This is a genomic window from Flavobacterium sp., assembly GCF_041392005.1.
Lineage (GTDB): Bacteria > Bacteroidota > Bacteroidia > Flavobacteriales > Flavobacteriaceae > Flavobacterium.
In genome coordinates this window covers 1-53,842 of the sequence record NZ_JAWKMX010000017.1, presented here as the reverse complement: position 1 = coordinate 53,842, position 53,842 = coordinate 1, and the positions used below count along the sequence as shown (strand labels likewise).

44 protein-coding genes, 1 tRNA gene and 1 pseudogene are annotated in these 53,842 nt (G+C 32.6%); 23 read left to right on the top strand and 23 right to left on the bottom strand.

Annotated elements, in window-relative coordinates; all coding sequences use genetic code 11:
• On the bottom strand, positions 1 to 599 hold a 599-nt coding region (locus R2808_RS08705), incomplete at its 3' end, for an aminoacetone oxidase family FAD-binding enzyme (protein ID WP_371270581.1).
• Positions 596 to 1,276: a glycerophosphodiester phosphodiesterase gene (locus R2808_RS08700; protein ID WP_371270580.1), complete on the bottom strand. Its 681-nt coding sequence runs from the start codon at positions 1,274 to 1,276 to the stop codon at positions 596 to 598. The genes R2808_RS08700 and R2808_RS08705, both read right to left, overlap by 4 nt.
• A 73-nt stretch (positions 1,277 to 1,349) precedes the next feature.
• Here R2808_RS08700 and R2808_RS08695 point away from each other — a divergent pair, with 73 nt between their 5' ends.
• The gene (locus R2808_RS08695) at positions 1,350 to 1,805 is read left to right on the top strand and encodes a hypothetical protein (protein ID WP_371270579.1); all 456 of its coding nucleotides are present in this window, start codon (positions 1,350 to 1,352) and stop codon (positions 1,803 to 1,805) included.
• Between the two features lie 52 nt (positions 1,806 to 1,857).
• Here R2808_RS08695 and R2808_RS08690 read toward each other — a convergent pair whose 3' ends face one another.
• The 3 genes from R2808_RS08690 to R2808_RS08680 all read right to left on the bottom strand — a co-directional run bounded on the left by R2808_RS08690 (position 1,858) and on the right by R2808_RS08680 (position 6,489).
• Entirely contained in the window at positions 1,858 to 4,482 is a 2,625-nt protein-coding gene (locus tag R2808_RS08690; protein ID WP_371270578.1) for a T9SS-dependent M36 family metallopeptidase, read from the bottom strand.
• Positions 4,483 to 4,564: 82 nt separating this feature from the next.
• Positions 4,565 to 5,899, bottom strand: a complete 1,335-nt coding sequence (locus tag R2808_RS08685) for a deoxyguanosinetriphosphate triphosphohydrolase (protein ID WP_371270582.1) — start codon at positions 5,897 to 5,899, stop codon at positions 4,565 to 4,567.
• A 23-nt stretch (positions 5,900 to 5,922) separates the two neighbouring features.
• Entirely contained in the window at positions 5,923 to 6,489 is a 567-nt protein-coding gene (locus R2808_RS08680) for a DUF3109 family protein (RefSeq protein ID WP_371270577.1), read from the bottom strand.
• Positions 6,490 to 6,619: 130 nt separating this feature from the next.
• Here R2808_RS08680 and R2808_RS08675 point away from each other — a divergent pair, with 130 nt between their 5' ends.
• Together R2808_RS08675 and R2808_RS08670 are read left to right on the top strand one after the other, a co-directional pair.
• Positions 6,620 to 6,814 carry a hypothetical protein gene (locus R2808_RS08675; protein ID WP_371270576.1) on the top strand — a complete coding sequence of 65 codons (195 nt, stop codon included), beginning with the start codon at positions 6,620 to 6,622 and terminating at the stop codon, positions 6,812 to 6,814.
• Between the two features lie 2 nt (positions 6,815 to 6,816).
• Complete coding sequence (locus R2808_RS08670) at positions 6,817 to 7,425, top strand: FAD-dependent oxidoreductase (protein WP_371270575.1); 609 nt, start codon at positions 6,817 to 6,819, stop codon at positions 7,423 to 7,425.
• A gap of 3 nt (positions 7,426 to 7,428) precedes the next feature.
• Here R2808_RS08670 and R2808_RS08665 read toward each other — a convergent pair whose 3' ends face one another.
• Genes R2808_RS08665 through R2808_RS08655 form a run of 3 tightly spaced genes read right to left on the bottom strand, consistent with a single transcriptional unit; the run spans position 7,429 to position 10,018 of the window.
• Positions 7,429 to 9,000, bottom strand: a complete 1,572-nt coding sequence (locus tag R2808_RS08665; protein WP_371270574.1) for a S41 family peptidase — start codon at positions 8,998 to 9,000, stop codon at positions 7,429 to 7,431.
• Complete coding sequence (locus tag R2808_RS08660; RefSeq protein ID WP_371270573.1) at positions 9,001 to 9,423, bottom strand: cytidine/deoxycytidylate deaminase family protein; 423 nt, start codon at positions 9,421 to 9,423, stop codon at positions 9,001 to 9,003.
• A gap of 1 nt (position 9,424) precedes the next feature.
• A complete protein-coding gene (locus tag R2808_RS08655; protein ID WP_371270572.1) occupies positions 9,425 to 10,018 on the bottom strand; it encodes a HupE/UreJ family protein in 594 nt (197 codons plus the stop codon).
• Between the two features lie 113 nt (positions 10,019 to 10,131).
• Between R2808_RS08655 and R2808_RS08650 the strand changes: the two genes are divergently transcribed.
• Complete coding sequence (locus tag R2808_RS08650) at positions 10,132 to 10,563, top strand: TerB family tellurite resistance protein (RefSeq protein WP_371270570.1); 432 nt, start codon at positions 10,132 to 10,134, stop codon at positions 10,561 to 10,563.
• A 152-nt stretch (positions 10,564 to 10,715) separates the two neighbouring features.
• Here R2808_RS08650 and R2808_RS08645 read toward each other — a convergent pair.
• Both R2808_RS08645 and R2808_RS08640 read right to left on the bottom strand, forming a co-directional pair.
• Positions 10,716 to 10,797: transfer RNA gene (locus tag R2808_RS08645), tRNA-Leu, on the bottom strand.
• 72 nt (positions 10,798 to 10,869) lie between these two features.
• A complete protein-coding gene (locus R2808_RS08640; RefSeq protein ID WP_371270569.1) occupies positions 10,870 to 13,044 on the bottom strand; it encodes a carboxy terminal-processing peptidase in 2,175 nt (724 codons plus the stop codon).
• Positions 13,045 to 13,189: 145 nt separating this feature from the next.
• Between R2808_RS08640 and surE the strand changes: the two genes are divergently transcribed.
• From surE to R2808_RS08620, 4 genes are read left to right on the top strand one after another with little or no spacing between them, the layout of a single operon-like run.
• Complete coding sequence (gene surE / locus R2808_RS08635; protein WP_371270568.1) at positions 13,190 to 13,960, top strand: 5'/3'-nucleotidase SurE; 771 nt, start codon at positions 13,190 to 13,192, stop codon at positions 13,958 to 13,960.
• Between the two features lies 1 nt (position 13,961).
• Positions 13,962 to 14,240 carry a hypothetical protein gene (locus R2808_RS08630; protein ID WP_371270567.1) on the top strand — a complete coding sequence of 93 codons (279 nt, stop codon included), beginning with the start codon at positions 13,962 to 13,964 and terminating at the stop codon, positions 14,238 to 14,240.
• On the top strand, positions 14,240 to 15,355 hold the full coding sequence (gene lpxB, locus R2808_RS08625) for a lipid-A-disaccharide synthase (protein WP_371270566.1): 1,116 nt from the start codon (positions 14,240 to 14,242) through the stop codon (positions 15,353 to 15,355). Before R2808_RS08630 ends, lpxB begins: the two co-directional genes overlap by 1 nt.
• A gap of 25 nt (positions 15,356 to 15,380) precedes the next feature.
• On the top strand, positions 15,381 to 17,390 hold the full coding sequence (locus R2808_RS08620; protein ID WP_371270565.1) for a ComEC/Rec2 family competence protein: 2,010 nt from the start codon (positions 15,381 to 15,383) through the stop codon (positions 17,388 to 17,390).
• A 5-nt stretch (positions 17,391 to 17,395) separates the two neighbouring features.
• Here R2808_RS08620 and R2808_RS08615 read toward each other — a convergent pair whose 3' ends face one another.
• From R2808_RS08615 to R2808_RS08600, 4 genes are read right to left on the bottom strand one after another with little or no spacing between them, the layout of a single operon-like run.
• Entirely contained in the window at positions 17,396 to 17,860 is a 465-nt protein-coding gene (locus R2808_RS08615) for a thioredoxin family protein (protein WP_371270564.1), read from the bottom strand.
• A gap of 42 nt (positions 17,861 to 17,902) precedes the next feature.
• Positions 17,903 to 19,666: a peptide MFS transporter gene (locus R2808_RS08610; RefSeq protein WP_371270563.1), complete on the bottom strand. Its 1,764-nt coding sequence runs from the start codon at positions 19,664 to 19,666 to the stop codon at positions 17,903 to 17,905.
• 25 nt (positions 19,667 to 19,691) lie between these two features.
• Complete coding sequence (locus tag R2808_RS08605; RefSeq protein ID WP_371270562.1) at positions 19,692 to 21,218, bottom strand: peptide MFS transporter; 1,527 nt, start codon at positions 21,216 to 21,218, stop codon at positions 19,692 to 19,694.
• A 1-nt stretch (position 21,219) separates the two neighbouring features.
• Positions 21,220 to 23,391: a S9 family peptidase gene (locus tag R2808_RS08600; RefSeq protein ID WP_371270561.1), complete on the bottom strand. Its 2,172-nt coding sequence runs from the start codon at positions 23,389 to 23,391 to the stop codon at positions 21,220 to 21,222.
• A gap of 136 nt (positions 23,392 to 23,527) precedes the next feature.
• Between R2808_RS08600 and R2808_RS08595 the strand changes: the two are divergent.
• Both R2808_RS08595 and R2808_RS08590 read left to right on the top strand, forming a co-directional pair.
• Positions 23,528 to 24,835 (top strand): annotated as a pseudogene (locus R2808_RS08595) (hydroxymethylglutaryl-CoA reductase).
• A 468-nt stretch (positions 24,836 to 25,303) separates the two neighbouring features.
• A complete protein-coding gene (locus R2808_RS08590; RefSeq protein ID WP_371270560.1) occupies positions 25,304 to 25,474 on the top strand; it encodes a hypothetical protein in 171 nt (56 codons plus the stop codon).
• A 661-nt stretch (positions 25,475 to 26,135) separates the two neighbouring features.
• On the opposite strand, the gene dusB is transcribed toward R2808_RS08590, so the two are convergent.
• From dusB to R2808_RS08575, 3 genes are read right to left on the bottom strand one after another with little or no spacing between them, the layout of a single operon-like run.
• Positions 26,136 to 27,131 carry a tRNA dihydrouridine synthase DusB gene (gene dusB, locus R2808_RS08585; RefSeq protein WP_371270559.1) on the bottom strand — a complete coding sequence of 332 codons (996 nt, stop codon included), beginning with the start codon at positions 27,129 to 27,131 and terminating at the stop codon, positions 26,136 to 26,138.
• Positions 27,132 to 27,172: 41 nt separating this feature from the next.
• On the bottom strand, positions 27,173 to 27,928 hold the full coding sequence (locus R2808_RS08580) for a TIGR03915 family putative DNA repair protein (protein ID WP_371270558.1): 756 nt from the start codon (positions 27,926 to 27,928) through the stop codon (positions 27,173 to 27,175).
• Positions 27,906 to 29,186 carry a putative DNA modification/repair radical SAM protein gene (locus R2808_RS08575; protein WP_371270557.1) on the bottom strand — a complete coding sequence of 427 codons (1,281 nt, stop codon included), beginning with the start codon at positions 29,184 to 29,186 and terminating at the stop codon, positions 27,906 to 27,908. Before R2808_RS08575 ends, R2808_RS08580 begins: the two co-directional genes overlap by 23 nt.
• Positions 29,187 to 29,482: 296 nt before the next feature.
• On the opposite strand from R2808_RS08575, the gene lepA reads away from it, so the two are divergent.
• Together lepA and R2808_RS08565 are read left to right on the top strand one after the other, a co-directional pair.
• Positions 29,483 to 31,279, top strand: coding sequence for a translation elongation factor 4 (gene lepA, locus R2808_RS08570; protein WP_371270556.1), 1,797 nt, complete (start codon positions 29,483 to 29,485; stop codon positions 31,277 to 31,279).
• A 233-nt stretch (positions 31,280 to 31,512) separates the two neighbouring features.
• The gene (locus tag R2808_RS08565) at positions 31,513 to 35,748 is read left to right on the top strand and encodes a choice-of-anchor L domain-containing protein (protein WP_371270555.1); all 4,236 of its coding nucleotides are present in this window, start codon (positions 31,513 to 31,515) and stop codon (positions 35,746 to 35,748) included.
• A gap of 6 nt (positions 35,749 to 35,754) precedes the next feature.
• Here the strand turns inward: R2808_RS08565 and fbp are convergent, their stop codons facing one another.
• On the bottom strand, positions 35,755 to 36,759 hold the full coding sequence (gene fbp, locus R2808_RS08560; RefSeq protein WP_371270554.1) for a class 1 fructose-bisphosphatase: 1,005 nt from the start codon (positions 36,757 to 36,759) through the stop codon (positions 35,755 to 35,757).
• A 115-nt stretch (positions 36,760 to 36,874) separates the two neighbouring features.
• On the opposite strand from fbp, the gene R2808_RS08555 reads away from it, so the two are divergent.
• The 9 genes from R2808_RS08555 to R2808_RS08515 all read left to right on the top strand — a co-directional run bounded on the left by R2808_RS08555 (position 36,875) and on the right by R2808_RS08515 (position 44,580).
• Positions 36,875 to 37,351 (top strand): N-acetyltransferase family protein, encoded by a 477-nt coding sequence (locus tag R2808_RS08555; protein WP_371270553.1) that lies wholly within the window; start codon positions 36,875 to 36,877, stop codon positions 37,349 to 37,351.
• Positions 37,352 to 37,383: 32 nt separating this feature from the next.
• Positions 37,384 to 38,637: an aspartate kinase gene (locus tag R2808_RS08550; RefSeq protein ID WP_371270552.1), complete on the top strand. Its 1,254-nt coding sequence runs from the start codon at positions 37,384 to 37,386 to the stop codon at positions 38,635 to 38,637.
• Positions 38,638 to 38,864: 227 nt separating this feature from the next.
• Positions 38,865 to 39,437, top strand: a complete 573-nt coding sequence (locus tag R2808_RS08545) for a YceI family protein (RefSeq protein ID WP_371270551.1) — start codon at positions 38,865 to 38,867, stop codon at positions 39,435 to 39,437.
• Positions 39,438 to 39,457: 20 nt separating this feature from the next.
• A complete protein-coding gene (locus tag R2808_RS08540; protein ID WP_371270550.1) occupies positions 39,458 to 40,738 on the top strand; it encodes a hypothetical protein in 1,281 nt (426 codons plus the stop codon).
• Positions 40,739 to 40,788: 50 nt separating this feature from the next.
• Positions 40,789 to 41,346, top strand: coding sequence for a YceI family protein (locus R2808_RS08535; RefSeq protein WP_371270548.1), 558 nt, complete (start codon positions 40,789 to 40,791; stop codon positions 41,344 to 41,346).
• 168 nt (positions 41,347 to 41,514) lie between these two features.
• Positions 41,515 to 42,657: a P-loop NTPase gene (locus R2808_RS08530; protein ID WP_371270547.1), complete on the top strand. Its 1,143-nt coding sequence runs from the start codon at positions 41,515 to 41,517 to the stop codon at positions 42,655 to 42,657.
• Between the two features lie 49 nt (positions 42,658 to 42,706).
• Positions 42,707 to 42,946 (top strand): NifU family protein, encoded by a 240-nt coding sequence (locus R2808_RS08525; RefSeq protein WP_371270546.1) that lies wholly within the window; start codon positions 42,707 to 42,709, stop codon positions 42,944 to 42,946.
• A 166-nt stretch (positions 42,947 to 43,112) separates the two neighbouring features.
• Positions 43,113 to 44,171: an NAD(P)/FAD-dependent oxidoreductase gene (locus tag R2808_RS08520; protein WP_371270545.1), complete on the top strand. Its 1,059-nt coding sequence runs from the start codon at positions 43,113 to 43,115 to the stop codon at positions 44,169 to 44,171.
• A 79-nt stretch (positions 44,172 to 44,250) separates the two neighbouring features.
• Positions 44,251 to 44,580, top strand: coding sequence for a ferredoxin (locus tag R2808_RS08515; protein WP_371270544.1), 330 nt, complete (start codon positions 44,251 to 44,253; stop codon positions 44,578 to 44,580).
• Positions 44,581 to 44,688: 108 nt separating this feature from the next.
• Here the strand turns inward: R2808_RS08515 and pckA are convergent, their stop codons facing one another.
• The gene (pckA, locus tag R2808_RS08510) at positions 44,689 to 46,314 is read right to left on the bottom strand and encodes a phosphoenolpyruvate carboxykinase (ATP) (protein WP_371270543.1); all 1,626 of its coding nucleotides are present in this window, start codon (positions 46,312 to 46,314) and stop codon (positions 44,689 to 44,691) included.
• Positions 46,315 to 46,380: 66 nt separating this feature from the next.
• Positions 46,381 to 46,770 (bottom strand): DUF423 domain-containing protein, encoded by a 390-nt coding sequence (locus R2808_RS08505; protein WP_371270542.1) that lies wholly within the window; start codon positions 46,768 to 46,770, stop codon positions 46,381 to 46,383.
• A 119-nt stretch (positions 46,771 to 46,889) separates the two neighbouring features.
• Here R2808_RS08505 and R2808_RS08500 point away from each other — a divergent pair, with 119 nt between their 5' ends.
• A complete protein-coding gene (locus R2808_RS08500) occupies positions 46,890 to 48,260 on the top strand; it encodes a saccharopine dehydrogenase family protein (RefSeq protein ID WP_371270541.1) in 1,371 nt (456 codons plus the stop codon).
• Between the two features lie 75 nt (positions 48,261 to 48,335).
• On the top strand, positions 48,336 to 48,806 hold the full coding sequence (locus R2808_RS08495; RefSeq protein ID WP_371270540.1) for an Lrp/AsnC family transcriptional regulator: 471 nt from the start codon (positions 48,336 to 48,338) through the stop codon (positions 48,804 to 48,806).
• Positions 48,807 to 48,877: 71 nt separating this feature from the next.
• Here the strand turns inward: R2808_RS08495 and R2808_RS08490 are convergent, their stop codons facing one another.
• The 3 genes from R2808_RS08490 to R2808_RS08480 all read right to left on the bottom strand — a co-directional run.
• Positions 48,878 to 49,561, bottom strand: a complete 684-nt coding sequence (locus tag R2808_RS08490) for a zinc metallopeptidase (RefSeq protein ID WP_371270539.1) — start codon at positions 49,559 to 49,561, stop codon at positions 48,878 to 48,880.
• A gap of 150 nt (positions 49,562 to 49,711) precedes the next feature.
• Positions 49,712 to 51,397: a DUF262 domain-containing protein gene (locus R2808_RS08485; RefSeq protein WP_371270538.1), complete on the bottom strand. Its 1,686-nt coding sequence runs from the start codon at positions 51,395 to 51,397 to the stop codon at positions 49,712 to 49,714.
• A 10-nt stretch (positions 51,398 to 51,407) separates the two neighbouring features.
• Positions 51,408 to 53,842, bottom strand: a 2,435-nt coding sequence (locus R2808_RS08480) for a class I tRNA ligase family protein (protein WP_371270537.1), incomplete at its 5' end; no start/stop codon positions are given.

The window sequence follows — 53,842 nt, the reverse complement described above, 5'->3', positions numbered from 1 at the left end:
ATTAGGCTATTTTTTATATTAAAAGTAAAAAGCGATGCAACTGGCGGAATTATAGTATGTTTTAAACCCGAAAGTAATTCCCAAATTTTAGGATTACTTCCTGTTGTAATAACTATTTTTTCGCATTTAAAGGTTTCGATATTCGTTTCTATTTTCCAAAAATCGTTAAATTGTAATAACGATTTTACACTTTGATTTGTTAAAACATCTATTTTTAAATGTTTAACTTGGTTTAAAAAGCAATCCATAATTGTTTGCGAAGAATTCGTTGTAGGAAACACTCTATTATCGGCTTCTATTTTTAACGCAACTCCTCTCTTTTCAAACCACTCCATTGTGTCGCCAGTACAAAATTGATGAAAAGGACCAATTAATTCGCGTTCGCCTCGTGGATAAAATTTTACCAATTCTTTTGGTTCAAAACAAGCATGTGTAACGTTGCAACGACCGCCACCCGATATTTTTACTTTAGAGAGCACATCTTTACCTCTTTCTAAAATAGCAACTTTATAATGCGGATTTTTTTCGGCACAATTTATGGCTGTAAAAAAACCCGCTGCACCGCCACCAACAATAATAACATTATATTTTGTATTCATATTCTGTCTGGAAAATCTGAAATTATACCATCTATTTCGAAACGTTTTATATATTCTATAGCGGCATATTCATTTACTGTCCAAGTATTAATTTGTAAACCAAAATCTTTAGCTTTTGTACAATTTTCTTTAGTTAACAACGAAAAATGCGGATGAATTGCTTTTGCGTTGAATTGTTGTGCCCATTCTATAGCTTGATTAACACTAGCTTGTGTGAGTATTGCCAAAGGAATTTCAGATTGAAAACTGGCAAATTGTTTTAATTCGTCAAACTGAAAACTCGAAACTATAAAATCTGTTGGTTGCCAATTTTGTTCGTTCATATATTTTAAAAGTAGTTGAAAAACAGGTTCTGCTGTTTGTTTTCCTTTTAACTCTACGTTTAAAAAACATTTTTTGTTTACAAGTTGTAAAACTTCTACTAAAGTTGGAATTTCATAATCATTATCAATCTTTATTTTTTTTAATTCCGATAGAGAAAAATTAGAAATAGCACCTGTTCCATTAGTTAATCGGTCTAATGTAAAATCGTGAAAAACAACAAGCTCGCCCGAAGCACAACAATGAACATCGAGTTCGATACCATTTACACCTAAGTTAATAGCTTTTTGAAAAGAAGCTAGTGTATTTTCTACTACATATCCTTTTGCTCCGCGATGTCCTATTTTTGTAATCATTTTAATTTTAATAAAACAAAGATAAAATAGTTTTCACGTTTAGCCGTTATAATTTAAAGCAAAGTCCTAAATTATGAAAAAGATTATTTTTTTAGCAATTGTTGTATTTTTTTACAACTGTTCGTCTGTGTTACATTCAAACGTTTCTTACCAAACTCGCAACGATTTTAAAGGTGTAGCTGAAAACACTAAAAATGAGTTTTTAAAACAAAAAAATGCCACTTCCAACACTAAAAGCGTATTGATTTTAAGTCAAGGTTTTAAAGGCGAAAAAATAATTGTAAAACAAAATGAAAAAATCATTTACTCGGAATATCCTATTAGTCATGTAAAAACAAAATATGCCGATAGTTTTAGTTTTAACAATACTGTAGATTTAATTTTATATGATAATTATTCTAAAGAAGAAATTACAATTAAAAGTGATAAAATAGGTAATAACAAGTTTATATATGTAATGAAATATATTGAAAACGAGAAAACAAAATATAAAATTACAGTAAGCAACACATTGCGTGCAATGAAATAAAAAATGGCTACTAAAACTAGTAGCCATTTTTAAAATTGGTTTTTACTAAAAATTAGTTTTTGATAATTTTTTTAGAGTACGAAATATCGTTTCCTGTAAGTTTTAATAAATACATACCCGATTGTAATGAAGTAATGTTTAACTCGTCTTCAACTGAAAAGTTTTGTAATGTTTTAGACATAACTTTTCTTCCGTTTAAATCGAAAACCTCAACATTTAATACTCCGTTATAATTATTAACTCGTAAGTTTAGCTTTCCGTTTGTAGGATTTGGATAAACTCGTATTAATTCTTGATTTTTAAAATAATCTACACTTAACACACAATTTGGCCCTGGAGCTGGTTCTGTAAAATCTTCTACTTGGTCTGTTGCACTATTTGCCGAACCAGAAGAAGCGTTAACCCCTAAGCCTCTACGCGCAAAAACTTCCCAAATTAAACAAAAATCTTCTCCGCCAGTTGTGGCTTGGTCTGCGGCAATTAGGGCATTTCTAGCTGAAATAAATGTAGGATTACAACCTTGCAACTTCATACCGTCTAAAACTAATTGCATTACCTTATTGTTTCCGCCGTTTCCATTATAAATATCTGGGTCAAAACCATATTTATCTATATAAGCCCAAGTTAAATCCCATAGCATTGCTGTCCAAACAGACCCTACTCCGTGTGGAACTGCCTCTGTATTAGTATCGGCAAAAGTAAACGGACAAATACTCATATCTGTTGAATAAGGATACGTTCTAATACCAGGTCCATTTGTTGGTTGCCCTGCCACAAAAGTAGCAATACCTCTAGTTTCTGTACCGTTGTCTCCTGCTTCAATTTGCATCATTAAAGCTGCCCAGTCTGACCAGCCTTCGCCCATTTGTTCTTGATTATTTAAACAACTTGTATTTGGACCACCTGTTAAACGAGTTGATATTCCGTGTGTATATTCGTGTGCAATAACACCATTATCAAAATCGCCATCAGAATTCACAAATGTTACCACTGCATCGCGTAATGTAACATTTACAGTTCCCGATGCCATAGCTGCAATAATAGCTTCTCCAAGGTTATATGGAATAAATACTGCAGGAATAGTAATTGCTGCATTTGCCCCCGACATATTAACATATTGGTTAGGGTTAGCTGTATCATTATTTACAATAACTACCGCTGCTGCACCAGCATTTTGTGCCATTAAAACTTTATCTACAAAAGTACATATTCCCCTACGAATAACTACTGTTTTTCCTGCAAATAAGGCGCCGTTTACAGGGGCTTCACATGCATCTGAAGTATCTGGTGTAGCGTCTTCGTAAAGCACTAAATCGTAAGCTATACCAGGCATAGCTGGTAAATCTACGTGTCCTGGGTCAAACACATTATTAGAAGCATAGTATTCTCCTGCCACACTAGCTGGCGAGTTCACCACAAAATTTAACGGTACTGGACCTACATCCCAAAGATACATTTGCATTCTAGGACGGTCTCCATCTGGTGGTGTTGAAAAATTAGCATTATTCGTTCCTCCACCATCTTGAGCATCAGCTAGCACATAATCTCCTAAAAAAGAAGTTGTACCACCGTTTCCATAATTGTTACGTTGAAAATTTCCATTTGGTTCATCAAATCCGTACTGATACCATACATCGTGCATGATATTATTCATATAAAACAGATTAGTAGTAGCCGCATTTAAATATGAAGAAGCGGTTACTCCTACACCACCGTAAGGGTAATCAAAAACCAAAGAAGAACCCCCATTAGGGCTAGTTCCTCCAGAATTATTACCATCTGTATCATCTACTGCATGAACATTATTCCCTTGTGTCGTTGTAAACTCTGGACCATCTACTCCGTTTATATCGTGCCAACCGTGAGGCGATGCAACCAAATTGTTAACTCCAGAAAGTAATTGTCTTGAACCGTGATTGGGACTTTCTGTATAGTATGGGAAAACCCTATATGAACCATCTTGAATATCTACTATACTAGTATTTTTATTGGCAAATGCTAATTTGTTAAAATAAAAACCTACTTCGTGATTGTGTCCTTTATGACTTCCTGTTGTGCCAAAATTACACGATAAAACACCATCGAATTTTTCTAATAATTCGCCATTTGTTGCACTAATTCGAGCATCCCACAAGTGGTTATAATCCTGAGAGTAATATTGTAGTTTCCAAGCAAGTTTTAATTGGTCATCTTGGTAAAGATAAACCAATTGTGCCCTAACATCATCTTCAATGTTTCCATTTGAAATAACGTATTTGTTAAATTCTCGCTGCTCAATAATTTGATGCGAAACAAGAGGCTCACCGTTATGATTGTGTGCATAATTTAAAGCTTCTAAAACCGATATTGATGGAGCTGTCGTATTTACTTTTGATGCAATGTTAGCTACAAAGCTATTTTTAATATCTAACACTTCTCCATTTTTATACCAAACATTTGACAATGAGTTCGTAATAACAATTCCATTGTACATTTGATTAATATAAAAGTTTTGAATACCCGTAGCTTTTGAACTTCCAGTGCTTTCTACACTCCATTGCGAAATATCAGAAGTTGTTAAGTTGTACTCATTAGCTTGTTTAGCTAAAAAATTTTGAATTTTTGATTGTGGTACTTCTTGTGCAAAAAGAGTAAAACAAAATAAAAAACTCAAGCTTAGTAGTAATTTGTTTTTCATATATGTAGATTTATAAACGTAACAAATATAAATTTTAAATTTTTAAAAAACCAATTTGTGTTATTTTGTTAACATTTTTTATTTAGCCGTTTATCATTTTATACAGCTCAATCGCCTTCCCGTCTGTTAACAACGAGATGTAATGACAAATATTAAGCAACTGCTCGTAAACTGATTTTTTTTCTTGTAAAAATCGTTCTGGTAATAATTTTAGTACGATTTTATCGTAATTTGATGCTTTTTCTGACATTTGATTGTGGTAAGCGGTACAAAAAACATCTAAAAGAGTATGAATAACCTTATAACCCATTACTTCTTTTTCAATAACATTTTTACTCTGATACACTTGTTTTATACTTACTTTTATAATATCATCTATTTGTGCTTTATACTGACTTTTATCGAGTAGTGCCATTGAAAAACTACCCTTTAAAATAGCTTCTTCATTTTCTAAAAAAATAAAAACGGCATCATTTATTAAACTATTTATAGCTAACGCGCGTAAATAGCTTAAACGATCTTCTTTTGTAGTGAGCTCATTATACTTTTTACTATCAATACTGTTTTTTACAAGTTTTATAAGATATTCTAATGCTTTTTCTTCTTCTATTAAACCCAGATTAATGCCGTCTTCAAAATCGATTATTGTATAACAAATATCATCTGCAGCTTCTACTAAAAACGCTAACGGATGGCGTTCGAAACCGATATTTTCATTTTCTTTATTCCCAATTAATCCTAATTCTTCGGCTACTTCTTTGAAGAATATTTTATCTTGCTGGAAGAATCCATACTTTTTATCACAGATTTTTGATGTTGGTTTTTTAGGCAAACTTTCCTTTGGATATTTCATAAAAGCACCTAAAGTAGCATACGTTAAACGCAAAGCACCCTCTACTCCTTTTCTAGAAGAAGAAACAACAGCAAAACCATTAGCATTGCCTTCAAAATCTATTAAATCTTGCCATTCTTTATCGGTTAGTTGCGTTTTAAAATGTTGCCCATTTCCTGTTTTAAAATATTCGCCTATTGCTTTTTCCCCTGAATGTCCAAAAGGAGGATTTCCAATATCGTGAGCTAATGCTGCTGCCGCTACAATAGCACCAAAGTCGTTCATTTGGTAACCGTAAATTTCGGTTAAATACGGATGTTTTTCTAAAATTTTTTTCCCGACCAATCTACCTAACGAACGACCTACCACCGATACTTCTAAACTGTGAGTTAACCGCGTGTGAACAAAATCGGTTTTGGAAAGTGGAATAACTTGTGTTTTATCTTGTAAACTTCTAAATGCCGAAGAAAAAATAACCCGGTCATAATCGACTTCAAAGCCTAAACGAGTGTCGTCTTGTTCTTTTCTGAGTCTTTTTGTGGTATCGCCTTGTCGTTTTAACGACAATAATTTTTCCCATTTCATCATAATAATAGGCAATTAAAATTTTATTTTTTTAACTCTTCGGCCACTTTTTCGAGTTCGGAGTACCATTGTTCGCCAAACTTTCGAATTAACGCTTCTTTTACAAATTGATACACGGGAACGCCTAATTCTTCTCCTAAAGCACACGCATCGGAACAAATGTGCCATTTGTGGTAATTTACAGCAGCAAAATCGGAATATTCTTTTACACGAATAGGATACAAATGGCACGAAACAGGTTTTTTCCAACTTACTTTTCCTTCATTATACGCTTGTTCAATGCCGCAAAGTGCCGTTTTCCCATCAAAAATTACATATGCACAATCTTTACCGTCGATAAGCGGTGTTTCTAGCTCATCAAACTCGGAAACAATATGTGTACCTTGTTTTTCTATGGCTTTTATACCCTCTGGGCGTAAATACGGTTTTACTTTTGGGTAAATTTCGGCCATAATTTTAGTTTCCTCTTCTGTTAATGGTGCACCAGCATCGCCATCTACACAACAAGCTCCTTTACAAGCGCTTAGGTTACAAACAAATTCTTTTTCAAAAATTTCTTCGGATACTATAGTTTTATCTAACTGAAACATTATACAATTTATATATTGGTGTCAAATATACGTTATTTTAAGTAACTGTTAGGTTCACAAAGTATCGTTAAATTAGGTTTACGTTTTTATAGATTGTTTTATATTTGCTATGTATTTATAGTTTTGCTTTATGAAAGTTGTATCTTATATTATAATTGTTTTGGCTTTAGGCTTAATAGGGTTTAATTTAACCAAAATAAATTACAGCAATCCATTTGAAGAAGGAAGCACTATTGCACTTATAGGTGTTGTTGCTGGTTTGTGCGCTATTGTTTTGATGCTTATTTTTCGTATTTCGAAGAGTATTGATGAAAGAACCAAATAATTATGTTTGATGTACTAATTATTGGCGGTGGTGTTTCGGGTGTTTCTGCCGCTTTATTGTTAGGTTCTGCCGTAAAAAAACCATATGCCAAAAACAAAAAAATTGGCATTATTGTGCATCAACGTGCTTCTTATTTACAAAATGGCGTTTACAATAACGTATATGGAATAAAACCTAAAACATTGGGCACCGATTTGCTAAGTAGTAGTTTACATCAGTTAGCCGAACTTTACCCACATGTTAAACAAATTGAAAAAGAGAAAGTAACTGCTGTTTTGAAAACTAATTTTGGCTATTTGGTAACTTCAAACAAAAATGAATATAAGGCTAAAATTGTTGTTGTCGCTATTAATTCGAATAGTCCTATGTTAATTAAGGGTTTAGAAGATTTTGTTATACCACACCAAAAAGCTGCACCAAGTAAAAATCGTATTCAATTAAAAAATACCGAAAATTTAGTTACCGATGGTTTATATGTTGCAGGAACTTTAGCAGGTTGTAGAAGCCAACTTTCTATTGCAGCTGGAAGTGGCGCAAATGCAGCCGCAGAAATTTTAACATTATGGAATAATGGCGAATTTGCACAGGTTCATGATGCTTTAGGGAAATAAAACCTAAAAATTATTTAATTCTAGTACTTTTTTTACCATATCGTCTTCTTGTAAAATAATTTTATAATACGCATCGTCTGTAAACAATTGGCGTACAAACTCGGCATATAGATACGTTAAAATTTTATCTTTATTGGAATAATCTAATAATAATCCACTATTTGAAGCATAGCTTTTAAGGTCGTTTATATATTTTTGATTGGTAAAAATTTCGTTTTTTAATTGTTCTTGCGATAGTTTTTCAAAAAATAATCGATTTTTATCTAATTCTTCAAAAACAAAATACGAAATTAAGCCCGATTGCATAATCATATTCGTTGCTTCTTGAGCATGATTTTGGCTTATTGGCACAAAAACATCGGGAATAATACCGCCACCGCCATACACAATACGTCCTTTTTTAGTTTTATATTTTAAACTATCGGCCACTTTAATACTGTCGGCTTCATAGAGTTCGCCACTTGCGAATCGTTTTTCAAATTCATTAAAATATCCTTCGGCTTTATCGTCGTAAGGTTTTTGAATAGAACGCCCCGATGGTGTATAATACCGAGCTACTGTTAACCGCACAGCAGACCCGTCGTTAAAAGGAATTTCGCGTTGTACTAAACCTTTTCCAAAAGAACGCCTGCCTACAATTGTTCCTCTATCGTTATCTTGAATAGCACCAGCTAAAATTTCGCTTGCCGATGCTGAGTTTTCATCAATTAAAATGTATAATTTACCTTTTTCAAAAATTCCCTTTTCGGTTGCTAAAGAAATTTCTTCGTTACCTTTTTTGTTAATTGTTTTTACAATTAATTCTTTGTCTTTCAAAAACTCGTCGGCTATTTCTTCTGCCATTTCAAGATATCCGCCACCATTTTCTCTAACATCGACCAATAATGTGGTAATGGTTTCTTTCTTTAATTTGTTTAATGCCTCATGAAATTCTGAGAATGTAGTTTCTGAAAATCGATTTATTTTAATGTAACCTATTTTATTAGCAATTTTCAGTGCAACATCTACGCTTTTAATCGGTATAATATCGCGTGTAACGGTTATTTTTAATTTTTTATTTTCAGATTTTCTAAAAACGGTAAGTGCTACTTCGGTTCCTATTTCGCCTTTTAACTTTGAGAAAAGAGTATCGTTGCTAATGTTTTTATTGTATAATTGATAATTATTGGCAAACAAAATGCGATCGCCTGGTTTAATTCCTGCTTTCTCAGAAGGTCCGTTTTTTATGGTTTTAATTACAGCAATGCTATCTTTATAATTATAAAAATTAATGCCAATTCCTACAAAATCGCCACGCATACTTTCATTTACTGCTACAATATCTTTTTTATTAATGTAAACCGAATGCGGGTCTAAATTTTGGAGAATTTTATCCACTGTCAAATCTACAATAGAATCGGTATTTATATTATCTACATATTCGGCATCAATAAAATCGAGCAATCGGTTTAACTTGTTTTTAGCAGCACTATTGCTTGCAACAGCATTGTGATTACCTAGTTTATTACCAAGCAGTAATCCAATAGCAACTGCAATAGAAAACGCTAATGGAATATATAATTTTCTCGAATTCATTTAATTTAAATTCTCTATTAATTCGACCTCAACGCCTGCTTTTTTTAAAAAATCGACTCCTGAAGTATCTTTATATTCTTGATGATAAACTACTCGTTTTATACCCGATTGATGGATGAGCTTACTGCAATCTTTACAAGGCGAAAGAGTTATATATAGTGTAGCACCCTCGCACGATTGTGTAGAACGGGCTACTTTTAATATGGCATTAGCTTCGGCGTGCAGCACATACCATTTTGTGAGATTATTTGCATCTTCACAACAATTTTCAAAACCCGATGGCGTGCCATTGTACCCGTCGGAAATTATCATTCTATCTTTTACAATTATTGCGCCAACCTGTTTGCGTTTACAATAGGAAAGCTGGCTCCATTCGTTAGCAATTTTTAAATAGGCTTTGTCGTATTTTAATTTTTTTGCCATTTTATCTGTTCCAAATTTCACTTTCTATTACCATAGGTAGCACTACCCCAATTACAAATGCAGCTGCTACTAAAGCCCATTCTCGTTTTGAAAAATGAAAAACAGTTTGCACCACGTAAGCGAGTATAAGATACATTAAAACAACTATAAGTTGGGCAGCTTCTATACCTAAGGCAAATTCTAATAATGGTAAAAGTTTATCGGTAGCATTGCCTGGTAAAATGGTTTTAAAATAATTTGAAAAACCTAGACCGTGAATTATTCCGAAAAACAAAGTAACGATTGCTTCAAAAGATATACTTTCTTTTTTAGCTGTTTTTCCTGCTGTGAATAAATGATATATAGCGGTAATTAATATGGTAATAGGTATTAAAAACTCGACTATAGTGGCATTTGCTCGAATAATATCGAAAACCGAAAGAATAAGCGATAGCGTATGACCAACAGTAAAAAGCGTAACTAAAAGTAATACTTTTTTCCAATCTTTAAACGCATAAGGAACCATTAATGCAATAAAAAATAAAACGTGATCGTATGCGTTGATATCAAGCACATGATGAAGTCCTATTTTAAAATACAACCAAAACTCTGTCATTTGTAAAAATATTAAGAATTCAAACTTACAAAATATTCTATTTTATAGCAGTAAAAGTGTGTTATTTATTTTATAAAATTGTGTAAGTTTGCAAAAATTAAAATCAAAAAGATATGTCATTTTCAGATTTATTTGATAGCGGATTTAAAAATCGTAATAAAGGTCATTTTTCGGCAATTGTGAGAGTTGCACTTTCTGATGGTGAAATTACAACTGAAGAAAAAGCGTTTTTAGATAAATTAGCTACTAAACTTGAAATTTCTTCGGAAGAATATGAAGAAATTTTAGAAAACCCAACAAAATATCCTATAAACCCACCTGTTTTATACAATAATCGCTTAGAACGTTTGTATGATTTAGCGCGTATGGTTTATGCCGATCATATTTTAGGACCAAAACAAAAAGATATATTAACACGTTTTGCATTAGCTCTAGGTTTTACACCTAGTAATGTTAATTTTATTGTTGATAAAGCTTTATCGCTATTAGTGTTAAATGTAGATTTAGATACTTTTATTTTTGAAATGAAAAATATGAACAAATAAGGAATTTATTAATTCTACTTAAAGAGCTCAATTTTTAATTGAGCTTTTTTTGTTTGCCTTTAGCTATTAATAAATAAAAATAAGATTTTATTAAAATATAAACAAAAAAGACCTAAACTATTGATTTACAATACGTTTAAGTCTTTTTGTTGTGCGGGTGAAAGGACTCGAACCTTCACACCTTGCGGCACCAGATCCTAAGTCTGGCGTGTCTACCAATTTCACCACACCCGCAGCATTGTGAAATGTGGGTGCAAATATAACTATAAGTTTATAATAAACAAATAGAAAATTATTTTTTTACCCTTAATCTACTCGTTCTAATTTTGTAGCCTTCGTTTTGTTTTGTACTAGTTTCGATGCTGGGTAAGCGGCATCTATATCTTCTAGTACATTTAATGCTTCATCTACATAAATGTCTTTTTGCATTTCTTCGTGCCAGCGTTCTCTTTTTTCTTTTAAAATTGAATCGTTTGCAATAGCTTTAGTTTCTACAGACAACGAATTAAAATTTAATTGGTTATTAAATTCTGTTATAATTTTAAATTTCTTTAATTCGGCATCGCTTTTTGCAATTTCGTCTTCATATTTTTTTAGATTTAAACTAAAATCGTTGTTGTCTTTACGATCGTATATCCATTTTGCATTTTCATCTATTAATTTAAATTGTTCGCTTTGTTTTACTCTATTATTACTTCTTGCTACAATTTCATTAAAATTTGGATACACTATTTTGTAGTCTGCTGGAGAAATTTTATCCCATTCTAAAGCGTTGTCTTCATCTCGTTCGCCCATATCTAAATACGAAAACCTATCGGGTAAAACAATGTCGCTTAACACCCCTTTTTGTTGAGTAGAACCACCGTCTATTCTATAGAATTTTTGAGTAGTGGTTTTAAGTGCTCCTAAATCGCCATAAACTCCGTTTTTAACTAATCTATTTAAATCTATCATATTTTGAACTGTTCCTTTACCGTAAGTATGTTTACTTCCTATTACTACACCTCTATGGTAATCTTGTATTGCAGCCGCAAAAATTTCAGATGCCGAAGCCGAAAAATTATTAACCATAACTACTAATGGTCCGTCCCATAATATACTGTTGTCTCTATCTTCTAATACATCTTTTTTACCTCCTAAAGATTTTACTTGAACAACAGGGCCGTTTTTAATAAACAAACCTGTCATTTTAACAACAGTTTCTAAAGAACCGCCACCGTTGTTGCGTAAATCCATAATAATACCTTCTACGCCTTCATTTTTTAATTGTTGAATTTCTGCAGCAACATCTTTAAATGCGTCTCTATTTTCTTTATTTTCGAAACTAATGTAAAACTTAGGCAAATAAATAATTCCAAACTTTTTACCATTTTTTGTTACTGTTGCCGATTTTGCAAAGGTTTCTTCGGTTTCAACTTCATCTCTAATAATAGAAATAACAGCAATAGTACCATCTACTTTTTTAACGGTTAAGCGAACTTCTGTTCCTTTTGGCCCTTTAATTTTTTTAACCACATCGTCTAATCGCATTCCTGCAATATCTAACGGTTCGTTTTCGGCTTGCGCTACTTTTAAAATAACATCGCCTGCTTCTAATTCTTTGCCGCGCCAAGCTGGTCCGCCCGAAATTAATTCGGATACTTCTACTTGGTTATCTTTTTTTTGTAAGCGCGCACCTATTCCTTCAAATTTACCACTCATACTAATATCGAATTTCTCTTTGTCGTCTGGAGAAAAATAGAATGTGTGCGGATCAAATCGTTCTACAATTGCATTTAAGTAAATAGAAAACCAGTCGTTATGATCTAATTCGTTTTCGATAAAATTGAAGTAATCATTTTGCGATTTTAAAAGACTTTCTCTAGCTTCTTTCTCTATTACAGAGAATGGTTTGGGTTGATAGGATGTATCTTTTTCGGCTTTGTCTTTTTCTAATTTATTTTTATCGGCTATTGTGGCTAAAACGGAAAATTTAAGTTGTTTACGCCATCTGTCTTTTAACTCTTTTTTATTAGAAACATATGGAAGATTTTCATAATCTACATTAATACTTTCTTCTTTGTTGTAATTGAATGGTTTTTCTAATATATCGGTATAGATTTCTTGAACTTCTTTTATGCGTTGTAGCAAACGCGAATTTGTTAGTTCAAAAAAGGTTAGGTCTTTATTTTTTATCATATCGTCTATTGATGTGTTGTATTTGTTAAACTCATCAATATCAGATTGTAAAAAAAATCGTTTTGTAGGATCAATTCCTTTTAAGTATTTGGTGTAAACTTGCTTCGAAAAATCGTCGTTTATGTCTGCTGGTTTGTAATGCCCTTGTTCTAATACATACGTTAATATTTCTAAAAGCAGTTTGTCTTTTCCTGGATCTTCTTTTTTTACAGAAGGCATAAAACTCCATAGTACAGCTGCAATAACTGTAACTAAAAGTACTATTTTATAATTTTTTTTCATAAACTCAACAATTCGTTTCATTTGGTAAATATTCTTGGCTAAAATACATAAAAAATTATGCCACAATAATGCAATATACGATAAATTTTTGTTAAAGCCTTTTATATTATATATATCATAAAATATGTTATCATTAATTTTTTTACTTTAGCAAAAAATAATAAAAATGCCCAAACGACCATTAATTCTTATAACTAACGACGATAGTATTGTTTCTCCTGGAATTCGCACCCTTATTGAGGTAATGAAAAGCATAGGCGATGTTGTTGTTGTAGCGCCCGACAGCCCACAAAGTGCAATGGGGCATGCCATAACAATTAACAACACGTTACACATAGACAAAGTAAATCTTGACCCCGAAATTGAACACGAATATAGCTGCTCTGGCACGCCTGTTGATTGCGTAAAAATGGCGGTTCACGAAATTTTAAAACGCAAACCCGACTTATGTGTTTCCGGTATTAATCATGGTTCTAACTCGTCTATAAACGTTATTTATTCGGGCACTATGAGTGCTGCTGTAGAAGCAGGAATTGAAGGAATTCCAGCTATTGGCTTTTCGCATTTAGATTACAGTTGGCAAACCGATTTTTCGCCTGTAAAACGTTATGTAAAGAAAATTGCTTTAGAAGTTTTAAAAAACGGATTGCCCGAAGGTGTGGTTTTAAACGTAAATTTCCCTAAAAGTGAAAAAGGCGAAATTAAAGGAATGAAAGTGTGTCGCCAAGCAAAAGCAATGTGGGTTGAAGAATTTGACAAACGAAAAAATCCGCAAGGAAAAGAATATTATTGGCTTACTGGCGAATTTGTAAATCAAGATACGGGAACCGATACCGATGAATATGCTCTCGAAAATGGTTTTGTTTCTATTGTTCCTGTTCAGTTCGATTTAACCGCGCACCATGCCATACAAACGCTAAACAATTGGAATTTTTAAAATGAAAAAACAAGACTTATTTAAAGGTTTACTTTTAGGAATACTAGTAGCATTAACTTGTAGCTTCGTAATTTTTTTAGTAATCTCTAAAGGAAATACCGAATTTTCTTTAGCTTATCAATATTTAAAAGCAAACGATTTGGTAGGAAAAGTAATTACATTAGGCTCAATTCCTAATTTATTTTTGTTTTTCTTTTTACTAAATAGAGGAAAAGAAATGATGTCGCGCGGTATAATTTTATCGTTATTTGTATTAACTATTTTTACTTTAATTTTATAATGAAATACTACATTATTGCAGGCGAAGCATCGGGCGATTTGCACGGTTCTAACTTAATGAAATCGCTTTTAAAACACGACTCAAATGCCGAGTTTCGGTTTTGGGGTGGCGAACTTATGCAAAATGTAGGCGGAACTTTAGTAAAACACTATCGCGATTTGGCGTTTATGGGTTTTATTGAAGTTGTATTTAACTTAAAAACTATTTTAAATAATATTAAATTTTGTAAAAAAGATATTGAAGCATTTCAACCCGATGCTTTAATTTTTATCGATTATCCAGGTTTTAATATGCGAATTGCCTCTTGGGCAAAACAAAAAAAAATTCCTACGCATTATTATATTTCGCCTCAAATTTGGGCTTGGAAAGAAAACCGAATAAAAGCGATAAAACGCGATGTTGATTATATGTATGTTATTCTTCCGTTTGAAAAAGATTTCTACGAGAAAAAACATCTATTTCCTGTTGATTTTGTAGGTCATCCGCTTTTAGATGCTATTCAAAATAGAAAAGAAACAACCACTGAAGAATTTAGAAAAGAAAATAATTTATCTGAAAAACCAATTATTGCACTTTTACCTGGTAGCCGAAAACAAGAAATTAATACGAAACTTAAAGTAATGCTTTCGGTTGTTGATTATTTTACTGATTATCAATTTGTTATTGCTGGAGCTCCAAGTCAAGACTACAGTTTTTACGAACCTTTTTTAGTAAATAAAAACGTTCATTTTGTATCGAATAAAACCTACGATTTGTTAAATGTGGCTCATGCTGCATTGGTAACATCGGGAACGGCAACTTTAGAAACCGCTTTGTTTAACGTGCCCGAAGTGGTTTGCTACAAAGGTAGTTGGATTTCGTACCAAATTGCCAAACGCATTATTACGCTACAATACATTTCATTGGTTAATTTAATAATGGATAAACCGGTAGTTACCGAATTAATTCAAGGCGAGTTGAACACTAAGAATCTGAAAGCCGAATTGCAAAAAATAGTTAGTGGCGCTGCTAGAGAAAAAATATTGCAAAATTATGTCGAGCTAAAACACAAACTAGGCGATGGTGGCGCAAGCGATAAAACGGCGCAATTAATTGTTTCTCGATTAAAGAATTAATTGTAAATTAGCGTTAAAACAACATGTGAAAGTTTACGCTTATCCTTTAATTCCGTTTACACTTTTACTTGCATTAGGAATTGTTTGCAACAGCTATTTTACAATTCCTTATTTCATTTCTTTTGGATTACTGCTACTTTTAATAGGATTACTTTTTTATTTTAATTGGAAAACCAAAAAAAATAGAAAAGCAACTTCGTTATTTGGAATAACAACGTATTGCCTTGCTTTTTTGCTCGGGTTATTTTTACAAAATAGCCATTTTGAACCGCAAAAAAATAATCATTATTCGCGTTTTCTTGAAAGTGAAAATAGTGTAAAAGGAATTGTTGTTTCAAACTTAAAGTCAAGCGCTAAAAACACGAAACATATTTTAAAAATTGAAAAGATTAATCAAAAAATTGCAAGTGGAAAACTACTCGTTTATATTGAAAAAGACAGCACAACTGAAATTATTCCTGGAACCGAAATTATTTGCTTGGCAACATTTCTTAAACCTTCTGGCGAACAAAATCCGTTTCAATTTAACTACGCGGCTTATTTAGAAAACAATAACATTTTTGATCAAATTTTTCTAAAAAGAAGCGACTATAAAGTTGTTAACACACAGCAAAATTGGGATTGTTTTTGGTTTACTTTTCAAAAGAAATTAGCCAATAGTTTTGCCATTCACAATTGGGACAACAACACACAATCCGTAGTAAATGCGTTGCTTTTAGGACAACGAAAATTGCTCGACGAAAAAACACTTACTGCTTATTCTGATGTGGGCGTAATTCATATTTTAGCCATTTCGGGTTTACACGTTGGTATTTTATATATTTTTCTTGTATGGATTTTAAAGCCAATAGGAACCTCTAAAAAAGCTAGAATTATTCGTTTTTGTATTACCATTTTAGTGTTGTGGAGTTTTGCTTTTATTACTGGTTTTTCGGCTTCTGTTTCGAGAGCTGTTATAATGTTTTCGCTTTTTGCTTTTGGCAAAATTTTAAATAAGCAAACCAATACTTATAATATTTTGGCAACTTCTGCCTTGCTTTTATTGGTTTATAATCCAAATTTAATTTTTGATATTGGTTTTCAAATGAGTTACTCGGCTGTTTTGGCAATTGTGAGTTTTAATCCGTATTTTAAGTATTTTCGTATTAGTAAAAATAAAATTGTCTCTTTTTTTACTGATATTTTAGCTGTTTCATTAGCAGCACAAATTGGTGTTTTGCCTATAAGTTTATACTATTTTCATCAGTTTTCGCCTTTGTTTTTGGTTGCTAATTTAGTTGCGATTCCACTTACAACAGCAATTCTTTGGTTAGGATTAATTACACTTGGTCTTAATTTTGTATTTCCAAAATTTTCGGTTTTAATTGGGAAACTCTTACAACTTCTTATTCATTTTATGAACGAAAGTATTGCTTGGTTTTCAAATTTTACTACTTTTATTTTCAAAAACATTCCGTTTACTTTCATTTTAGCATTTATTTTTTCGGTAGTTGTTCTATTTTTATTAATTGCTTTACGAAAAAAAACGTATGCAGCGACTGTTGTATTTCTTAGTTCAATTTTAGTTTTTCAATTGGTATATGTTGGAACAAAATTTTACAATTACAGTAAAGAAGAAACTATTATTTATGCTTCAAAACAAACTTTAATATCTTACAAAAAAGGAACTACAATTTATGCTTTTTCTACTAATTTTAATGAAAACAGAACTGCTTTAAACCAATACAAAACAGGTGTTTTTAGCAACACTATTGAAGAAAATTCTTTGCGAAACGTATATTTATTTAACCGCAAAAAAATAATAGTAGTCGATAGTTTTGCCGTTTATCCTAATATAAAAAATGTAGATTGTGTAATTTTAACCGAAAACCCAAAACTGAATCTAAACCGATTAATTACTGAATTGAACCCGAAAGTAATTGTTGCAACCAGTAATACTAAATTTTATTTACTTACTTTATGGAAATCGACTTGTGCAAAAAGAAAAATCCCTTTTCATGCTACTGCCGAAAAGGGATTTTATACGTTAGAATAACGGAATTATTGCTTTTTTAAAATAGCATCTGCTACTTTTATCCAAGCTTCTGGGCCGCCTGGTACATATCCTGTTTTTCCTAATTCGTCTAAATTTACTTTTTTACCTTCTTGTTTTACTGGCTTTACAAACCAAATGGTAGGAAAACCTGTAACTTGAAACATTTGTTGCATTTGAGCATTTTGCTGCTGCAATTCAGTTGGCAACTGCTTTCTTTTAGGGTAATCGAGTTCTACTAAAACTACATTCTCGGTTGCCCATTTTGCAAATTCTGGTTTTTGAAAAACTTCTTTTTGAAGTTTGATACACCAACCACACCAGTCAGAACCTGTAAAAAACAAGAATAAAGGTTTGTTTTCGTCTAAAGCTATTTTAGTTGCTTCAGATATATCGGTGTGCCATTTTAATTCTTGCGCTTGTGTTGTTAACCCAAAAAAAGTTAACATTATAATGATTGCTAATTTCTTCATTTTAATAATTTTTCAAATTTCATTGCAAATACAATGCCAATATTATTTTACACCGTGCATTAATTTTTTAATAACCGGATATAAAACTGCTGATAAAACTGCCAATCCAAATGAAATAAAAGTTAATAACCAGAAGAAGCTACTCAATCCTTTTTCTTGAGCAATTGCCTCAGAAGATTCTGCAAATACACCTGCTAACTTCATCCCTATTGCAACTGCTAAATACCAAATACCAAACATAAAGGCAATCATTCTTCCAGGAACTAATTTAGATACGTATGACAATGCCACTGGAGAAACACATAATTCTCCCATAGTATGGAAAAGGTAAACTAAAATTAACCAAATGATACTAACTGAAGCTGTTTTAGCTCCTGGCTCAATGCCACCTGCACCAATAGCAATTACAGCCATTCCAAGACCTAATAATCCCATTCCTATTGCCCATTTCATATTTGCATTTGGATTGTATTTACTTTCCCACCATTTAGAAAACAATGGTGCTAATGTTATAATATACAATGAATTTAAAACTGAAAACCAAGACGCTGGAATTTCAGCAGAATCTTTTTGAAATTCCTCATTCAACATCCATATTGCAATGAACCATATAATTACAAAACTCAATGCTAAGAAAATATTAGATAAAGCATATTTTGCAAATGTCTTTTTAAATAATAAATATAAAACCCAAGAAATGATTCCTAAAGGAATAATTGTCATTAAAGAGTTTACAATTTTAAATATAAATCCGGCATCTCCTTCTAATACTCTATTTGTATAATCTTTTGCAAAAACAGTTAATGAACTTGGTGATTGTTCAAAAATTGCCCAAAAGAAAATAGTTACGAAAGCAAAAAATACTACTGCTAACATTCTATCTCTTAAAACTGGAGTATATTTAGGAATACGAATCGCAAGTAATATTATAAAAATTACAAATGCTAGTAATATTGCAATTGTTGAACCTGATAAACCAGCAATTTCAAATGGAAAAACATTGTATTTCCCTTCAGAAATTTTAGATATAGGATCATTAAAAATCCAAAGCATACCCAATAATGAAGCGATTGCAATTAATACTTTTTGACCGCCTGTAAAAGGGTTTCTTCCAGCCTCAACTTCTTTTTCATCTGAAGTTAATTCATCAATTACATCAACATTTTTATTTTTTGGTTCTTTACCAATTTCGCCAAAAATTCCTTGCGCTAACCAAAATTGTAGTAAACCAAATAACATAAAAATGCCTGCAACACCAAATCCCCAAGACCATCCAATTTTTTCACCTAAATAGCCACAAAGTAAAATTCCTAAGAAAGCTCCAGCATTTACACCCATATAAAAAATTGTGTAAGCGCCATCTTTTTTCTCTTCTTTACCTTTATACATCTCAGAAATAATAGAAGTCATATTTGGCTTAAAAAAACCGCTACCAATAACTAATAAACCTAAACCTGAATAAATAAAAAATGATGTTTCAACTGCCATACAAGCATGTCCTAAAGTCATTAATAACGCCCCTACAACAACAGCTTTACGAATTCCAATAACATTATCAGCAAAATAACCACCAACCATAGTTGATAAATACACTAATGATGTGTACGTTCCAAAAATTGCAAATGCCCATTCGCGAGGCCAACCCCATCCATCATCTAATAATGAAGCAGTAAAAAATAATACTAATAAGGCACGCATTCCGTAATACGAAAAACGTTCCCACATTTCTGTAAAAAAAAGTACAAACAATCCCGCTGGATGTCCTAATACTTTGTCTTTAAATAGGTTTTCAATATCTGTATTCATATAAGTTAGTTTAGTTAATTTATTATTAGTGTACGTTACCCATTAATTTATTTAAAACAGGTGCTAAAAGTAAGGCAATTATTCCAGCTCCAATAGCATAATGCGAAATAATTTCAAAACCATCGGTATACAACGCTAAGGTTTGCATTCCTCCAGTCACCTCTTGAGAACCTTCTACTGCAAGTTTTTTTGATATAAAGCCTACAATTTGAAAAGCATATGCTGATGACAAAAACCATATTCCCATCATAAAAGCGACTATTCGTTTTGGAGATAAATCTGTAATTTTTGACAATCCTACTGGCGACATAAACAATTCTCCTATTGAAAGTATAAAATACATTATCATTAAATACGCAAAAGGGACCATTCCTTGAGCATTAGCATCATGTTTACTTAATGATAAGATATAAAAACTCAAACCAGCAAATAAAAGTCCTAATCCAAATTTAACAGGAGTTCTAGGGTTTAACTTTTTCCTACTTAAAAACGCCCAAAACAAAGAGATTGGAATTGATAATGCAATAATAACCAAAGAATTCAAAGAGTTTGTTTGACTGGCATTCATAATTCCAGCTAAATCTACATTTCTATCTGCAAATAATGTAATTACACTTCCAGAAAGCTCATGAAAACCCCAAAACAAAGACATAAAAACAGTAATTACTATGGCTACTATTAATTTCTTTCGTTCATCTGAAGTAGCCTCTTTTAATACCTTTATTAAAAATATAATAATTCCAACTCCAATTACTTTAAATAATAAATTAACCGCATTTTGATCTCCTAGCCAAGTTCCTTCTTTCCCTAAAGACTTGTAACTATAAAGCAAAAAAGCAATTACTGGAACTGTTAAAAAAGATAAAACTGGAATAGCTTTTTTAGCATCAAAACCCAATACTTTAGGCAAAGTTTCATTAGGAGCCATTCCTTTTTCTCCAAAAACATTTGTTCTAATTCCGTTCCAAAAAGCCAACAATCCTAATAACATTCCAAATCCTGCTAAACCAAACCCATAATGCCAACCATAAGTTTCTCCTAACCATCCGCACAATAACGGAGAAGCAAATGCTCCTATATTAATTCCCATGTAAAAAATGGTAAATCCAGAATCTTTCCTTGGATCTCCATCTTCATAAAGGGAACCAACAAATGTTGAAATATTTGGTTTAAAAAAACCATTCCCTACAACAATAAAGGCCAAAGCCATAAAGAAGGCAATATCATTTTCAACAGCCAAAACAAAGTGTCCAATTGCCATTAAAATACCACCTAAAAAAATTGAGGCACGCATTCCTAAAATTTTATCAGAAATTCTACCTCCAATAACCGTTGAAGCATAAACCAAAGAACCATAAGACGCATAAACTGCTGCTGCTGCAATATCTTTATCTTCAAAAGCTTTAAAAATTTCTTTAACCATGTAAAGCATCAACAATGCTCTCATGCCATAGAAGCTAAAACGCTCCCACAACTCTGCAAAAAACAGATAAAATAATCCTTTAGGATGCCCGAATAATTCTTGTGATTTATTTGTCGTAGTATCGCTCATATTATATTTTTTCTAAAATAAAATTAGTCATTTTTGTATAGAGTTGTAAGCGGGTTTTACCGCCGTAAATTCCGTGATTTTTATCGGGATAAATTGCCCAGTCAAATTGTTTATTCGCTTGAATAAGCGCTTCAATCATTCGCATTGAATTTTGTACATGTACGTTATCATCAGCCGTGCCATGAACTAATAAAAAATTTCCTTTTAATTTACTTACATGACTTAATGGTGAATTGTTATCGTAACCACTTTCGTTTTCTTGCGGTGTTTGCATGTAGCGTTCGGTATAAATACTATCGTAAAAACGCCAACTGGTAACTGGTGCTACTGCAATGGCAGTTTTAAACACATCGTTTCCTTGAAAAATACAATTAGAAGCCATAAATCCACCATAACTCCAACCCCAAATTCCAATTCGTGACGCGTCAATAAAATTATTTTTTGCTAATGCTTTAGCAGCATCAATTTGATCTTCAACTTCGTATTTCCCTAATTCTTTATAGGTACATTTTTTAAAAGCTGCGCCTTTAAATCCGGTTCCTCTACCATCAACACATGCAACAATATATCCTTTTTGTGCTAACATATAATACCAATAATCGTCATAACTATTCCAATTATTATCAACACTTTGCGAACCTGGACCAGAATATTGATACATCAATAATGGATATTTTTTTGATGGATCAAAATTTTTAGGTTTAATCATCCAAGTGTTTAGCTTGTGTCCTTTTTCGGTGGTTACTTCAAAAAATTCTTTTTGAGACAAATCGTAATCGGCTAATTTATTTTCTAATTCAGAATTATTTACAATTTCTTTTACAACTTTACCATCTTTAGTTAAACGAAGCGTATAAGTTGGTGCTTTTGTAGCACTTGAAAATGAATTGATAAAATAATCAAATTTTGGGCTAAATGTTGCCGCATTTGTTCCCGATTCAGTTGTTAATCGCTTTTTGTTTTTTCCGTTGATACCAATTGAATATACATCTCTATTAATTGAACCATTTTCAACCGATTGATAATACACTTTTTCAGATGCTGCATCAAAACCATAAAAATTAGTTACTTCCCAATTTCCGTTTGTAATTTGTTTTTTTAACTTTCCGTTTTTATCGTAATGGTAAATATGGTTGTAGCCATCTTTTTCAGACGTCCAAATAAAACTATTATCATCTAAAAACGTTAAATTATCAGTTACATCAACATAGGCTTTATCAGTTTCTTGAAGAACTACTGAATATGATGCTGTTTTACCATCAATAAATAGTAAATCTAAATTATTTTGATGACGATTAAGTACTTGAGCACTCAAAACATTAGCCTCTTTAGTCCATTGTAAACGGGCGATATAAAAATCGTTATATTTTGACAAATCAACTGGTGTTGTTTTTGTAGTTTCAATATCGAAAATATGTAACGAAACTGTAGCATTAGTTTCACCTGCTTTTGGATATTTAAATACATCTTGAGTTGGATATAAATCGGAACCATAAACATCCATAGAAAACTCAGGAACGTTTGACTCATCAAATCGGATATAGGCTATTTTATTACTGTCTTTATTCCAATCGAAAGCACGAACAAAAGCAAATTCTTCTTCGTAAACCCAATCGGTTGTTCCGTTTATAATACTATTCTTTTTACCATCATTTGTAATTTGTAGGGTTGTTTTTGAAACTAAATCAGTTACATAAAGATTATTTTCAAAAGCATAAGCTATTTTATTTCCATCAGGCGAAAATGTAGGTTCCTGAATTTTATAATCGGCAACTTCGGTGAGTTGTTTTGTTGTTAAATCATATACAAAATAGTTTGCCACAAAAGAATGCCTGTAAATTGATTCTGAGTTATTTGCAATAAGTAACTTTTTTTCGCTTGCATCAAAAGAATAACTATCAATACCGCTTAAATTTGGGAAATTTTTAGAATCAATAATTGTTGAAACTTTATTTAATGTTGCAAAATCATACAAATCAATTTGCATAGATTTCGCACTGCGGTCGAAGTTTAAAACCGTATATTGATTGGAATTTTGCAAAGAATGTAATTCATCCATGCCTTTGGTTCTAAATGCTCCAGACCAAATTTCTTCAAGTGTTACTTGTTTTTGAGCCGTAATTGAAATTGTTGATAATAAGAATAATACAATTAATAATCTAGTTGATTTCATAGAATTTGATAAAAAACTTTCAAGTTTAGTGAAAATTTATGAAATAACCATAACTTTAACTCACTTTAATATAAATTATTACTACTTGCTATAGTAAACTCTTTCGTATCTTTGCGCTTCAATTTATTAAAAGAAAATGACACAAAATATAAAAGGTTTTTCTAAACTATCTAAAGAAGAAAAAATAGATTGGATTACAAGCACGTATTTTCAAAATCCAAACGAAGCTAAAAAAATTATTTTACAATATTGGAACACCAATAAATCGCTTCAAAAACTACACGATGAGTTTATTGAAAACACCATCACCAATTTTTATTTACCTTATGGGGTTGCTCCTAATTTTTTAATTAACGATAAAAATTATACTATCCCAATGGCTATCGAAGAAAGTTCGGTAGTAGCTGCTGCATCTAAAGCCGCTAAATTTTGGGGCGACCGTGGTGGTTTTAAAGCAACCATTATTGGTACAGAAAAAATAGGTCAAGTACACTTTTTATTCAACGGAAATTCTGAAAAATTACACCATTTTTTCAACGAAATAAAATCAAAATTTTTTTCCGATACCGAAAATTTTACCAAAAACATGCAAAAACGTGGTAATTCTCGATATTGAATTGCGAAACAAAACTTCGAACTAGAGAATTACTACCAACTTCATGCTACTTTTAATACTAAAGATAGCAGGCGCCAATTTTATCAACAATGTTTAGAGCAATTTGCCAAAACATTAGAAAATGAAGCACAGCATTTTGATAATTTTAATGAAGAAGAAAAAATATTCAAGTAATTATGAGTATTTTGAGTAATTATGTGCCCAATTGTATTGTGCGTGGCTGAAGTTTCGTGCCCAGTTGGAAACATGAGCGATGACAAAAATATCAACCCAACTGAATTTGCTGAAAAATTTGTAAACGCATTAAAAATTGCCGAAATTGAACCCTACCGTGCTGTTACTCACAACAAAGGCATCATGAATGGAATAGATGCTGTGGTATTGGCAACGGGCAACGATTTTAGAGCCGTTGCTGCAGGTGTTCATGCTTATGCAAGTCGATCTGGTAAATATAGTAGCCTATCTCATGCAAAAATCGAAAACGGAATTTTTACGTATTGGCTAGATGTTCCATTGGCTTTAGGTACTATTGGCGGATTAACATCATTGCATCCATTAGTTAAATTTTCATTAGAACTTTTAGGCAAACCTTCTGCCGAAGAATTAATAAAAATTGTTGCCGTAACGGGTTTGGCTCAAAATTTTGCAGCGGTTCGTTCGTTAACAACTACAGGCATTCAACAAGGGCACATGAAAATGCACATCATGAACATTTTAAACCAGCATCACGCAACAAAAGAAGAAAAACAACAGGTTTTAAACTATTTTAAAGACACTACTATTTCGCATAGTTTAGTGGTTGATTATTTAGAAAATCTTAGAAAATAAGCTTACAGTTTTGGTTTAACAGAAATTATATAAAAAGCTCTGCGAAACTCAGCGTCTGAGTATCACTGTGAAACAACTTTTACACGAATATTCGCTAAGAAAACAAAAAAGACACACAAAGATAAATGGAAATTAAAAAATTCTACAGTAACGGAAAATTATTACTCATCGAATATGTTGTATTAGATGGAGCTAAAGCATTACTGTTCCTACAAAATTTGGACAAACATTAGAAATAACCGAAGATAATGGTTTTGCTTTTCATTGACAAGCTACGATGTAGATCAATCGGTTTTGGTTTCAAGACATGATTACATTTGAAGAAATTGTTTCAAAAATAAAGTAGAAATTAACAATTCTATTAAAAACAAACTGATTGATTCTTACCAAGCCTATAAGCAAAATCCAAATTTTATTGATAACCCAAAGGTTACCAATAAAACCTTTTAACTTTCCCTCGACTTTGGTTTGGGCACCTCATCAACGTTAATCAACAACATTGCACAATGGTTAGAAATTGATGCGTTCGAATTGCTTAGAAATAGCTTTGGAGGTAGCGGTTATGATGTTGCTTGTGCGCAAACCGATGCTCCAATTGTTTATCAATTAGAAAATGAAAAACCTTTTTTTGAAAAGTAAACTTTAATCCTGTTTTTAAAGAAAATATTCATTTTGTGTTATTTGAATCAAAAGCAAAGTTCGCTGCTATTGCAAAATTATTTAGCAAAACATCATACTGTCGATAAAACCATCGCGAAAATTTCAGCTATATAAAAACAGTAACCATAACCGAAGGTCGTGGACTTGCTTTTTAATGGAAAACACCAAGCCATCATGAGTGATGTTTTAGAAACGAAACCGTAAAAGAAAAATTATTCCCGATTAAAAGGTAAAAGTTTAGGTGTTGGGGCGATTTTGTGAAGACAACCAAAAGATTATTAGAAAAAGGTTATACACAATTTTGAGTTATGAGAGATGGTGTTAATGTCAAGCATAAACCGATTTCACCTAAAGGTTCGTAATGATTAACAATATTATTTTATAAAATGATATTAAATAGGAATGAGAAAATAAATGACTAATCTTATTAGACTCTATTGTAAATAGCTAAAAAGTTTAGGTGCTTGGGGTGGCGATTTTGTTATGGTCATTTCCAAAGACAACCCAAAAGATTATTTTATAGAAAAAGGTTATACTACAATTTTGAGTTACGAAGAAATGGTGTTGTAGCAATTTTACATGTGTTTTGTCACTCTGTAAGAGTCTAATAAAGATATTGAAATAAATTCAGCATAACAAATCAAACCTCAAACTGATAACCAGCGTACACTTCTTCAATTTCTTTAAAAACATCTAGCAATTGGTGTAAACCATCAGTAGTAACTAGCTTTTGTTTGTATTCTTTAAAGCCGTGAATACCTTTAAAATAATTGGTATAATGACGACGCATTTCTACAACGCCAACTCTTTCATTTTTCCATTCCACACTCCAAATTAAATGATTTCGAGCTGCTTCAATTCTATCTTTCATAGTTGGAATTGGTAAATGTTCGCCAGTTTTCATGAAATGCTTAATTTCATTAAAAATCCAAGGATAACCAATAGCTGCACGACCAATCATAATGCCATCGATACCAAATTTATTTTTATATTCTAACGCTTTTTCGGGCGAATCAATGTCGCCATTACCAAAAATTGGCATTGTAATTCGTGGATTGTTTTTTACGCGTGCAATATGTGCCCAATCCGAATGACCTTTATACATTTGTGCTCTTGTTCTTGCATGAATACTCAATGCTTGTACGCCAATATCTTGTAAGCGCTCGGCAACCTCATCAATATTTATCGAAGCTTCATCCCAACCTAAACGGGTTTTTACAGTAACAGGCAACGATGTGCTTTTAATAACCGCTTTTGTTAATCGCACCATTAAATCAACATCTTTTAATACACCTGCTCCTGCTCCTTTTGATACCACTTTTTTTACCGGACAACCAAAATTGATATCCACCAAATCGGGTTGAACGGTTTCTACAATTTTGGCACTCATGGCCATAGCTTCTTCGTCGCCACCAAAAATTTGAATCCCCACTGGTCGTTCGTAATCAAAAATATCGAGTTTTTGACGACTTTTTATAGCATCACGAATTAATCCTTCCGAAGAAATAAATTCAGAATACATTAAGTCGGCTCCGTGAAGTTTACATAATCTACGAAACGGCGGATCACTCACATCTTCCATAGGTGCTAACAGCAATGGAAATTCGGGTAGTTCTATAGTACCAATTTTAGGCATAGTACAATTATTTTTTGCAAAGGTAGTTTTTTATAAATAGTTTATAAAATCTTCTTTTCGGTTAAATATTGCCAATATCTTTTAGGTACGTGTTGAATATGTAATTTTTGGTTTTTTCTTTCTTTAATGTTGGTATGGTCAAAATACTCTATCCATAATTTTTGGTAATTCAGTTCATTATTGTGCAGTAACTCATTGGTATTGGAATCAAAATCGGGCAATTCTATTATTTCAATCGAATGCAAATTATAATAAACACCATAATTTCGCATTATATCATAAATTATCCATTTTTGATCTTGATAACGTTCTTTAAAATGTCTGGTTATTAACGGTAAAACATTAAAATCAGGATTTATTTTAGCAAAATAAACATCATCTTTTAACAATTCGAACCGAACGAAAGCTTCCATTCTATGTTTTTCTCTTCCAACGCTTTTTACAATTTTAGAAAATTGCAACACGTATTGATTGGCATAATCTTGTAAAATATTTTTAGTTGGGTTAGCTATAGCATAAAAAATTACTTCGGTTAATATTTTTTCTGCGGCTTCATTTTCTGAAAAATAAACAAACAACAATTCGCGCACACCGTTTTTACCTAGTTGTTTTTCTAATCGTTTTATAACTCTATCCGATTTTTCTTTATTGGTTACAACAGTAGTAGATGTAGCAAAAAAGGTTTTTTGTTGCGTTGTATGTTTTAAAATACTAGCATTTTGGTATTTAAATTCATAAATTTCAAAAATGGCAGTTAAAAAACCTTCAAATGTACTATCGTAAAAAAGAAGTGTCATTTAGTAAAGATAATTGTTTGCTAAAAGGTTTTTCAAATTTACTTTTTGTTTCGTTTAACAATAACTCTTTTAAAAAAGGGCTATCTAAGTACTGTAAATGTTTAGTGTTATGTAGTACTGAAATAAAATATTTTGCTCGGTTTAAAGCAACGCCCATTTTTTTTAAATGATCTACTGTTAGATTTTGAAACCGTCTGGCTTGTACAATTTTATAAGCCGATTTTACACCAATTCCGGGAACACGCAAAATCATTTCTAAAGAATCGAATTGTATATTAACAGGAAACTTATCACGATTTCTAAGTGCCCAGCCCAACTTTGGGTCGACCTCTAAATCTAAAAAAGGATTGCTTTTTTCCACAATTTCATCGGCATTAAAACCATAAAAACGCATTAACCAATCGGCTTGGTACAATCTATTTTCTCTTACAATAGGTACTTGCGTTCCAAGAGCAGGTAATCTAGAATCGTTTGCAACAGGAACGTACCCAGAATAATACACTCGTTTTAAATTAAAATTGGAGTAAAAATGATTGGCTACTTTTATTATTTGAAAATCGGTTTCTTGTGTAGCGCCAATTATTAATTGTGTACTTTGACCTGCTGGAGCAAATTTTGGTGTCGATTTTATTTTTTTCTTTTCGTCTTTGTATTGAATAATTTCATTTTTAACAAACCCCATAGGTTTAATCATTTGTTGATGATTTTTATCGGGTGCTAATAATTTTAAACCCGATTCTGTTGGAATTTCGAGATTTACACTTAATCTATCGGCATACAAACCTGCTTCACGCATTAATTCATCGCTTGCGCCTGGTATTGTTTTTAAATGAATGTAACCATTAAATTTATGCTCTAATCGTAGTTTTTTGGCTACTCGAACCAAACGTTCCATGGTATAATCGGGATTTTTGAAAATTCCCGAACTTAAAAAAAGACCTTCTATGTAATTTCTTCGGTAAAAATTAATTGTTAAATCGACTACTTCTTCAACGGTAAAAGCAGCTCGCTTAATATCGTTACTTTTTCGAGTAACGCAATAGGCACAATCGTATATACAAAAATTAGTTAATAAAATTTTTAACAGCGACACACACCGACCATCTTCGGTGTAAGTATGACAAATTCCTGAAGCAGAAGAATTGCCCAATCCTTGGTCTTTATTTTTTCGATTACCACCGCTTGATGAGCAGGAAACATCGTACTTAGCTGCATCGGCTAAAATTTCTAATTTTTCTTTAATTCTATCGTAGTTCATAGCTTTTTTTGGTACTACAATTTTACTAAAAAATTACATACCCCTATGTTAAATTTAGAAACTTTAGCAGTTGTTTAAGCGAACTGAATAATCTAAAATTAAATATAATTTCTTAAAAACTTTAAAGTATATTTGCAGATTATTGCGTGAAGGATAGTAGCGGCATCTTTTTTATGATTTTGTGAAGCATTGCGGAACAAAATGGTAAAAAAATAAAGCGAATAGCCTGACCGAGTTTGCAAAACTAGGGCACGCCCAAAACTGAAAAAAAGTTCAGTTTGACAAATAGATAGAAGATGAAGAATATTAGAAATTTTTGCATTATTGCACACATTGACCACGGAAAAAGTACGTTGGCAGACAGGTTATTGGCAGCAACTCAAACCGTTACGGCTCGCGAAGAAAAAGCGCAATTGCTTGACAATATGGACTTAGAACGTGAACGTGGTATTACCATAAAAAGTCATGCTATACAAATGGAATATGAATACAAAGGCGAAAAATACATTTTAAATTTGATTGATACGCCGGGCCACGTTGACTTTTCCTACGAAGTTTCGCGTTCAATTGCTGCTTGTGAAGGCGCTTTGTTAATTGTTGATGCGGCGCAAAGTATTCAGGCACAAACCATTTCGAATTTATATTTGGCTTTAGAAAATGACTTAGAAATTATTCCTGTTTTAAATAAAGTAGATTTACCTAGTGCCAATCCAGAAGAGGTAAGCGACGATATTATTGATTTATTGGGTTGTGATTTAGAAGATATTATTCACGCTTCGGGAAAAACAGGTTTTGGCGTTGAAAATATTTTAGCCGCTATTATTGAAAAAATTCCGCCTCCAAAAGGTAATTCTGATGAGCCCCTACAAGCTTTAATTTTTGATTCGCATTACAATCCATTTCGTGGCATTGAAGTAATTTTCCGTGTGATTAATGGCGAAATTTCGAAAGGGCAAAAAATTAAATTTATGGCAACCGGCAAAGAATATTTTGCCGATGAAGTAGGTACATTAAAACTAAACCAAGTTCCGAAACAAAAAATATCGAGTGGCGATGTAGGCTATTTGGTTTCAGGAATTAAGGAAGCAAAAGAAGTAAAAGTAGGAGATACGATTACTGATGCTAAAAATCCTACCAAGAATATGATTACGGGTTTCGAAAACGTAAAACCGATGGTTTTTGCTGGTATTTACCCTGTAGATACCGAAGATTTTGAGGATTTACGTGCTTCGATGGAAAAGCTTCAGTTAAACGATGCTTCCTTGGTATTTGCTCCAGAAAGCTCGGCTGCATTAGGCTTTGGTTTCCGTTGTGGCTTTTTAGGAATGTTGCATTTAGAAATTATCCAAGAACGCTTGGAACGCGAATTCGACATGACGGTTATTACAACTGTTCCGAACGTATCGTATTTAGCATATACTAAAAAAGAACCAGACACGGCTATTGTGGTAAACAACCCATCGGATTTACCTGAGCCTTCAAAATTAGACCGTGTAGAAGAACCTTATATTAAAGCAACTATCATTACCAAATCGGATTTTGTGGGTAATGTTATGAGTTTGTGTATTGAAAAACGTGGAATTATTACCAATCAAACGTATTTAACCACAGAACGCGTAGAATTAAATTTCGACATGCCTTTGGCTGAAATTGTATTCGATTTTTACGATCGTTTAAAAACGGTTTCTAAAGGATATGCGTCATTTGACTATCATCCTATTGGAATGCGAGCTTCAAAATTAGTGAAGTTAGACGTGTTACTAAATGCGAATCAGGTAGATGCGCTTTCGGCTTTAATTCATGAAGATAATGCGTATAACATTGGTAAAAAAATGTGTGAAAAATTACGTGAGTTAATCCCACGGCAACAGTTTGATATTCCAATTCAAGCTGCAATTGGCGCTAAAATTATTTCGCGTGAAACCATAAAAGCACTAAGAAAAGACGTTACTGCAAAGTGTTATGGTGGTGATATTTCGCGGAAACGTAAACTTTTAGAAAAACAGAAGAAAGGTAAAAAACGTATGCGTCAAGTAGGAAATGTAGAAATTCCACAAGAAGCTTTTATGGCAGTTTTAAAATTGAACGATTAGCAACGTTTTATTCTTTAAAATACTTAAACAAAAAATGTATCGGGAACAGAAAAACATTATTAAAATATTCTCGATACATTTTTTTGTTTCATTTCACTTTAAAAATTTTTATGCGTTAAACCAAATGTTATGCTTTCGTAAAATTTTGCTGTTTTAAGTTTTAAGTACTAGTGTTTCTTATTTTTTTGAAATTATTTCGTTACTTTTGCTTAGAACCGATTTTTTCTTACAAAATGAAAATTCTATTAACGTATAGTATTACTTTTTTTGGTTTTTTAATTTGCTTTAGCCAAACCATAACAGTAGATGATACTTATAGTTCTGAAAATTTAGTTGACGTATTACTTAATAATCCTTGTGCCGAAATTAACAACATTTCTATGTCTGCTGGTCAATCGGTAGCTTATTTTAATCAAAACGGTTCAACATTTCCGTTAACAGAAGGCGTTTTAATACGAAATGGTATAGCGGCTTACACTGCTGGCACTTATACCAACACTAATGTAAGCTCGCCGTTAAACAATGATACCGATACTTTTTTGCAAAATTTAAGCCTTCAAAGTAGCGGACAAAACACACCTATAAGAGATGTTGCTTTTTTAGAATTCGATTTTATACCTTCTTTTAATTCGTTTAGTTTTAATTTTTTATTTGCATCGAACGAATATGGCGAATACCAATGTATTTCTAATGATATTTTTGCATTTGCACTTACCGATTTAACAACTGGAACTACAACAAATTTAGCGGTTGTTCCAGGAACAACAAACCCAGTAACCGTAAAAAACATACGAAATTCGGCTTACAACAACACCTGTAACTCCTCAAATCCTGGTTTTTTCAGCACTTACAATGTTACCAATCCTTCAAATGCTACTTTAAACATGAGAGGACATACGGTTGTTTTAACCGCTGGAGCAAATGTTATTCCAGATAATCCGTATAAAATACGATTAGCTATTGCCGATTATGGCGATTCTGATTTTGATTCTGCAGTTTTTATAGCAGGAGGAAGTTTTGTTATAAATTTCGATTTAGGTAATGATCAAACGATATGTAGCGGCGATGAGTACCTATTAGATACAGGACTAGATAATTCCTATACTTTTCAATGGCTACAAAACGGAGTTGTAATTGCTGGAGCAACAAATGCTACTTACACCGTTACAGAAGCGGGAGATTATACGGTTATTATAGACAAAGGTGCTTGCCATATTGAAGATACTATACATTTTACCGATTTAACAATTAACACGCCTCAAAATATATATGTTTGCAACAATGGTTCGCCTAATGCTTCTTTTAATTTAACAACAAACAATGAAGCATATTTAGGCATAGATGATGGTATTTACGATATTTATTATTACGCTTCTGCAGCTGATGTGATTAGCAATAACCCTATTGCAACTTCTGATTTGACGGACTTTCAAAGTAGCGGGCAGACCATTTATATAAAGTTATTTAATACAGAAACTGATAACTTTTGCGATGCCGAATATACTTTCGATTTAATTATTACTAATGCAGTTATTGCACCCACTAATATTACAACTAGTATTTGTAGCAGTAGTTCCAATCTATCCTACGATTTAGCCGTGCATAACACAACTGTAATAAACGGACAAACGGGCGATTATACTATTTCATATTACACTACTGAAAACGATGCAATAAGTGCCTCAAACGCAATTAATAGTAGTATTTCAATTCCTTCAGGAATAACAACAATAACTTATTGGATTCGTATTGAAGATACTTATAACCCAAATTGTTTCGATGTAACACCTGTTGCTATAAATTTATTACCGCTACCTGTTATAGATAGTATCGAAAATATTGTAGCTTGTAGTACTACTACTCTGCCTACCATTACCAATGGTTCTTATTTTTCCGAAGCTAATGGCTCAGGCATCAATCTAGGACAAGGCGGAGCTACGCCTGTAATTGAAGATGGTGGTATTTATTATATTTTTGCTGGACCCGATGCAAATGGTTGTACCAATCAAACTAGTTTTACTATTACTTTTATAGATGAATATACGCCTACACTCGACAACTGTGGTAGTTTTACCGTGCCACTTCCTCCAGAAGGAATTGGTGCTTTTTATTCCGAAGCAGGCGGACCAAACGGAAGTGGAACTCTAATTCCTTCGGGAACTTTGTATGAAAATAATACAAACGCAACCATTATTCAACCTATTTATTATTATGCCGAAATAGATGATGTTGTTTGTAGAGATGAACTTTTTAATATTCATATTCATCCGCTACCCGAATTAGAAGAACCTAACGATGTAACCTATTGCGATAGTTATACGCTACCTGCATTAACAAATGGCAATTATTTTACAAACGTTAACGGCACAGGAACACCATTATTCGCAGGAGATGTTATATCCACAACGCAAATTGTTCATGTGTATAACGAAGTTAGCCATATTAATCATGATGGTACTATGGGAATTTGTGGCTTAGATTATCCGTTTATTGTTAATATTATTGACACAGGTATATTTACTAATATTACCGCTTGTGGAGCATACACATTACCAACCATTACATTTGGCGGCTATTATACACAACCTGGTGGACAAGGAACTAGTATTGACCCTTCTGTTCCAATTACCAGCTCTCAAATTGTTTACTATTATGCCAATACTACCGAATTACCAAATTGTACCGAAAATTTAAATTTTAACATTACTATTAACCCTTTACCTTTAGTAGATGAAATTGCAAGCGCTACTTATTGTGGCGAGTATGTTTTACCAGAGTTAAACAATGGTACATATTATTTATTATCTGGCGGGTCATCAACGCCTGACCAAGTTCAGTTATTCTCAAACACTGTAATTGATTTAAGCGGCACTGCATTGGCTCCTGGAACGTATTATGTTTACAATGGTCCAGATAGTAATGGTTGTACCAATGAATGGTCGTTTACTATAACCATTAACCCAAACCCTGTTACAGATGAAGTATTAAACTCAATTGAATGTAACCCTTATTCTATTACTACACCAACAAACGGAACAATTTATACTGCTACAGGTGGACCAAACGGAACTGGAACAGTAGTAAACCCTTCCGATATATTTAACGAAGACAATACTTTTTATATGTATAATGAAGATGCTGTTACAGGCTGTATTGTCGATAATCCGTTTACCGTTTTTTATAATGGCATTAATCTTCCCGATTATCAAAACATTGCAGTTTGTGATACTGAAAATTACCAACTTCCTATTTTAACACATATTCCACCAGAAGCTACAACCAATTATACTATTGGTTATTTCTATGAAACTGGTGGTGTAAATCCAATTCCAAATGGTAGTGTGTTTAACACTCCTGGCACATATACTATTTATGTTTATGCCGTAAACAATGGTCGATTTGGTATTTCATGTGTTGAAGAAGATAGTTTTGTTATTACAGTTTCAGAAACACCTTCGTTGCCTGATTATTCAGTTTATAACGGTAATTATTGCACAAGTTTTACGTTACCTACTTTACCTGCTGGCAATTATAATGTAAATTATTATTCGGCTTCTGGTGGTAGTGCCGCAACTGTTATAAATCCTTCTAACTATACTTACAGCATTCAGGCAAACGATGCTCCCACTACTTATGACATTTGGGTATATGCTACAGCAAATAACAATACTACTTGTATGGCAGAACAACATTTTCAGTTTACTTTGTATCCGCCATTAGAATTTACTATTCCAGATGGAATTATTTGTGTAGATCCAGTTACGGGAAATACTTTAGAAGGTTACGTATTAGAATCGGGTCTTAACCCTAGTTTATATACAGTAGAATGGTATTTAAACAATAGTACAAATCTTGTAGGAAATGGTGTAACCTATACTGCTCTTGAAGCAGGTACCTACACGGCTGTTCCTGTAATGTTAAGTCCCGAAAATCCGCCAAACTGTAATTACTTGCCTGCTCAGGTTACCGTAACACAATCGAGCACAGCAGTAGCTTCGGTACAAGTTACTTTACCTTTTGAAAACATTGCAACAGCAATTGTAACTCTTGAAAATGGTTTTGGTAGCTATTTATATTCGTTAGATGGTAACGATTTTGACACAAATAATGAATTTTACGATTTAAGTTCTGGAGAACATAACGTTACTATTAGAGATGTTTATGGAAATTGTGGCGATTACGTAGTAAATTTTACCGTAGTAAAATATCCAAAATTTTTTACACCAAATGCCGATGGTTATAATGATTATTGGAATATTTGGGATTTACGCAAAGATTATCCAAATGCAGTAATATCAATTTTTGATCGATACGGTAAACTTTTAAAACAAATTTCGCCTTTAGGAATAGGTTGGGACGGAAACTATAACGGACACCAGCTTCCTTCAACCGATTATTGGTTTACTGTTGATTTTTTGTTTGAACAACAAGAGAAACAATTTAAATCGCATTTTAGTATGAAACGATAAAGTTTTTTAAGGGTTTTGCATAAATTCTTCGGCTTTTGCTACCATGTTTTTACTGCCGCAGAAAAATGGAACACGTTGGTGCAATTCTGTAGGTTCAATTTCCATAATTCTAGTAAATCCATCAGAAGCTTTTCCACCAGCTTGTTCTGCTAAAAAAGCCATTGGATTACACTCATACAACAAACGTAATTTCCCTTTTGGTGCTTTAGAACTTGTAGGATAAATATAAATTCCGCCTTTAATCATATTTCTGTGAAAATCGGACACTAAGCTTCCTATATAACGAGAAGTATAAGGACGATCGCCTTCTTCCATTTGGCAATATTTTAAATAATTTTTTACGCCTTGCGGAAAATGGATATAATTTCCTTCGTTAATAGAATAGATAGTTCCGTCTTCTGAATACTTCATATTTGGATGCGACAAGTAAAACGTTCCAATTGCCGGATTTAAAGTAAAACCGTTTACACCAAAACCCGTAGTGTAAACTAACATAGTTGATGTTCCATAAATTACATAACCCGCCGCTACTTGATTTACACCAGGTTGTAAGAAATCTTGTAATTGAACAGGTGTGCCCATAGGAGTAACCCTACGATACACCGAAAAAATAGTTCCTACCGAAACATTTACATCAATATTAGAAGAACCATCTAGCGGATCCATTAACACCACATACTTATTGTTGTGGCTATTATCAGCACCAGCAACTGTAATAAAATCGTCGTTTTCTTCAGAACCAATTCCACAAACAATTTCTCTATTAATCAATGTTTGAATAAAGGTTTCATTAGCAAAAACATCAAGCTTTTGTTGGTCTTCGCCTTGTATGTTTTGTTCGCCAGCAGCACCTACAATATCTACTAATCCTGCTTTATTAACTTTATAATTTACAACTTTTGCGGCTAAACGAATAGAATTGATAATTCGCGATAATTCGCCTGTTGAATATTGAAAAGAATTTTGATTTTCGATGATAAATTCACCTAAAGTTGTGTTTTTTTCTTCCATTTTAGAAAAAGTGTTGTGTTATTTGTGCAAATATCGTGTTTTTTTGTTATTCGATTAAATATTTCGTAAAAGATGTTTTTCTTAGTAGTACATTTGCAGTAAATTATCTTTTATAATGATTATAAGAAGAGGGACAAAGCAAGATGTTTCGAGTATTTTAAGCTTAATTACAGAATTAGCCGTTTTTGAGAAAGAACCAAATGCGGTTGTTGTTACAGAAGCTGATTTACTACGCGATGGCTTTTCTGAAAACCCTTTGTATTATACTTTTATAGCGGAAGAAAATAAAGAAGTAATAGGAATGGCACTATACTATTACCGGTATTCTACTTGGAAAGGAAAAACCATTCATTTAGAAGATTTAATTGTTCGCGAAAACAAAAGGGGAACAGGTACTGGCTTTGCTTTGTACAAAAAAATTATCGAACAGGGTAAACTTGACGGTGTAAAGAGAATAGAATGGAATGTGCTTGAGTGGAATAAAAACGCTATAGAATTCTATAAAAAAAGTGGCGCAAAAATACTAAACGATTGGCGCGTTGTTCAAATAGATGAAAACGGAATAAATAATTTTATCAATCTTAATTCTTAATACTTAATACTTTTATCGTAATACGTTAGATAATGAAAATATTCAAATTTGGTGGTGCATCAGTAAAAGATGCCAATGGCGTTAAAAACGTAGCTGGTATTTTAACACAAATAGGTTTAGAAAATACTTTATTGGTAATTTCTGCAATGGGAAAAACAACCAATGCTTTAGAAATAGTTGTTCGCAACTATTTTAACAAATCAAACGAATTAAATGCTTCGTTACAAGAAGTTCGAAAATACCACAACCAAATTTTAATAGATTTATTTGAAGATGAAGAGCACGAAGTGTTTTATGAAGTTACTGCACTTTTCGACGATTTAGAATATTTTATTAGAAGCAACAAATCGCCAAATTACAGCTTCGTTTACGACCAAGTCATTAGTTTTGGAGAATTGGTTTCTACCACTATTGTTAGTTTCTATTTAAAAGAAATTGGTATCAAAAACAACTGGCTAGACGTTCGTAATTTCATTAAAACCGACACCAATTATCGCGATGCAAATGTAGATTGGGAACAAACCCAATCGTTAATTAAAAAAGGGGTAAAGAAAAACACTTTAAACATTACGCAAGGTTTTATTGGTAGCGACGAAAATAACTTTACTACAACTCTTGGGCGTGAAGGTTCCGATTATACAGCCGCAATTTTTGCATATTGTTTAAGTGCCGAAAGTGTAACCATTTGGAAAGATGTTTCAGGCGTTTTAAATGCCGATCCACGCTATTTTGAAAATGCTGTTTTACTCAACCAAATTTCCTATCGCGAAGCTATAGAATTAGCATTTTATGGCGCAAGTGTTATTCACCCAAAAACCTTACAACCTTTACAGCGCAAAGAAATTCCGTTGTATGTAAAATCGTTTTTAAACCCACTTTTAGCAGGAACTTCGGTTTCTAAAGGTGCCGATTTAGAACCGCACACCTCTTGTTTCATTGTTAAGAAAAATCAATTGTTAATTTCTTTATCATCATTAGATTTTTCTTTTATAATGGAAGAACACATTAGCGAAATTTTTGCTTTATTTCATCATTATAAAGTAAAAGTAAATGTTATACAAAACTCTGCTATTAGCTTTTCGGTTTGTATTGAAGATAAATTCAACAATTTTGACGAATTGCGTAAAACGTTAGCAAAGAAGTTTAAAGTTTCGTATAACGAAAATGTATCGCTTTATACTATTCGTCATTTCGACAAAAACTCGGTAAACGTTGTTGAAACAGGTAAAACAGTTTTGCTTAAACAAATTTCTAGAGAAACGTTGCAGATAGTTACTAAAGAGTAAATGCTTTATAACTAAAACATAATACAAAGCTTTATTTTTATTTACTAACTAACTTATCTTGCGTTTATTTGTAATAAACTATTTTTTTATTGCGAATTACGCAAACGTTTTAGTTTTTTACTCCTTTAATTTAAGAAATTCTTATTTTTTAATCAATGATTTTGTTCATTTTTTTTTGATTTTCTGCGCCCGAACTTTGTGGTGTTAAATTAATAAATCAAAAGAAAATGAAAAACATTAATAAACTATTATTTACAACTTTTTTATTGATTTTGAGTTTTGCTAAAGCTCAAGAAACAAAAGTAAATTCAACCGAAAGTAAACTTACGGTTTACGGAACATCAAACATTCACGATTGGGATGTAGTTGCCGAAAACATGAGTGGAACAGCCGTTTTTGAAACTGAAAACGGAATTTTAAAAACAATAAAATCAATGCGTTTTTCGGTAGTTTCAGAAAGTTTGAAAAGTGGTAAAAGCGGTATGGACAAAAACACTTATAAAGCTTTAAAAACAGAAAAACATCAAAATATTGTTTTTGTGGTAACAAACATTTCAAAAGTTACAGCAAATGCAAACGAGACTTATACCGTTGCTACGCAAGGAAATTTAACAATTTGCGGTATAACTAAAAAAATAAACCAAACTTTTACTATAAAAAATTTAGGAAATAAGTTTACCATTAGTGGAAAACAAAAAATAGATATGACAACCTATGGAATAGAGCCGCCAAAAGCGCTAATGGGAACTATTAAAACTGGTAAAGAAGTAACTATAGATTTTACAATAATTTATAAATAGATTTTAATAACTAAATAAACATGAAAACAATTTTTAAAAATTCGCTTTTTTTAGCAGCGTTAGCATTTAGCTTAAGTAGCAATGCACAAAACAGAAATTTAGACAATTACAGGCAACCCGATAAAAACGGATTAAATGTTTTTGAAGCACCAAAAGATTCAGTATCAACTTTCGAAAATGTTAAAGTTCGCATTGGTGGGTCGTTTGCATTACAATTTCAAGCGCTAGACCACGAAAATGAAACAGGTGCTGTAGCATTAAAACCTATTACAAACAATTTTAATTTAGCAACAGCTAATTTAGATTTAGACGTAGCTTTAGCTAAAGGCTTACGTATGCACTTACGAACTTATTTATCGTCTCGTCATCATCCAGAACCTTATGTAAAAGGCGGTTATTTACAAGTAGATAATTTAGACTTTATTAAAGAAGGATTTGCTGCAGACTTTATGAAAAATGCTACTTTTAAAGTAGGACATATGGAAATTAATTATGGTGATACTCATTTTAGACGTTCCGATAATGCACAAGGTATTTTTAATCCATTCGTTGGCAATTATATTATGGATTCTTTTACAACCGAAGTAGGTGCCGAATTTTATTACCAAAAAAACAACTTTTTGGCAATGCTTGGTGCAACAAACACAAAACTTAACCAAGATGTTGCAGACAACGAAGTAAACGGAAATGCTAGTCCATCTATTGTAGCAAAAGTAGGTTGGGACAAACAAATTAATACTGATTTAAGAATTCGTTTAACAGGTTCTATTTACAATACTGCATGGGCAACCAGAACCTATTTATATGCAGGCGATAGAGCTGGTGCACGCTACTATTTAGTAATGTCAGAAAATGATCCTGCGGTTTCTGCAAAAACCGATTTTACAACAGGGCGATACAATCCTGGGTTTAACAACAAATTAACAGCAATTATGTTTAACCCTTTTATTAAATATCAAGGCCTAGAATTCTTTGGAGTTTTAGAATTATCAAATGGTAAAAATTTAGGCGAAACCGACAGAAGAAAAGCCAGTCAATACGGCGCAGAACTATTATATCGTTTCGGTAATAGCGATAACTTTTACGTAGCAGGACGCTACAATCAAGTTTCAGCCGAAGATGTATCGGGTTACGATATAGACATTACTCGATTCAATGTTGGTGCTGGTTGGTTTATGACAAAAAATATATTGGCTAAAGTAGAATACGTTACACAACAATACGATGGTTTTGCAACAGGTAGCAAATACGATGGCGGAAAATTTAATGGCGTTGTAGCCGAAGCAATTATAAGTTTCTAATAAAAAATTAAAATTAGCAGGAAAGAGTTTTCTTTCCTGCTAACTATAAAATGAAAAATAGTTTTTACATAATTATTGCACTAGTGCTATTTGGCTTTACTTCAACAGATAAAACACAGGTAATTATTTCCGAAAAAAGCCAAATTATAATTAATGGAAAATCAAATATAAATAGCTTTCAATGCGAATACAATCAAAATTTAATTAAATCACAACTTTTTGTAACCCATTACCAAAAAGAAAATAAAATTCTTTTACAAGGTGCTACTTTTTTAATTCAAACAAAAGGGTTCGATTGTGCTCATCGTATAATTACTAAAGATTTACAATCAGTTTTAAAATCCAATGAATATCCAAACATAAAAATTGAGGTAAATGAGTTAAAAACCAGCGGCGTAAAAATAATTGCTACTGCAACTATTACTATAGCCAATGTAAAAAAAACATACCATATTCCTGTTACAATTAATCCAAAAAACAAAAATGTAAACGGAATTTTAACACTAAACATTAACGACTTTAATTTGAAATCGCCTAAAAAAATATTAGGCCTAATCAAATTAAACGAAGAAGTTTCTATAGCATTTGATTTGTATCTCAAATATTAATAATTACAATGTTAGTTAAAAGCAGTTTTGAACTTTCAAAACTGCTTTTTTATAGTAATTAATATATTTTCTTAAAAAGAAAATCTTACTTTAAAACTTTTACCATCAACCCTTTGCCTTTTATCATTTTCACGGTATCTTTGCAATTCAGATTTAGTATAAATAAAAATGAAATTAGATAAAAAAGAAATTCTAAAAGCACTCGAAACTATTTCGGTAGCTGGCGAAGGAAAAAATATGATTGAAAGCGGCGTTGTACAAAACGTACTAACTTTTGGCGATGAAGTAATAGTCGATATAGTTTTAACAACTCCTGCCCTACATATTAAAAAAAGAGCCGAAGTTGATATTATGAAAGTTATTCACGAAAAAGTGTATGAAAAGGCTAAAATAAAAGTAAACGTAAAAGTTGAAGCACCCGAAAAAACCGAAAATCCAAATTTAATAAAAGGAAAACCAATTCCAGGAATTAGCAATATTATAGCCGTTTCTTCAGGAAAAGGTGGTGTGGGTAAATCTACTATTACAGCAAATTTAGCGGTAGCATTAGCCAAAATGGGCTTTAAAGTTGGCGTACTCGATGCCGACATTTACGGACCATCGATGCCTATAATGTTCGATGTAGAAAATGCAAAACCCGTATCGGTAGAAGTTAACGGAAAATCAAAAATGCAACCCGTACAAAGTTACGGTGTAGAATTGCTTTCAATTGGCTTTTTTACAAAACCAGACCAAGCCGTTATTTGGCGCGGGCCAATGGCTGCAAAAGCTTTAAACCAAATGATTTTCGATGCTAATTGGGGCGAAATCGACTTTATGCTTATCGACTTGCCGCCAGGAACAGGCGATATTCACTTATCAATTATGCAATCGTTACCTATAACAGGAGCCGTTGTAGTAAGCACGCCACAAGCTGTAGCATTAACCGATGCTAAAAAAGGTGTAGCTATGTTCAATAACGATAACATTAAAGTCCCCGTTTTGGGAATTATAGAAAATATGGCTTACTTTACGCCAGAAGAACTGCCTAACAATAAATATTACATCTTTGGTAAAGAAGGTGCAAAAAATTTAGCCGCCGATTTACAAGTACCATTTTTGGGCGAAATTCCATTGGTACAAAGCATTCGCGAAGCAGGCGATTACGGGCGTCCAGCAGCACTGCAAACCGCAACACCATTAGAAAAAGCTTTTGAAGAATTGGCTCGAAACGTCGTAGCCGAAACCGTAAGCCGAAACGATACTTTGCCGCCAACCGAAGCTATTAAAATAACTACAATGGCAGGCTGCTCTGCAGTAAATAAAAAGTAAAAATCGTAGTTGTAGTTTTAATTTTTACTAAAACGGAACAAAGAAAAATATGACCGAAGAAACAACCAAACAAAATGTCGAAAAAGCACTTAGCGAAATTCGTCCTTTTTTAAATTCCGATGGCGGCGATATTTCGTTAGTCGAAATTATCGACAACAAACATGTAAAAGTACGTTTAGAAGGTGCATGTACAAACTGTAGCTTAAGTCTTAGCACCATGAAAGCTGGTGTAGAAACCACTATAAAAAAATATGCGCCGCAAATCGAAACTGTCGTAAATGTATCGTAATTTAGATATAAAGGGCGTGCCCCCTAATAAAACAAAGTTTTCGTCAGGGGTCGGGCTGTACGCAGTACACGATACTTTGCTTCCATCCCTCACGCTATTATGTGACATTTATCACAAAGAAAATTAAAAAAAATGCTGAATTTTACAGCATCATAAAAAATTTAAAATGATAGAAACCGATATTTTAATCATTGGCGCTGGCCCTACAGGTCTTTTTACTGTTTTCGAAGCAGGATTATTACAAATGAAATGCCACCTTATAGATGCTTTACCACAACCCGGAGGGCAATTAGCCGAATTATATCCTAAAAAACCAATTTTCGATATACCCGGTTACCCCGAAGTATTAGCTGGCGACTTAGTTAATAACCTTATGGAACAAATAAAACAGTTTCAACCAGGTTTTACATTAGGCGAAACTGCTGAAACCATCGAAAAACTAAACGATGGTTCTTTTATTGTTACTACAAACCAAGGAACACAACACAAGGCAAAAGCCATTGCTATTGCAGGTGGTTTAGGAACTTTCGAACCACGCAAACCACTGCTTAAAGATATCGAATTTTACGAAAAAGAAGATCGTGGAGTCGATTATTTTGTAAAAGATCCAGAAAAATATCGGGGTAAAAACATTGTAATTGCAGGTGGTGGCGATTCGGCTTTAGACTGGAGTATTTTCTTGTCAAATGTAGCAAATTCGGTTACACTTATTCACAGAAGAAACGAATTTCGTGGCGCATTAGATTCGGTAGAAAAAGTAAAAGAACTTAAAGACGCAGGAAAAATAAAATTAGTTACGCCTGCCGAAGTGGTGGGTTTCAATGGTAGCGAAAGAATAACAGCTGTAGATGTCGAAATGAACGGTGCACGTATGAATGTTGCGTGCGATTATTTCATCCCACTATTTGGATTAACACCAAAATTGGGAGCCATTGCTAACTGGGGATTAGAAATTGAAAAAAACGCCATAAAAGTAAACAACGCTTTAGATTATCAAACCAATATTGATGGCATTTATGCCATTGGCGATGTAAATACCTATCCTGGTAAATTAAAATTAATTTTATGTGGTTTTCACGAAGCTACTTTAATGTGCCAAAGTGTGTATAACCGATTAAACCCTGGTAAACGATATGTGTTAAAATACACAACCGTTTCGGGTATTGATGGTTTTGATGGTAGTAGAAAAGAAGCCGAGAAAGCGGTTGTAAAAGCTATTGATTAATATTATTTTGTTTTCAAGTTTAAAAGTTAAAAGTTTGAAAGTAACTTTATAACTTTTAACATTCAACTTTTGACTAAAAATGACTGACGTAAACATAAAAATAACCGACAGAAATGGTGTAACTCACGAAGTAGTAGCACCAACCGATATGAATATGAACCTTATGGAACTTATTCGTTCTTATGAATTAGCCGAAGAAGGAACACTTGGCATTTGCGGTGGAATGGCAATGTGTGCATCGTGCCAAGTTTATATTTTAAACAACGTAGTGGCTATTGATAGAAACCCAGATGAAGAAGCGATGTTAGATGAAGCGTATCACGTTCAAGACAACAGCCGTTTAGGGTGCCAAATTCATATTTCAGAAGAATTAGAGGGTTTAGCTGTTCAAATTGCACCTGAACAATAATTACAAAATTTTTATTATTAAAATTGTAACCACAAAAAACCAGAAAAAATTAATTTTTTCTGGTTTTCCTATTTAATTAGTAAAACTTGGGTATTTTAGTGGTTGTTATTACAATTGAGGTCCTGCTTTTACAAGCGATTTTCCCTCTTCATTATCTGTATATTGTTCAAAGTTTTTAATAAATTTAGCCGCTAAATCTTTTGCTTTTTCTTCCCAAATTTTAGCATCGGCATATGTATTTCTTGGGTCCAAAATTTCAGCATTTACTTCGGCTAAACTTGTAGGGACAGTAAAATTAAAAATTGGAATATTTTTAGTTTCGGTCTTTTCAATTGAACCGTCAAGAATTCTATCGATAATAGCACGAGTATCTTTTATAGAAATACGTTTCCCTGTGCCATTCCAACCCGTATTTACCATATAAGCGGTGGCGTTGTGGTCTTCCATTTTCTTTACTAATTCTTCTCCGTATTTTGTAGGATGAAGCGATAAAAATGCCTTACCAAAACAAGCCGAAAATGTTGGTTGTGGCTCGGTTACTCCTCTTTCTGTTCCTGCTAGTTTTGCTGTAAAACCCGATAAGAAATAGTATTTTGTTTGCTCGGGCGTTAATTTAGAAACGGGCGGCATAACCCCAAAAGCATCGGCTGTTAAGAAAATAACTTTTGTTGCATGGCCTGCTTTTGAAACTGGTCTTACAATATTTTCAATATGATAAATAGGATAAGAAACTCTCGTATTTTGTGTAACCGACCCGTCTGTAAAATCAATTTTTCCATTGGCATTTAACGTTACGTTTTCTAACAAGGCATCTTTTTTAATAGCTCCGTAGATATCGGGTTCGTTTTCTTTACTTAAATCGATGGTTTTAGCATAGCAACCGCCTTCAAAATTAAACACTCCTTCATTATCCCAGCCGTGTTCATCGTCTCCAATTAATTCACGCTTAGGATCGGTAGATAAGGTTGTTTTTCCTGTACCCGATAAACCGAAGAAAACAGCAACATCGCCATCTTTACCTTTATTTGCCGAGCAGTGCATAGCAGCCATTCCTTGAAGTGGCAAGTAGTAATTCATCATAGAAAACATACCTTTTTTCATTTCGCCACCATACCAAGTGCCTCCGATAAGTTGTACTTTTTCGGTTAAATTAAAGGCAACAAAAACTTCAGAATTTAAACCGTGTTTTGCGTAATCTTTAAACGATGTTTTAGAAGCGTTCATTACCACAAAATCGGGTTCGCCAAAGTTATCTAACTCTTCCTCTGTTGGACGAATAAACATATTGGTAACAAAATGTGCTTGCCAAGCCACTTCCATAATAAAACGCACTTTTAAACGCGTGTTCTCGTTAGCGCCACAAAACGCATCAACTACATATAGTTTTTTTCCTGACAATTGGTTTACCGAAACTTCTTTTAGTGCGTTCCAAGTTGTTGTTGAAATAGGTTTATTATCGTTAACTGCTTTTTCAGAAGTCCACCAAATAGTATCTTTCGTTACTTCATCTTTTACTATATATTTATCTTTTGGCGAACGACCTGTGAACTCGCCCGTCATTACATTTACAGCTCCTAGTTCTGATAATTGCCCTTTTTCATATCCTTGCAAATCGTTATTTAATTCCGCATTATAGAGTTCGTCATAAGACGGATTGTAAATTATTTCTTGAACATTTTTTATTCCGTATTTCTCTAACGAAATCGTTTTCGTTTTTTGAATATTATTATCCATAAAATATGAGTTATGTTGTTTTATTTTTAAAGTGCAAAATTATAAATTATATTTAAGTATAAATAATTATATGCTTTTTTTTACGATTACTGCATACAATAAGAACAACCAAGAGCTAATTAAAAAAAGTCCTCCTACTGGCGTAATTGGTCCTAAAAATTTAGTTTTAACACCCGTAATACTGGCTGTGCTAAGTATATAAATAGAACCCGAAAAAAACAGCACGCCAACTAACGTTAAATAGAAAATAATGGTTTTTTCCTTTATATTTAGTAGTGTATTATTAACTATCAACAACAAAAACAAGGCGTGATACATTTGGTAGCGTACACCTACTTCAAAAGAGGTTAGCTGCTCGGGTAAAAGCATTTCTTTTAATTTATGTGCACCAAAAGCTCCTAAAATAATGGCAATACAACCTAAAAGTGCAGCTACTATCGTTATTTTCTTTTCCATTTTATAAAAATCTCTACAAATATAACCATTTTTCAGTTTGTTAAATTTGACAAATATCAGTTAAATTGTTTTATCAACAATTTACATTTGCGTACTTTCGCTGCTTATTACAAAATACAATGAGAAAAATATTAGTAATAGGAGCTGGAAGGTCTGCTTCTTCTTTAATACAGTATCTTTTAGATAAATCTGAAACCGAAAAACTCCACATAACTATAGGCGATTTATCGGAAGAATTGGCTAAAAAAAAGGTTAATAACCATAAAAACGCTAGAGCAATAGCCTTCGATATTTTTAACGAAACACAGCGTCATGAAGAAATTAACAATGCCAATGTTGTAATTTCTATGCTCCCAGCGCATCTTCACATTCAAGTAGCAAAAGATTGCATAACTTTTGGCAAAAGTATGGTTACAGCCTCTTATATTAGTAAAGAAATGCAAGAGCTCGACATTCAAGCAAAAGAAAAAGGCGTTGTTTTAATGAACGAAATAGGTCTTGACCCAGGGATTGATCATATGAGTGCCATGAAGGTTATTGATGAAATTAGAGACAAAGGCGGTAAAATTATTCTTTTTGAATCGTTTTGTGGTGGATTAGTAGCACCTGAAAGTGATACCAATTTATGGAATTATAAATTTACTTGGAATCCAAGAAATGTAGTTTTAGCTGGGCAAGGTGGTGCTGCAAAATTTATTCAAGAAGGAACCTATAAATATATTCCTTATAACAAATTATTTAGAAGAACCGAATTTTTAGAAGTAGAAGGATATGGTAGATTTGAAGCTTATGCAAACCGCGATTCGTTAAAATATCAAAATGTTTATGGTCTTGCTAATGCACTAACGGTTTATCGTGGTACTATAAGAAGAGTTGGTTTTTCAAGAGCTTGGGACATTTTAGTGCAATTGGGTATGACAGACGATTCTTACGTTATGGAAGATTCTGAAAATATGAGTTATCGTGATTTTACCAATTCATTTCTTCCTTATCACCCTACCGATACAGTTGAAATAAAACTACGTCATATTCAAAAAATTGATCAAGATGATGTTATTTGGGACAAATTAGTAGAACTAAACTTATTTAATGCCCATAAAAAAGTAGGTTTAAAAAATGCCACACCAGCACAAATATTAGAAAAAATTCTTTCGGAATGTTGGCAACTTCAACCCGAAGACAAAGATATGATTGTGATGTATCATAAAATAGGATACGAACTTAACCATGACAAACGGCAAATTGATGCTACAATGGTTTGTATTGGCGACGACCAAACTTATACTGCTATGGCAAAAACCGTTGGTTTACCTGTAGCAATTGCTGCTTTAAAAATTCTAAATAACGAAATTAAAACGCCAGGCGTTCAATTACCTATTTCAAAAGAAGTTTATGAACCTATTTTAAAAGAGTTAGAAGAATTTGGCATAACCTTTAAAGAAGTAAACGAGCCTTATCTTGGCTACAATTTGCTGAATGTAAAAAAATAGTTTATAAGATTTATAAAACCATCTAAAATAGTAAAAACGGATATGCTATTTCCTTTAATTTAACATTTTGCACCAATGAAAATAAATTCTTTACAAGTTGAAATTGACGGCATAGACAAAGAAATATTACGCCATTTAATGGAAGATGCACGCTTACCTATTCTTCAAATTGCTAATAAAATTGGTATATCGGGTGCTGCTATACACCAACGGTTAAGAAAATTAGAGCAAGCCGGTGTTATTGCAGGTTCAAAATGTATTATAAATAGCAAAATATTAGGCTATACAACTATGGCTTTTATTGGCGTTTATTTAGAACGCGCCTCTAGCAATGCCGATGCAGTAAGAGAACTTAAAAAAATTCCAGAAGTGTTAGAATGCCATTATACTACAGGAAATTGGAGTATTTTAATCAAAATTATTTGTAAAGATAACGAACATTTAATGCAATTACTCAACAAAAAAATTCAAACAATAACTGGTGTTTCGCGAACCGAAACCTATATTTCTTTAGAACAACAAATTGAACGTCAAATTCAATTATAACCAATAAAAAAGCCCTAAACTTTATACCAATTTAGGGCTATTTCTATTTTCTTTCTATTATTTCTTTATTTTTATCGTCTTCCAAAAACTTGCAATGCCCAATATAATAAGGAAGCAATAGCTCCAATTGCAGCTACTAAATAGGTACGAGCTGCCCATTTTAAAGCATCTTCTGCACCTGCATATTCTTGTGGCGTTACCATATTTTTATTTTTTAACCAAGCCAAAGCACGGTTACTGGCATCGTATTCTACAGGTAAGGTTACAACCGAAAAAGCAGTAGCAATAGCCATCATAATTAACCCTGCTACGGCAACATAAAAGCCCATGCTAGAAGCCGCCATTAACGCTAATCCTCCAAAAATAACCCATTGCGATAATGAAGATGTTATTTGCACAACAGGCACCATTTTAGAACGCATTTGTAACCAACTATAAGCCGTTGCATGTTGCACCGCATGGCCGCATTCGTGAGCCGCAACAGCCGCAGCCGCAGCATTTCGTTGATTATATACGGCTTCCGATAAGTTTACGGTTTTATTTTGCGGATTGTAATGATCGGTTAAACGACCTGGCGTTGAAATCACCTTTACATCGTAAATACCGTTGTCGTGCAACATTTTTTCGGCAATTTCGGCACCACTCATTCCATTTTGCAAATGAATATTGGAATAATGTGCAAATTTACTTTGCAAACGATTGCTAACCAACCAACTTACAAGGGCAATAGCGCCCATTAATATCATATACATCATAGTATTTTAATTTTTTATAAATATAATCAAATTTTGAACCAATTTTTAAAATTGTCAATTTGACAGATTTTTCAGTTTCGAATGCGTAAAATGTATAGAAAATTACCCTACAATATTGATAATTTTCCCTGGAACAATAAATCCTAAAAACTATTCCAAAACTTGAATTTTCCAGATAGATTTAGCGTATTTAGCCATTTCTTTCTGTCTCAAAATTAATTTATTTTCATCCCATGTTTCAAAATCATCAATAATTTTATTGGTAAATTTTGAATTACTTTTTTTAAATACTTCTTTTTTTATTTCAAATTTTGAATTTTCAATATCTCTATTTAAGTTTTTTTCAAGAAGTGTAAGATTACCCATTCGAAAAATAGAACGGTTTATTTCTTCATCAGTAAATTCACCCCAATTTTCATCAGCACTTTCGGGCAAAATATGCTCGATTGTAAAAATATCACTCTCAAAGGCAATATCATTTGAAAATACTTTTCTTTCTATATTTCCTAAAATGTATTTAACTATTTTGTGATTTCTAGTTGTTCTTTTAAAACTTTTTGAAATAAATGCTTGCTCAAAATCTGAATCATTAACATAAATTGGTCTTAATAATTCGATATTATAATTATTATTGTTAAAAATTTCTATTGCTATTTTATTGTAAATATCTTCTTGTTCGTTTGGATTTAATCCTCCAATTACATTGTATCGAAAAGAAATAATCGAACAATATTTAACTAGTTTTGTAAAGTCTTCATCGCTTAGTTTTTGGTAGGCAATTAAAAACAAGGAATAAACTTGTCTAACTTGATATAGCTTTAATTCTTCCAAATAACTAATTAGTTCATTTTTACTTTTCCACAATTCATCATTTGGGTTTTGAATTGCTGAAAAAATATCTGCATTTACATCTAAATCTCTAATTAAAAAAAATGCTTGTTCTTTATTAAAAATTGATTTTTTTATAGTTTTGAATAAATTATTCTTTCGGACAATTTTGTTCCTACTATTCCAATAATATCTCAAGTAGTCTTCAAATTTTTGGTTACCAAGTTTCCCTAACACTTTACTCCAAAGTGATTCTAACTCTTCCATTTCAGACTTGTGAGGATTTGTTTCGTCAACAACTGAAAATAAATAATTTTTTAATAAATCTGATGACGATAATTGAACGCCTCTAGCATTTAGTGTTTCAAAAACTTTAAAAGCATTTAATTGGTCTGTAACTTCTATTACCGTAAAAGATAATTTATCTACAATTTTATCAATAAATCCAGCCAATTCTTCACCAGATTTAAATTGTTTTTTTGCTTTATCATAAAACCACAAAAAACATTCACGCATATGTTTTTCTGAGGAATTTGTATTTCTTATTGGCAAATCTTTCAATAAAACAAGATGCTGTCTATAATAATCGTCACTATTTCTGTTTAACTTAATTTTATTGTCAGAGATCAAAGTTACAGGGTTTATATTTCCAATATAACTATTTTGTAAAGTTTCTTTTCTTCCTTTATTTATTTCACTATCAATATTATTACTTACTAAATCATCAAGACATTTTAAAATTGACAATATTAATAAGCTCATAGTTGTTAACCTTTGCTGTCCATCTATTATAGAGAAATTTTTATTATTAGTTGTTTGTAAAACAAGATAACCCATGTAATGTTCTGTTTCTTCATCTTCCATTAAAGACATTAAATCTAACCATAAGTCGTCCCATTGTTCAGATTCCCAAGAATAATCTCTTTGAAATTTTGGTATTTCAAATCTTAGACCATTACCCATAAGTTGTCTAAACGTTTTCTGTGATGTATCTTGGATTCCTCTCATAAATTGATAATTAGCCCACTAAATTAATAATTTTTCCTGGAACAATAATCACATTTTTAGGTGTTCGTCCTTGTAATTGTGCCTGCGTGCGTTCGTCATTCAATATGATGGTTTCGATTTCTTCTTTGGTTAAATCTAACGGTAATTCAATTTTATAACGCATTTTTCCATTAAACGAAACAGGATATTCTTTACTACTTTCTACTAAATATTTTTCTTCAAATTTCGGAAAAGCAACCGTTGCAATAGATTCGTTGTAACCTAGTGCTTGCCATAATTCTTCTGCGATATGTGGCGCATAAGGCGAAATTAAAACTGCTAAAGGTTCTAAAATAGCACGATGATGGCATTTTTGCTGTGCCAATTCATTCACACAAATCATAAATTGTGAAACCGATGTGTTGAACGAGAAATTCTCGATATCTTCGGTTACTTTTTTGATGGTTTTGTGTAACGATTTATACATTTCTTTGGTTGGTTCGTCGTTGGTAACATTGAATCCATTATCGTCAAAATACAAACGCCATAGCTTTTTTAGGAAACCGTAAACACCCGTAATTCCTGCTGTATTCCAAGGTTTTGCTTGTTCTAACGGACCTAAAAACATTTCGTACAAACGCAAAGTATCGGCTCCGTATTCATTACAAATATCATCTGGATTGACAACGTTGTATTTTGATTTTGACATTTTTTCTACTTCGCGAAGAACTTTAAATTCGTTTTTATCATTAAAAATAAAAAATGCATTCTTAAATTCTTCTCTCCATAATTTTAGTTTATCAATATCAATCTCATTTTCATTTTTCAATAATGAAACATCTATATGTATATGTCTAAATTTTACTTGCGAAATACTTTCATCATTAAGCCCTTTCTCTTTGTAAAATTTATTTTGCAGTTCATACCAATTAGATTGAATATTATCTAAATTTATTAAATCATATGAAATATAAATTGGTTCTATTTTTATCGAATCATGGTAAGATTCTAATACAAACGCACTCATTCCCAAAATCATCCCCTGATTAATCAACTTTTTGAATGGTTCTTCGGTAGGTGCTATGCCTCTGTCTTTTAAAAATTTATTCCAAAAACGAGCATACAACAAATGCCCTGTTGCGTGTTCGCTTCCGCCTATGTATAAATCTACATTTTGCCAATAATTTAAAGCTTCTTGGCTACAAAATTCGTTTTCATTTTGTGCATCCATATAGCGCATCCAATACCACGAACTTCCCGCCCAACCTGGCATAGTGTTTAATTCTAATGGAAAAACATTTATGTGATTAATTTTATCGTTGCTTACCACTTCATTTGTTTCAACATTCCAAGCCCAAACAGTTGCATTTCCTAATGGTGGTTGACCGTCTTCGGTTGGTAAATACTTTTCTACTTCGGGCAAACGAATGGGTAAATGCTTTGCATCAATCATTTGCGGCAAACCATTTACATAATACACAGGGAAAGGTTCGCCCCAATAGCGCTGACGCGAAAAAACCGCATCACGCAAACGATAATTTACTTTAGCTTTGCCAGCACCTATTTTTTCAAGTGCTTCAATAACTTTTTTTGTTCCCGATTTATAATCCAATCCGTTTAAGAAATCAGAATTTACTAATTCAAACCCTTCTTTTCCAGCAAACGCTTCTTCTGAAATATCTTGATTAAAAATATTTTTAATTTCAGGCATGCCGTTCGTTCCTTTAAAATGATTGGCAAACGCATAATCGCGTTCATCGCCACAAGGCACCGCCATTACAGCGCCTGTTCCGTATCCTGCTAAAACGTAATCACCAATCCAAATTGGAATTGGTTCTTTAGTAAAGGGATGTTCTGCATAAGCGCCGGTAAACACTCCTGAAATGGTTTTTACATCCGCCATACGCTCTCTTTCCGAACGTTTTGCAGTTGCTTCGATGTAGGCATCTACCGCAGCTTTTTGTTCTGGTGTTGTGATTTGCGAAACCAATTCATGCTCGGGAGCCAATGTCATAAATGTAACCCCAAAAATAGTATCGGGACGGGTAGTAAAGACAGAAATTACGAATTTAGAATTAGGAATTACGAAATTTACCGAAGCACCTACGGATTTTCCAATCCAGTTACGTTGTGATTCTTTTAAACTTTCTGTCCAATCGATGGTGTCTAAACCTTGCAATAAACGTTCGGCATAGGCTGAAATGCGCATCGACCATTGTGTCATTTTTTTACGAATAACCGGATGTCCGCCGCGTTCGGAAACGCCATTTACGATTTCGTCGTTGGCTAAAACGGTTCCTAGTGCCGGACACCAATTCACTTCGGTTTCGGCTAAATAGGTTAAGCGATATTGTAAAAGTATTTTTTGTTTATCGTCGGTTGAAAAACCATTCCAATCATTGGAAGAAAAAGAGGTTATATTTTCATCGCAAACGGCATCTACTTGCGTATTTCCATTTTTTTCAA

What these genes read in the sequence shown, in the direction of transcription:
- R2808_RS08615 (WP_371270564.1), bottom strand. Translation starts at nt 17,860, where the DNA reads ATGAAGAAATTAGCAATCATTATAATGTTAACTTTTTTTGGGTTAACA.
- R2808_RS08530 (WP_371270547.1), top strand. Translation starts at nt 41,515, where the DNA reads ATGAAATTAGATAAAAAAGAAATTCTAAAAGCACTCGAAACTATTTCG.
- R2808_RS08680 (WP_371270577.1), bottom strand. Translation starts at nt 6,489, where the DNA reads ATGTTTCAGTTAGATAAAACTATAGTATCCGAAGAAATTTTTGAAAAA.
- R2808_RS08630 (WP_371270567.1), top strand. Translation starts at nt 13,962, where the DNA reads ATGAAAAAACAAGACTTATTTAAAGGTTTACTTTTAGGAATACTAGTA.
- R2808_RS08565 (WP_371270555.1), top strand. Translation starts at nt 31,513, where the DNA reads ATGAAAATTCTATTAACGTATAGTATTACTTTTTTTGGTTTTTTAATT.
- pckA (WP_371270543.1), bottom strand. Translation starts at nt 46,314, where the DNA reads ATGGATAATAATATTCAAAAAACGAAAACGATTTCGTTAGAGAAATAC.
- R2808_RS08695 (WP_371270579.1), top strand. Translation starts at nt 1,350, where the DNA reads ATGAAAAAGATTATTTTTTTAGCAATTGTTGTATTTTTTTACAACTGT.
- R2808_RS08660 (WP_371270573.1), bottom strand. Translation starts at nt 9,423, where the DNA reads ATGGCAAAAAAATTAAAATACGACAAAGCCTATTTAAAAATTGCTAAC.
- R2808_RS08690 (WP_371270578.1), bottom strand. Translation starts at nt 4,482, where the DNA reads ATGAAAAACAAATTACTACTAAGCTTGAGTTTTTTATTTTGTTTTACT.
- R2808_RS08540 (WP_371270550.1), top strand. Translation starts at nt 39,458, where the DNA reads ATGAAAACAATTTTTAAAAATTCGCTTTTTTTAGCAGCGTTAGCATTT.
- R2808_RS08520 (WP_371270545.1), top strand. Translation starts at nt 43,113, where the DNA reads ATGATAGAAACCGATATTTTAATCATTGGCGCTGGCCCTACAGGTCTT.
- R2808_RS08610 (WP_371270563.1), bottom strand. Translation starts at nt 19,666, where the DNA reads ATGAATACAGATATTGAAAACCTATTTAAAGACAAAGTATTAGGACAT.
- R2808_RS08515 (WP_371270544.1), top strand. Translation starts at nt 44,251, where the DNA reads ATGACTGACGTAAACATAAAAATAACCGACAGAAATGGTGTAACTCAC.
- R2808_RS08650 (WP_371270570.1), top strand. Translation starts at nt 10,132, where the DNA reads ATGTCATTTTCAGATTTATTTGATAGCGGATTTAAAAATCGTAATAAA.
- R2808_RS08550 (WP_371270552.1), top strand. Translation starts at nt 37,384, where the DNA reads ATGAAAATATTCAAATTTGGTGGTGCATCAGTAAAAGATGCCAATGGC.
- R2808_RS08505 (WP_371270542.1), bottom strand. Translation starts at nt 46,770, where the DNA reads ATGGAAAAGAAAATAACGATAGTAGCTGCACTTTTAGGTTGTATTGCC.
- R2808_RS08580 (WP_371270558.1), bottom strand. Translation starts at nt 27,928, where the DNA reads ATGACACTTCTTTTTTACGATAGTACATTTGAAGGTTTTTTAACTGCC.
- R2808_RS08485 (WP_371270538.1), bottom strand. Translation starts at nt 51,397, where the DNA reads ATGAGAGGAATCCAAGATACATCACAGAAAACGTTTAGACAACTTATG.
- R2808_RS08500 (WP_371270541.1), top strand. Translation starts at nt 46,890, where the DNA reads ATGAGAAAAATATTAGTAATAGGAGCTGGAAGGTCTGCTTCTTCTTTA.
- R2808_RS08685 (WP_371270582.1), bottom strand. Translation starts at nt 5,899, where the DNA reads ATGAAATGGGAAAAATTATTGTCGTTAAAACGACAAGGCGATACCACA.
- R2808_RS08670 (WP_371270575.1), top strand. Translation starts at nt 6,817, where the DNA reads ATGTTTGATGTACTAATTATTGGCGGTGGTGTTTCGGGTGTTTCTGCC.
- R2808_RS08525 (WP_371270546.1), top strand. Translation starts at nt 42,707, where the DNA reads ATGACCGAAGAAACAACCAAACAAAATGTCGAAAAAGCACTTAGCGAA.
- fbp (WP_371270554.1), bottom strand. Translation starts at nt 36,759, where the DNA reads ATGGAAGAAAAAAACACAACTTTAGGTGAATTTATCATCGAAAATCAA.
- R2808_RS08665 (WP_371270574.1), bottom strand. Translation starts at nt 9,000, where the DNA reads ATGAATTCGAGAAAATTATATATTCCATTAGCGTTTTCTATTGCAGTT.
- lpxB (WP_371270566.1), top strand. Translation starts at nt 14,240, where the DNA reads ATGAAATACTACATTATTGCAGGCGAAGCATCGGGCGATTTGCACGGT.
- R2808_RS08545 (WP_371270551.1), top strand. Translation starts at nt 38,865, where the DNA reads ATGAAAAACATTAATAAACTATTATTTACAACTTTTTTATTGATTTTG.
- R2808_RS08675 (WP_371270576.1), top strand. Translation starts at nt 6,620, where the DNA reads ATGAAAGTTGTATCTTATATTATAATTGTTTTGGCTTTAGGCTTAATA.
- surE (WP_371270568.1), top strand. Translation starts at nt 13,190, where the DNA reads ATGCCCAAACGACCATTAATTCTTATAACTAACGACGATAGTATTGTT.
- R2808_RS08535 (WP_371270548.1), top strand. Translation starts at nt 40,789, where the DNA reads ATGAAAAATAGTTTTTACATAATTATTGCACTAGTGCTATTTGGCTTT.
- R2808_RS08700 (WP_371270580.1), bottom strand. Translation starts at nt 1,276, where the DNA reads ATGATTACAAAAATAGGACATCGCGGAGCAAAAGGATATGTAGTAGAA.
- R2808_RS08575 (WP_371270557.1), bottom strand. Translation starts at nt 29,186, where the DNA reads ATGAACTACGATAGAATTAAAGAAAAATTAGAAATTTTAGCCGATGCA.
- R2808_RS08640 (WP_371270569.1), bottom strand. Translation starts at nt 13,044, where the DNA reads ATGAAACGAATTGTTGAGTTTATGAAAAAAAATTATAAAATAGTACTT.
- R2808_RS08605 (WP_371270562.1), bottom strand. Translation starts at nt 21,218, where the DNA reads ATGAGCGATACTACGACAAATAAATCACAAGAATTATTCGGGCATCCT.
- R2808_RS08490 (WP_371270539.1), bottom strand. Translation starts at nt 49,561, where the DNA reads ATGATGTATATGATATTAATGGGCGCTATTGCCCTTGTAAGTTGGTTG.
- lepA (WP_371270556.1), top strand. Translation starts at nt 29,483, where the DNA reads ATGAAGAATATTAGAAATTTTTGCATTATTGCACACATTGACCACGGA.
- R2808_RS08600 (WP_371270561.1), bottom strand. Translation starts at nt 23,391, where the DNA reads ATGAAATCAACTAGATTATTAATTGTATTATTCTTATTATCAACAATT.
- R2808_RS08555 (WP_371270553.1), top strand. Translation starts at nt 36,875, where the DNA reads ATGATTATAAGAAGAGGGACAAAGCAAGATGTTTCGAGTATTTTAAGC.
- dusB (WP_371270559.1), bottom strand. Translation starts at nt 27,131, where the DNA reads ATGCCTAAAATTGGTACTATAGAACTACCCGAATTTCCATTGCTGTTA.
- R2808_RS08655 (WP_371270572.1), bottom strand. Translation starts at nt 10,018, where the DNA reads ATGACAGAGTTTTGGTTGTATTTTAAAATAGGACTTCATCATGTGCTT.
- R2808_RS08495 (WP_371270540.1), top strand. Translation starts at nt 48,336, where the DNA reads ATGAAAATAAATTCTTTACAAGTTGAAATTGACGGCATAGACAAAGAA.